This window comes from Streptomyces sp. NPDC054770 (assembly GCF_053611985.1).
The window spans coordinates 1-57,671 of record NZ_JBSHBL010000011.1 but is presented as its reverse complement, the minus strand read 5'-3'; the positions used below and the strand labels follow the sequence as shown (position 1 = coordinate 57,671).

The 57,671-nt window shown below is 70.3% G+C and carries 43 protein-coding genes (1 of these 43 running past the window's edge); 23 read left to right on the top strand and 20 right to left on the bottom strand.

Annotated features, from left to right (window positions below; all coding sequences use genetic code 11):
• A protein-coding gene (locus ACWGKQ_RS12820) for an ArsR/SmtB family transcription factor (protein ID WP_453291937.1) crosses the window boundary here: on the bottom strand, nucleotides 1–390 show its beginning. 621 nt of this gene lie to the left of the window's left edge; the window shows 390 of its 1,011 coding nt (coding positions 1–390); it begins with the start codon at nucleotides 388–390; its stop codon lies off the left edge, out of view.
• A gap of 281 nt (nucleotides 391–671) precedes the next feature.
• Here ACWGKQ_RS12820 and ACWGKQ_RS12815 point away from each other — a divergent pair, with 281 nt between their 5' ends.
• A complete protein-coding gene (locus tag ACWGKQ_RS12815; protein WP_453291936.1) occupies nucleotides 672–890 on the top strand; it encodes a hypothetical protein in 219 nt (72 codons plus the stop codon).
• Between the two features lie 168 nt (nucleotides 891–1,058).
• Here the strand turns inward: ACWGKQ_RS12815 and ACWGKQ_RS12810 are convergent, their stop codons facing one another.
• Together ACWGKQ_RS12810 and ACWGKQ_RS12805 are read right to left on the bottom strand one after the other, a co-directional pair.
• The gene (locus ACWGKQ_RS12810; protein WP_453291935.1) at nucleotides 1,059–2,588 is read right to left on the bottom strand and encodes a helix-turn-helix domain-containing protein; all 1,530 of its coding nucleotides are present in this window, start codon (nucleotides 2,586–2,588) and stop codon (nucleotides 1,059–1,061) included.
• A gap of 790 nt (nucleotides 2,589–3,378) precedes the next feature.
• Nucleotides 3,379–3,576, bottom strand: coding sequence for a DUF4236 domain-containing protein (locus tag ACWGKQ_RS12805; protein WP_453291934.1), 198 nt, complete (start codon nucleotides 3,574–3,576; stop codon nucleotides 3,379–3,381).
• A 291-nt stretch (nucleotides 3,577–3,867) separates the two neighbouring features.
• Between ACWGKQ_RS12805 and acnA the strand changes: the two genes are divergently transcribed.
• From acnA to ACWGKQ_RS12790, 3 genes are all read left to right on the top strand, one after another.
• Nucleotides 3,868–6,582 (top strand): aconitate hydratase AcnA, encoded by a 2,715-nt coding sequence (gene acnA / locus ACWGKQ_RS12800; protein ID WP_453291933.1) that lies wholly within the window; start codon nucleotides 3,868–3,870, stop codon nucleotides 6,580–6,582.
• A gap of 146 nt (nucleotides 6,583–6,728) precedes the next feature.
• Nucleotides 6,729–7,454, top strand: a complete 726-nt coding sequence (locus tag ACWGKQ_RS12795; protein WP_453291932.1) for a response regulator transcription factor — start codon at nucleotides 6,729–6,731, stop codon at nucleotides 7,452–7,454.
• Entirely contained in the window at nucleotides 7,451–8,962 is a 1,512-nt protein-coding gene (locus ACWGKQ_RS12790) for a HAMP domain-containing sensor histidine kinase (RefSeq protein ID WP_453291931.1), read from the top strand. Before ACWGKQ_RS12795 ends, ACWGKQ_RS12790 begins: the two co-directional genes overlap by 4 nt.
• A 129-nt stretch (nucleotides 8,963–9,091) precedes the next feature.
• Here the strand turns inward: ACWGKQ_RS12790 and ACWGKQ_RS12785 are convergent, their stop codons facing one another.
• The gene (locus tag ACWGKQ_RS12785) at nucleotides 9,092–11,359 is read right to left on the bottom strand and encodes an NEW3 domain-containing protein (protein ID WP_453291930.1); all 2,268 of its coding nucleotides are present in this window, start codon (nucleotides 11,357–11,359) and stop codon (nucleotides 9,092–9,094) included.
• A 480-nt stretch (nucleotides 11,360–11,839) separates the two neighbouring features.
• Between ACWGKQ_RS12785 and ACWGKQ_RS12780 the strand changes: the two genes are divergently transcribed.
• The gene (locus ACWGKQ_RS12780; RefSeq protein WP_453291929.1) at nucleotides 11,840–12,514 is read left to right on the top strand and encodes a hypothetical protein; all 675 of its coding nucleotides are present in this window, start codon (nucleotides 11,840–11,842) and stop codon (nucleotides 12,512–12,514) included.
• 61 nt (nucleotides 12,515–12,575) lie between these two features.
• On the opposite strand, the gene ACWGKQ_RS12775 is transcribed toward ACWGKQ_RS12780, so the two are convergent.
• The gene (locus ACWGKQ_RS12775; protein WP_453291928.1) at nucleotides 12,576–12,848 is read right to left on the bottom strand and encodes a hypothetical protein; all 273 of its coding nucleotides are present in this window, start codon (nucleotides 12,846–12,848) and stop codon (nucleotides 12,576–12,578) included.
• 184 nt (nucleotides 12,849–13,032) lie between these two features.
• Between ACWGKQ_RS12775 and ACWGKQ_RS12770 the strand changes: the two genes are divergently transcribed.
• Together ACWGKQ_RS12770 and ACWGKQ_RS12765 are read left to right on the top strand one after the other, a co-directional pair.
• Nucleotides 13,033–14,124, top strand: a complete 1,092-nt coding sequence (locus tag ACWGKQ_RS12770; protein ID WP_453291927.1) for a lytic polysaccharide monooxygenase — start codon at nucleotides 13,033–13,035, stop codon at nucleotides 14,122–14,124.
• Nucleotides 14,125–14,498: 374 nt separating this feature from the next.
• Nucleotides 14,499–17,411: a GH92 family glycosyl hydrolase gene (locus ACWGKQ_RS12765; protein WP_453291926.1), complete on the top strand. Its 2,913-nt coding sequence runs from the start codon at nucleotides 14,499–14,501 to the stop codon at nucleotides 17,409–17,411.
• Here ACWGKQ_RS12765 and ACWGKQ_RS12760 read toward each other — a convergent pair.
• Nucleotides 17,323–21,066, bottom strand: a complete 3,744-nt coding sequence (locus ACWGKQ_RS12760) for a GH92 family glycosyl hydrolase (RefSeq protein ID WP_453292040.1) — start codon at nucleotides 21,064–21,066, stop codon at nucleotides 17,323–17,325. The two genes, ACWGKQ_RS12765 and ACWGKQ_RS12760, sit on opposite strands and share 89 nt — an antisense overlap.
• Nucleotides 21,067–21,483: 417 nt before the next feature.
• Between ACWGKQ_RS12760 and ngcE the strand changes: the two genes are divergently transcribed.
• The 10 genes from ngcE to ACWGKQ_RS12710 all read left to right on the top strand — a co-directional run bounded on the left by ngcE (nucleotide 21,484) and on the right by ACWGKQ_RS12710 (nucleotide 35,441).
• A complete protein-coding gene (gene ngcE / locus ACWGKQ_RS12755; RefSeq protein ID WP_453291925.1) occupies nucleotides 21,484–22,941 on the top strand; it encodes an N-acetylglucosamine/diacetylchitobiose ABC transporter substrate-binding protein in 1,458 nt (485 codons plus the stop codon).
• Between the two features lie 29 nt (nucleotides 22,942–22,970).
• Nucleotides 22,971–23,897: a carbohydrate ABC transporter permease gene (locus ACWGKQ_RS12750; RefSeq protein WP_453291924.1), complete on the top strand. Its 927-nt coding sequence runs from the start codon at nucleotides 22,971–22,973 to the stop codon at nucleotides 23,895–23,897.
• Between the two features lie 4 nt (nucleotides 23,898–23,901).
• Complete coding sequence (locus ACWGKQ_RS12745; protein WP_453291923.1) at nucleotides 23,902–24,801, top strand: carbohydrate ABC transporter permease; 900 nt, start codon at nucleotides 23,902–23,904, stop codon at nucleotides 24,799–24,801.
• A 294-nt stretch (nucleotides 24,802–25,095) separates the two neighbouring features.
• Nucleotides 25,096–26,295 (top strand): ROK family transcriptional regulator, encoded by a 1,200-nt coding sequence (locus ACWGKQ_RS12740; protein ID WP_453291922.1) that lies wholly within the window; start codon nucleotides 25,096–25,098, stop codon nucleotides 26,293–26,295.
• A 133-nt stretch (nucleotides 26,296–26,428) separates the two neighbouring features.
• Nucleotides 26,429–27,520, top strand: a complete 1,092-nt coding sequence (locus tag ACWGKQ_RS12735; RefSeq protein ID WP_453291921.1) for a sugar ABC transporter substrate-binding protein — start codon at nucleotides 26,429–26,431, stop codon at nucleotides 27,518–27,520.
• Nucleotides 27,521–27,849: 329 nt separating this feature from the next.
• Nucleotides 27,850–28,641: an ATP-binding cassette domain-containing protein gene (locus ACWGKQ_RS12730; protein ID WP_089104778.1), complete on the top strand. Its 792-nt coding sequence runs from the start codon at nucleotides 27,850–27,852 to the stop codon at nucleotides 28,639–28,641.
• Nucleotides 28,638–29,993 (top strand): sugar ABC transporter permease, encoded by a 1,356-nt coding sequence (locus ACWGKQ_RS12725; RefSeq protein ID WP_453291920.1) that lies wholly within the window; start codon nucleotides 28,638–28,640, stop codon nucleotides 29,991–29,993. Before ACWGKQ_RS12730 ends, ACWGKQ_RS12725 begins: the two co-directional genes overlap by 4 nt.
• A 290-nt stretch (nucleotides 29,994–30,283) precedes the next feature.
• Nucleotides 30,284–32,200, top strand: coding sequence for a 1-deoxy-D-xylulose-5-phosphate synthase (gene dxs, locus ACWGKQ_RS12720; protein WP_453291919.1), 1,917 nt, complete (start codon nucleotides 30,284–30,286; stop codon nucleotides 32,198–32,200).
• A 220-nt stretch (nucleotides 32,201–32,420) separates the two neighbouring features.
• Nucleotides 32,421–33,917: an amino acid permease gene (locus ACWGKQ_RS12715; RefSeq protein WP_453291918.1), complete on the top strand. Its 1,497-nt coding sequence runs from the start codon at nucleotides 32,421–32,423 to the stop codon at nucleotides 33,915–33,917.
• A 72-nt stretch (nucleotides 33,918–33,989) separates the two neighbouring features.
• Nucleotides 33,990–35,441, top strand: coding sequence for an ArnT family glycosyltransferase (locus tag ACWGKQ_RS12710; protein WP_453291917.1), 1,452 nt, complete (start codon nucleotides 33,990–33,992; stop codon nucleotides 35,439–35,441).
• Nucleotides 35,442–35,519: 78 nt separating this feature from the next.
• Here ACWGKQ_RS12710 and ACWGKQ_RS12705 read toward each other — a convergent pair whose 3' ends face one another.
• On the bottom strand, nucleotides 35,520–35,891 hold the full coding sequence (locus ACWGKQ_RS12705; RefSeq protein ID WP_453291916.1) for an NTP pyrophosphohydrolase: 372 nt from the start codon (nucleotides 35,889–35,891) through the stop codon (nucleotides 35,520–35,522).
• A gap of 64 nt (nucleotides 35,892–35,955) precedes the next feature.
• Here ACWGKQ_RS12705 and ACWGKQ_RS12700 point away from each other — a divergent pair, with 64 nt between their 5' ends.
• A complete protein-coding gene (locus ACWGKQ_RS12700) occupies nucleotides 35,956–36,972 on the top strand; it encodes a hypothetical protein (protein WP_453291915.1) in 1,017 nt (338 codons plus the stop codon).
• A 66-nt stretch (nucleotides 36,973–37,038) separates the two neighbouring features.
• Here the strand turns inward: ACWGKQ_RS12700 and ACWGKQ_RS12695 are convergent, their stop codons facing one another.
• Both ACWGKQ_RS12695 and ACWGKQ_RS12690 read right to left on the bottom strand, forming a co-directional pair.
• Nucleotides 37,039–39,168, bottom strand: coding sequence for a 3-hydroxyacyl-CoA dehydrogenase NAD-binding domain-containing protein (locus ACWGKQ_RS12695; protein ID WP_453291914.1), 2,130 nt, complete (start codon nucleotides 39,166–39,168; stop codon nucleotides 37,039–37,041).
• On the bottom strand, nucleotides 39,165–40,382 hold the full coding sequence (locus tag ACWGKQ_RS12690) for a thiolase family protein (protein WP_453291913.1): 1,218 nt from the start codon (nucleotides 40,380–40,382) through the stop codon (nucleotides 39,165–39,167). The genes ACWGKQ_RS12695 and ACWGKQ_RS12690 overlap by 4 nt, the downstream gene beginning before the upstream one ends.
• A gap of 251 nt (nucleotides 40,383–40,633) precedes the next feature.
• Here ACWGKQ_RS12690 and ACWGKQ_RS12685 point away from each other — a divergent pair, with 251 nt between their 5' ends.
• The gene (locus tag ACWGKQ_RS12685; protein WP_453291912.1) at nucleotides 40,634–41,407 is read left to right on the top strand and encodes a hypothetical protein; all 774 of its coding nucleotides are present in this window, start codon (nucleotides 40,634–40,636) and stop codon (nucleotides 41,405–41,407) included.
• A 40-nt stretch (nucleotides 41,408–41,447) separates the two neighbouring features.
• On the opposite strand, the gene ACWGKQ_RS12680 is transcribed toward ACWGKQ_RS12685, so the two are convergent.
• Both ACWGKQ_RS12680 and ACWGKQ_RS12675 read right to left on the bottom strand, forming a co-directional pair.
• Nucleotides 41,448–42,458: a LacI family DNA-binding transcriptional regulator gene (locus ACWGKQ_RS12680; protein ID WP_453291911.1), complete on the bottom strand. Its 1,011-nt coding sequence runs from the start codon at nucleotides 42,456–42,458 to the stop codon at nucleotides 41,448–41,450.
• Nucleotides 42,455–44,824: a glycoside hydrolase family 2 protein gene (locus ACWGKQ_RS12675; protein ID WP_453291910.1), complete on the bottom strand. Its 2,370-nt coding sequence runs from the start codon at nucleotides 44,822–44,824 to the stop codon at nucleotides 42,455–42,457. Before ACWGKQ_RS12675 ends, ACWGKQ_RS12680 begins: the two co-directional genes overlap by 4 nt.
• A gap of 155 nt (nucleotides 44,825–44,979) precedes the next feature.
• On the opposite strand from ACWGKQ_RS12675, the gene ACWGKQ_RS12670 reads away from it, so the two are divergent.
• Genes ACWGKQ_RS12670 through ACWGKQ_RS12660 form a run of 3 tightly spaced genes read left to right on the top strand, consistent with a single transcriptional unit; the run spans nucleotide 44,980 to nucleotide 47,992 of the window.
• A complete protein-coding gene (locus tag ACWGKQ_RS12670; protein WP_453291909.1) occupies nucleotides 44,980–46,296 on the top strand; it encodes an extracellular solute-binding protein in 1,317 nt (438 codons plus the stop codon).
• Complete coding sequence (locus ACWGKQ_RS12665; protein ID WP_453291908.1) at nucleotides 46,293–47,159, top strand: carbohydrate ABC transporter permease; 867 nt, start codon at nucleotides 46,293–46,295, stop codon at nucleotides 47,157–47,159. Before ACWGKQ_RS12670 ends, ACWGKQ_RS12665 begins: the two co-directional genes overlap by 4 nt.
• Entirely contained in the window at nucleotides 47,156–47,992 is an 837-nt protein-coding gene (locus ACWGKQ_RS12660; RefSeq protein ID WP_453291907.1) for a carbohydrate ABC transporter permease, read from the top strand. The genes ACWGKQ_RS12665 and ACWGKQ_RS12660 overlap by 4 nt, the downstream gene beginning before the upstream one ends.
• Here ACWGKQ_RS12660 and ACWGKQ_RS12655 read toward each other — a convergent pair.
• The 8 genes from ACWGKQ_RS12655 to ACWGKQ_RS12620 all read right to left on the bottom strand — a co-directional run bounded on the left by ACWGKQ_RS12655 (nucleotide 47,970) and on the right by ACWGKQ_RS12620 (nucleotide 54,676).
• Nucleotides 47,970–49,241, bottom strand: a complete 1,272-nt coding sequence (locus ACWGKQ_RS12655; RefSeq protein ID WP_453291906.1) for a cytochrome P450 family protein — start codon at nucleotides 49,239–49,241, stop codon at nucleotides 47,970–47,972. The two genes, ACWGKQ_RS12660 and ACWGKQ_RS12655, sit on opposite strands and share 23 nt — an antisense overlap.
• A gap of 5 nt (nucleotides 49,242–49,246) precedes the next feature.
• Nucleotides 49,247–50,527, bottom strand: a complete 1,281-nt coding sequence (locus ACWGKQ_RS12650) for a cytochrome P450 (protein WP_453291905.1) — start codon at nucleotides 50,525–50,527, stop codon at nucleotides 49,247–49,249.
• The gene (locus ACWGKQ_RS12645) at nucleotides 50,524–51,117 is read right to left on the bottom strand and encodes a GTP-binding protein (RefSeq protein ID WP_453291904.1); all 594 of its coding nucleotides are present in this window, start codon (nucleotides 51,115–51,117) and stop codon (nucleotides 50,524–50,526) included. Before ACWGKQ_RS12645 ends, ACWGKQ_RS12650 begins: the two co-directional genes overlap by 4 nt.
• Nucleotides 51,098–51,466, bottom strand: coding sequence for a DUF742 domain-containing protein (locus ACWGKQ_RS12640; RefSeq protein WP_453291903.1), 369 nt, complete (start codon nucleotides 51,464–51,466; stop codon nucleotides 51,098–51,100). The genes ACWGKQ_RS12645 and ACWGKQ_RS12640 overlap by 20 nt, the downstream gene beginning before the upstream one ends.
• On the bottom strand, nucleotides 51,463–51,876 hold the full coding sequence (locus tag ACWGKQ_RS12635) for a roadblock/LC7 domain-containing protein (protein WP_453291902.1): 414 nt from the start codon (nucleotides 51,874–51,876) through the stop codon (nucleotides 51,463–51,465). The genes ACWGKQ_RS12640 and ACWGKQ_RS12635 overlap by 4 nt, the downstream gene beginning before the upstream one ends.
• Nucleotides 51,873–53,240 carry an ATP-binding protein gene (locus ACWGKQ_RS12630; protein ID WP_453291901.1) on the bottom strand — a complete coding sequence of 456 codons (1,368 nt, stop codon included), beginning with the start codon at nucleotides 53,238–53,240 and terminating at the stop codon, nucleotides 51,873–51,875. Before ACWGKQ_RS12630 ends, ACWGKQ_RS12635 begins: the two co-directional genes overlap by 4 nt.
• Nucleotides 53,241–53,369: 129 nt before the next feature.
• The gene (locus tag ACWGKQ_RS12625; RefSeq protein ID WP_453291900.1) at nucleotides 53,370–53,621 is read right to left on the bottom strand and encodes a hypothetical protein; all 252 of its coding nucleotides are present in this window, start codon (nucleotides 53,619–53,621) and stop codon (nucleotides 53,370–53,372) included.
• A gap of 47 nt (nucleotides 53,622–53,668) precedes the next feature.
• Nucleotides 53,669–54,676 carry a hypothetical protein gene (locus tag ACWGKQ_RS12620; protein WP_453291899.1) on the bottom strand — a complete coding sequence of 336 codons (1,008 nt, stop codon included), beginning with the start codon at nucleotides 54,674–54,676 and terminating at the stop codon, nucleotides 53,669–53,671.
• A 777-nt stretch (nucleotides 54,677–55,453) separates the two neighbouring features.
• On the opposite strand from ACWGKQ_RS12620, the gene ACWGKQ_RS12615 reads away from it, so the two are divergent.
• Nucleotides 55,454–56,233, top strand: a complete 780-nt coding sequence (locus ACWGKQ_RS12615) for a TetR family transcriptional regulator (RefSeq protein ID WP_453291898.1) — start codon at nucleotides 55,454–55,456, stop codon at nucleotides 56,231–56,233.
• 49 nt (nucleotides 56,234–56,282) lie between these two features.
• Here ACWGKQ_RS12615 and ACWGKQ_RS12610 read toward each other — a convergent pair whose 3' ends face one another.
• Nucleotides 56,283–57,563, bottom strand: a complete 1,281-nt coding sequence (locus tag ACWGKQ_RS12610) for an HRDC domain-containing protein (protein WP_453291897.1) — start codon at nucleotides 57,561–57,563, stop codon at nucleotides 56,283–56,285.
• Between the last annotated feature and the right edge of the window lie 108 nt (nucleotides 57,564–57,671).

The following is a 57,671-nucleotide window of genomic DNA, read 5'->3' as shown; positions in this document are numbered from 1 at the left end:
GGCCGCGAGGTCCCGCAGCCAGAGCGGCGTACGCCTGCCCTGGGCTCTGCTGTCCGCCAGCCGCCGCAGTTCGAACCGCAACCGTTCGCGCGGGGTACCCCGGACCGCGTCGAGCCCGATGTCGAGTCCGTCGGCCGCCGCGCCCGGGTTCAGAAAGTCCGGGAAGGCACCGGTACTGGGCACCAGCACCGCCAGCAGCCGTACTGCTCCCTCCAGTTGCCGTTGCCCGACCAGAGCGCGGGCCTGTCGCCGCCAGGGCCGGAAGACACGTGCGCCCCGCCCCGGACGGATCAGTTGCTGAAGGCCGAGCACGGTCTCCCACAAGGGATCGAGCTCCTTGGCCACCTGGACCTGAGCCAGGTCGTCAGCGGTGAAGTGAACGCGTAACACAACTCTGTCCCCCACAGATGCGATGTGCGCGGTCCTCGCGACATCAGACTGCCACCCGAGGCGCCCGGCGACGTCCGGGACACCGAGGGCGGGATGCATATCAGGACACGGCGGACAGGAGGCGTCGACTGAGGTGGGCGCCCGCCATGGGTGCCGTCGGTCTCCGACCTTCGTGAGCCGACCTTCTCGAACCTGGGAGCGGGGGTGGTCGGGACAGCGTTCCCGTCCCCTGGGCGACCAGGTGCGCGCAGATCGTCGCAGTGGGGCTCAGGGAACGGGGGTTGGCGCTGCTGGAAGGCCCCGCCCGCGACGCCGGCAGCATGGCCGAGGTGCGTACGGCCGCCCTCGCCCTCGCAGCCGTGGAAGCGCAGGGCACAGAGGACGGCGCGGGCCAAGTGGCTGCTCTCTGCCGTGACATCGCGGCCGGAGTCACCGCCCTGCAAGACCGTGCCGAGGGCCTCGCACCACCGGGCGAAGCCCTGATGCTGCTGCGACTCTGACAGATCCGCGCAGATCCGCGCAGCCGCCCGAACCGATGGCGAGCCTCTTCCGGCCCGACCGCAGTCCGCCGCCTTGTCCGGGCGACGCCCCCAGCGTCGTGCAAGCCGCCGCACCCTCCCCTGCCCCGCGTCACCGCAGGTCGGACGGAGTGCGGCGGCACCCGCGCATCAGATGTCGCGGAAGATCTCGATCTGCGCCCCGATGGTGTTGAGGCGTTCGGCGAGGTCCTCGTAACCGCGGTTGATGACGTACACGTTGCGCAGGACCGACGTGCCCTCGGCCGCCATCATCGCCAGCAGGACGACGACCGCGGGGCGCAGGGCCGGCGGGCACATCATCTCGGCGGCGCGCCAGCGGGTCGGGCCCTCGACCAGGACCCGGTGCGGGTCGAGGAGCTGGAGGCGGCCGCCGAGGCGGTTGAGGTCGGTGAGGTAGATCGCGCGGTTGTCGTAGACCCAGTCGTGGATGAGGGTCTTGCCCTGGGCGACCGCCGCGATGGCGGCGAAGAACGGGACGTTGTCGATGTTCAGGCCGGGGAAGGGCATGGGGTGGATCTTGTCGATCGGCGCCTCCAGCTTGGAGGGGCGGACCGTGAGGTCGATCAGGCGGGTGCGGCCGTTGTCCGCGGAGTACTCGGGGCTGCGGTCGTGGTCGAGGCCCATCTCCTCCAGGACCGCGAGCTCGATCTCCAGGAACTCGATGGGGACGCGGCGGACCGTCAGTTCCGACTCGGTGACGACGGCCGCGGCCAGCAGGCTCATCGCCTCGACCGGGTCCTCGGAGGGGGAGTAGTCCACGTCGACGTCGATGGTGGGGACGCCGTGCACGGTCAGAGTGGTGGTGCCGATGCCCTCGACCTTGACGCCGAGCGCCTCCAGGAAGAAGCAGAGGTCCTGGACCATGTAGTTGGAGGAGGCGTTGCGGATGACCGTCACGCCGTCGTGGCGGGCCGCGGCCAGCAGGGCGTTCTCGGTCACCGTGTCGCCGCGCTCGGTCAGGACGATCGGACGGTCCGGGCGGATCGAACGGTCGACCTGCGCGTGGTACTGCCCCTCGGTCGCCGCGATGTCCAGACCGAACCGGCGCAGCGCGATCATGTGCGGCTCGATGGTCCGCGTGCCCAGGTCGCAGCCGCCGGCGTACGGCAGCTTGAAGTGGTCCATGCGGTGCAGCAGCGGGCCGAAGAACATGATGATCGAGCGGGTGCGTACGGCGGCCTCGGCGTCGATCGACGCCATGTCGAGGTCGGCGGGCGGCACCAGCTCCAGGTCGACCCCGTCGTTGATCCAGCGGGTGCGCACGCCGATGGAGTTGAGCACCTCCAGCAGGCGGTACACCTCCTCGATGCGGGCCACCCGGCGCAGCACCGTGCGCCCCTTGTTGAGCAGTGAGGCGCACAGCAGGGCCACACACGCGTTCTTGCTGGTCTTCACGTCGATCGCGCCGGACAGCCGGCGGCCGCCGACCACCCGCAGATGCATCGGGCCCGCGTAGCCCAGTGAGACGATCTCGCTGTCCAGGGCCTCACCGATTCGAGCGATCATCTCAAGGCTGATGTTTTGGTTGCCGCGCTCGATGCGGTTGACAGCGCTCTGACTGGTGCCGAGCGCCTCCGCGAGCTGTGTCTGTGTCCAGCCACGGTGCTGCCGGGCGTCACGGATGAGCTTGCCGATGCGTACGAGGTAGTCGTCTGCCATGGGGCCGAGGTTATCTCAGATATGAGATGGCGCCCGTTGGGGGGTCCGTTCGGGTGATGACCTGTCAACGAGCCTCGCTGTTCGGCCCGTCGACCATCGTTCCGATGCGCGCGAGGGTGGGGTGCGGCCGGGGATTGCCGGCGACGCCTCTCGAACAGAAATCGGCGGCAACCCCGGCCGCAGCGAACCGGAAATCCGATTCCGTTGCAGATGAGGGACGCCAGGGGAATTTCCCGGACCTCCGACTTGAACGCCGTTGGAATTCCTGACCAAGCGTTGAGAGCCGTCTCGAGGTGCCTTCTCAAGGGCCGGCTGGGCGACTTCTCCCGGCCCGCGAGGAAGTGCGCATGACCGGCCACGGAGCGGATCTCGCCATCCGCCTTCCGGAACGACTCCAGCTCTCCGGTCATACCCGTCCCGAAATTCTCCAGGGGCACCGCGAATGGATTCCGTACTCGTCGCCGGACGCCGTGAATTGACGGGCGCCCGCGCGGGCCGGTTCAGGGCCGCCGCCGAAATGGCGGAGGGGATGCGGAAATCCTGTCCGCTGTCGGTGGGTGCGGTCACCGAGGTCGCCATCGGCATCGGCGTGCTGTCCGCCGACCGGGTGGGCCGGAGCCTGAACCGCATGCTCGACGAGGGCAGTGAGGGTGCCGCGGGCGAGAGGCCCGACTTGACACGCTCTGGCATGGTTTCCGACACGCCGGCGATCCGCCTTGTGGGTTCCCTGCGCCCGCGTCCGGAGCCGGACGGCGGCGCTCGGGCCGGGCGTTCCTGGACCCCGCGACCGTCACCGGCGCCGGGCCCTGGTGGTGCGGCGCCACCCGAAGGGGCCCGGCAGATCCATCGAGGTAGTACGGCGTCCGGTGCTGCTTCGCGTGTGGTGCGGCCCGTGCCGGCCGCCGGTGGTGATGGACCAGGAGTGCCGGTTGATGTTCAGGCGTACGCCCGGCAGGATCCGGAAACTCTTGCGGAACGTGAGGGCCATGGGGGCTCCTTCCACATCGCTGTGAGGCTTGCCGCTCCACCGTCGGCTACCCCGGCACGGCGCTCTCAGGCCACCCGGAGACCCCCTTCCCGGCGCGACGCAGCGGGTCCGGGCATGACCAACCCGCGCCCGTGTACTAGAGTTATCTCGACATCGAGATATCTGCCTAGGCGCACCGTAGCCGCCACCCCGGTAAGGCATGCCTAACTTAGCCTGACCTTACTGGATCGGCCAAGTCGGCGTGGCGGCACGATTGACGGTGGTACGCGCACATCAATGAAGGAGACTGTCGTGTCGGCGAACAGCTTCGACGCCCGCAGCACGTTGCAGGTGGGCGACGAGTCGTACGAGATCTTCCGGCTGGACAAGGTGGAAGGCTCGGCTCGCCTTCCGTACAGCCTGAAGGTGCTGCTGGAGAACCTGCTTCGCACGGAGGACGGCGCGAACATCACCGCCGACCACATCCGCGCCCTCGGCGGGTGGGACTCGCAGGCCCAGCCCAGCCAGGAGATCCAGTTCACGCCGGCCCGCGTGATCATGCAGGACTTCACCGGCGTGCCCTGTGTCGTGGACCTCGCCACCATGCGCGAGGCCGTCAAGGAGCTCGGCGGCGACCCGGCGAAGATCAACCCGCTGGCCCCGGCCGAGCTGGTCATCGACCACTCCGTCATCGCCGACAAGTTCGGCACCAACGACGCCTTCAAGCAGAACGTCGAGCTGGAGTACGGCCGCAACAAGGAGCGCTACCAGTTCCTGCGCTGGGGCCAGACCGCGTTCGACGAGTTCAAGGTCGTCCCCCCGGGCACCGGCATCGTCCACCAGGTGAACATCGAGCACCTGGCCCGCACGGTCATGGTGCGGGGCGGCCAGGCCTACCCCGACACCCTGGTCGGCACCGACTCGCACACCACCATGGTCAACGGTCTCGGCGTCCTCGGCTGGGGCGTCGGCGGCATCGAGGCCGAGGCCGCCATGCTCGGCCAGCCGGTCTCGATGCTCATCCCGCGCGTCGTCGGCTTCAAGCTGACCGGTGAGCTCACCCCCGGCACCACCGCCACCGACCTCGTGCTGACCATCACCGAGATGCTGCGCAAGCACGGTGTCGTCGGCAAGTTCGTCGAGTTCTACGGCGAGGGTGTGGCCGCCACCTCCCTGGCCAACCGCGCCACCATCGGCAACATGTCGCCGGAGTTCGGCTCCACCGCCGCGATCTTCCCGATCGACGGCGAGACCCTGAACTACCTCAAGCTCACCGGCCGCTCCGAGCAGCAGGTCGCGCTCGTCGAGGCGTACGCCAAGGAGCAGGGCCTCTGGCTCGACCCGGCCGCCGAGCCCGACTTCTCCGAGAAGCTGGAGCTCGACCTCTCCACGGTCGTCCCCTCCATCGCCGGCCCGAAGCGCCCGCAGGACCGTATCGTCCTCGCGAACGCCGCCGAGCAGTTCAAGAGCGACGTGCGCAACTACGTCGCCGACGACGACGAGGCGGGCAAGGAGTCCTTCCCGGCCTCCGACTCCCCGGCGACCGCCAACGGCGTCCCGACCAACCCGGTCACGGTCACGGCCCCCGACGGCTCGACCTACGAGATCGACCACGGTGCGGTGACGGTCGCGGCCATCACCTCCTGCACCAACACCTCGAACCCGTACGTCATGGTCGCCGCCGCGCTCGTCGCGAAGAAGGCCGTGGAGAAGGGCCTGACCCGCAAGCCGTGGGTCAAGACCACGCTCGCCCCGGGCTCCAAGGTCGTCACCGACTACTTCGACAAGGCGGGGCTGACCCCCTACCTCGACAAGGTCGGCTTCAACCTGGTCGGCTACGGCTGCACCACGTGCATCGGCAACTCCGGCCCGCTGCCGGACGAGGTCTCCAAGGCCGTCAACGACCACGACCTCGCGGTCACCTCGGTCCTCTCCGGCAACCGGAACTTCGAGGGCCGTATCAACCCCGACGTCAAGATGAACTACCTGGCCTCCCCGCCGCTGGTCGTCGCCTACGCCATCGCGGGCTCCATGAAGGTGGACATCACCCGCGACGCGCTCGGCACCGACCAGGACGGCAAGCCGGTCTTCCTGTCCGACATCTGGCCGACCGAGGCCGAGGTCAACCACGTCGTCGCGAACGCCATCGGCGAGGACATGTTCAACAAGTCCTACCAGGACGTCTTCGCGGGCGACGCCCAGTGGCAGGCGCTGCCGATCCCCGAGGGCGACACCTTCGAGTGGGACCCGCAGTCGACGTACGTCCGCAAGCCCCCCTACTTCGAGGGCATGACGATGGAGACCACCCCGGTCTCGGACATCGCCGGCGCCCGCGTCCTCGCCAAGCTGGGCGACTCGGTCACCACCGACCACATCTCCCCGGCCGGTGCGATCAAGGCCGACACCCCCGGAGGCAAGTACCTCACGGAGCACGGCGTCGAGCGCCGTGACTTCAACAGCTACGGCTCGCGCCGCGGCAACCACGAGGTCATGATCCGCGGTACGTTCGCCAACATCCGCCTGCGCAACCAGATCGCGCCGGGCACCGAGGGCGGCTACACCCGCGACTTCACGCAGGACGGCGCCCCCGTCTCCTTCATCTACGACGCCTCGCGCAACTACATCGAGCAGGGCATCCCGCTGGTCATCCTGGCCGGCAAGGAGTACGGCTCCGGCTCGTCCCGCGACTGGGCCGCCAAGGGCACCGCGCTGCTCGGCGTCAAGGCCGTCGTCGCCGAGTCGTACGAGCGCATCCACCGCTCGAACCTGATCGGCATGGGCGTGCTGCCGCTCCAGTTCCCGGAGGGCGCCACCGCCGAGTCCCTCGGCCTGACCGGCGAGGAGACCTTCTCCTTCACCGGTGTCGAGGAGCTCAACAACGGCACCACCCCGCGCACGGTCAAGGTCACCACCGACACCGGCGTCGAGTTCGACGCGGTCGTCCGGATCGACACCCCCGGCGAGGCCGACTACTACCGCAACGGCGGCATCATGCAGTACGTGCTGCGCAACCTGATCCGCAAGTAAGCGGCACGGGCCGGTAAGGGCCGCGTCCCCGGTCACCGGGGACGCGGCCCTTCGCGTTCCCGGCCGGCCCCGTTGTCCGCACGTGACATCGCCCAGGCTCAGTCGGAACACAGGGTTCCCTCAGCGAACCGGCACAGACTTGCGACATGTCTGCCACCGCAGGGTCCCGAACCGGCCGCGTCCGCGTCCTGATCGTCGACGACGAGCCCGGCCTCACCGAGCTGCTCTCCGCCGCCGTCGCGGACGCGGGCTGGCGGCCCTACCCCGCGCTCGACGGGCAGACGGCCCTGCGGCTGGCCCGCGGCTGCGCCCCGCACGCGGTGGTGCTCGACGGCATGCTGCCCGACCTCGACGGCCTCCAGGTACTGCGCAGACTCCGCTACGAGATGCCGAGGCTGCCCGTCCTGATGCTCACCGCCCGCGACGCCATCGAACACCGTATCGACGGCCTGGAGGCCGGGGCCGACGACTACGTCACCAAGCCCTTCTCCCTGGAGGAGGTCGTGCTGCGGCTGCGCGGACTCCTGCGCCGGGCCGGCACCGAACGGCCGCCCCCCGACGACTCGGTACGCGTCCTCGGCGACCTCGTACTGACCGGCGAGTCCCGCGAGGTGCAGCGGGCCGGCGCCCCGATCAGACTCACCGCCAAGGAGTTCGACCTGCTCAGCCTGCTCCTGGACCATCCCCGCCAGGTGCTCAGCAAGGCCCAGATCCTCGACCACGTCTGGAGTACCTCCTTCGACGGCGGCGGCAACCTCGTCGAGGTCTACATCTCCAGCCTCCGCCGCAAGATCGACCGGGGCCGGGCGCCGATGATCCACACCGTCCGCGGGATGGGCTACGTCGTACGACCCGTGGAGGACGGCAGATGACCCCCAGGCTGCGGAGCCGGTCGCTGCGCACGCGGCTGCTCGTCTTCATCACCGCCGTCCTCGTCTGCGTGTGCGCCGCGATGGCCCTGACCACCGTCTTCGCCCAACGCGCCTATCTGCTGGGCAACCTGGACGACCGGGTGAGCGACGCCGCCGAGCGCGGTGTGGGCGGTGCCGCCCTGCACCCGGGGCTCACCCATGACCTGACCTTCCTCAACGAGACCGGCCAGCCGGCCGGCCTGCTCGCCGCCCGCCTCGACGCCAAGGGGAACATCATCAGCGCGGCCGTCGTCGGCCACGACGCGCCCCCGCGCTCCCTCACCACCGCCCAGACCGCCGCCCTCAAGGGCATCGGACCGGACGGCTCGACCCACACCCGCGCGGTCCCCGGCCTGGGTACCTACCGCGTCACCGCCATCGACGCCAGCGGCATCCGGGTCCTCGCCGGGCTCCCCATGGACGACGTGCTGGACACCATCAGCGGCCTGGTCGAGATCGAGGCCGGCGCGGCGGCGGTCGGCCTCACCGCCGCGGGCTGCGTCTGCGCGGTGGTGATACGGCGCCAGCTGCGCCCCCTCGGCCGGGTCGCTGCCACCGCCGTCGAGGTCTCCCACGCGCCCCTCGGCCGCGGCCAGGTGACCGGCCTGACCCGGGTGCCCGAACGGGACACCGACCCCGGCAGCGAGGCCGGCCAGGTCGGCGCCGCCCTCAACCGCATGATCGACCATGTCGAGGCGTCCCTGGCGGAACGCCAGCGCAGCGAGGAACAGGTGCGCCGGAGCGAGGAGCGCATGCGGCGCTTCCTGGCCGACGCCAGCCACGAACTGCGCACCCCGCTCGCCTCGATCGCCGGGTACGCCGAGCTGATGAACCGCGGCACGGACCGTATCGAGCCCGGCCTGGCCTGGCGCCGGGTCAACGCCGAGTCGGCCCGGATGCGCAGCCTGGTGGAGGACCTGCTGCTGCTTGCCCGCCTCGACGAGGGCCGCCCGTTGCAGTCCGCCGAGGTGGACATGGCCGCACTGGTCGCGGAGGCGGTGTGGGACGCGCGGGCGGCCGGTGCCGGGCACGTCTGGCAGCTCGAACTCGACCTCGACGGACCGGCGCTGGTGCTCGGCGACGAGGCCCGCCTGCACCAGGTGGTGGCCAACCTGCTGGCCAACGCGCGGGTGCACACCCCCGCCGGCACCACCGTGACCGCCACGGCCGAGGCCACCGCCGGCACCTGTGTGATCCGGGTCCGTGACAACGGCCCCGGCATCCCGCCCGGCCTGCTCCCGACCGTCTTCGAACGCTTCACCCGGGCCGACACCTCCCGCACCCGCGCCGGCGTCCTGGAGGGCGGCTCGGGCCTGGGCCTCGCGATCGCCTCGGCCATCACGGCGGCCCACGGCGGCCGTATCGACGTGACCAGCGTGCCCGGCCGCACGGAGTTCACGCTGGAGCTGCCGGTGGCCGAACTCCCGCCCACCGAAACGGCGATGCGCGCCCGCACGGCATCGGTCTGAAAGAGCACCGAGCGCCGTCCGGACGGCATCGCCGAAGGTCCCGCCGGGATCGCCGGGATCGCCGGGATCACCGGGGAAGAGGTCACCGGGGACCGGGGAGGGGGTCGCCGGTGACCGGGGAAGGGACCGCTAGGGAGTGGTCGTGAACGAGTCGAAGTCGGCCTCGCCGGTGGTGCCCGAGGCGTGCGAGGTCTGGGTCAGACCGACGTCCTGGGTGGCCGCGGCGGTCGGGACGTCGACGGTGCCGACGAGGTTCCAGGTGGTGCCGTCGGTGGAGTAGTAGCCGCTGTACGTGGTGCCGTCGCGGACCAGCTTCAGCCACGAGGGGTAGGTGGCGGAGCCGGTGGAGTCCTGGGAGTCCAGCGTCCCGTTGCCGTCGCTGTCCCAGTCGAGGAGGTAGCCGTTGGCGGGGGTCGCGACCAGGGCCAGGTAGCCGGGGGAGGTGTTGGGCTGGGTGATGTCGTTGCGGACCATGATCCCGGCCTTCGCCCAGACGTCCGTGTCCGACTGGGAGTCGAGCTTCACGGTGGTCACGGAACCGTCGTGCTCGGCCCCGGGCAGATAGATCGTGCCGTACTCGTTGGTGCCGTTGTAGAGGTCGGCGCCCTGGGCCTGGATCCCGAGCCGGCTGCCGGACTCGCTGAAGCTCGCCGTGGTGGAGGCGAACGTCCGGTACGGGGCCGTCACCTGGTGGTTGACGGTGATGGTGTCACCGGCGGTGAGCTTGGTCCTCCCGCCCGACCGGAAGCGGTAGCCCGCCGTCCCCTGGAAGTCGCTGGAGGCGAAGAGCTTCGCCGAGGGCGGGATGGCGACGGAGTAGACGGCCTTCAGCGCGTGGCCGCCCCGGATCGTCCGGGCCGACGTCGGTGAATGCGTGGTGATCTTCGTGCCGGCCGGCCCGGTGAGGGTCAGCGCGGCGTCGGTGACCGGCCGCGACCCGTTGTCGGACAGGACCGCGGTCACGGTACGCGTGGTGCTGTCGCTCGACGCGGGCGCCCAGTTCAGCGCCAGCGAGACGTCCGGAGCCGCGCCGGCCACCGCGTGGCGGCTGGGGTGCACCCGGTACAGGGCCACGCCGTGCGGCGGGACGTTCGCGGCGATCCGGCCCGCGGACTCGGTCAGCTTCTGGGTCCACAGGTCCCGCAGGGCGTAGTCGCGCGACTTGGACAGGCCCAGCGCCGCCGCGGTCGTGGCGACCTCCCGGGGCGCCGAACCCGTGTTGAACAGGCCGACGACCACGTCCCCGTCGCGCTCGGTCTTGGCGAACACCTGGGAGTTCGGGTCCGAGGAGATCCGCTTGGCGTCGACGCCGTCCTGGTCGACGGCGAGGACGTCGGTGTTCTTCAGCAGGGCGAGGTCGGCCGGGTCGAGATGGGTGAGGTCGGTGCCGAGGATGAGCGGGGAGGCGGCCAGCGACCACAGGCTCATCTGGGTCCGGCGCTCGTCGGGCGTCAGACCGTTGTTCGCGCCGTTGCCGATCTCCAGGGAGTCGTAGTCGTTGTAGCCGCCGGGACCGCCGTACGGCGCCCACGCGGCGACCTGGTCGAACCGCGAGGCGACCGAGGCCCAGGTGGTCAGCGGGTAGCTGCTGCCGTCCGGGCCGCAGTAGCACTCGATGTCGCCGCCGGTGCGCCAGCCGTTGGAGAGCTTGGACCAGGCGGCCGCGTTGTTGATGTCGAGGTTGTTGGACAGCTCCAGGTGGATGGGCCGCCCGGTGTGCCGCAGCGCGTCCGACCAGGCCTGGACGTCCTGCTGGTCGGGGGTGCCGACGCCGTCGATCTTCAGATAGTCGATGCCCCAGCCGGCGAACTGACCGGCCCAGGAGTCGATGAACGCCTGCGCGCCGGGCTTGGTGTAGTCGATGCCCACCATGCCGCCGCAGTTGTAGTTGTTCTCCGTCGTCGTGGTGGCGATGTCCCGGGCGTGGTACGAGGTTCCCTCGATCGCGGTGTTCTTGGCGACCGCCTGCTGGGAGATGCCCGGAGTGACGTAGAGCCCGAACTTCAGGCCGAGGGAGTGGACATAGTCGGCCACGACCTGGATGCCGTTCTCGCTGCCGCGGGGCGGGAACTTGGCGGGGTCGGTGACCCAACGGCCGTACTGGTCGACATCCGGCCCCTGGCTGCCCGGGCACTGGTACCAGAAGTCGTCGACATTGGCGTAGACGAAACCGTTCTTCGCCAGGCCGCTGGTCTTGAGCGCCTTCGCCTGCGCCTCGATGGTCTGCGCGGTCGGGTTGCGCCGGACGAAGCTCCAACTGCTCCACCCGAGTACGGGCTTGAGTCCGACACCGTTGTCATCGGCTCGCGCGGGCTGCCCGCCGGTCGCGCTGATTCCCATCGTGAGCAGCAGTGCTCCGGTGAACGCGGCCACTACGCCACGTATCTGTCTTCTCATGAGTTCTTCTCCATCGCAGCGCCCTGACAGCGCGACGGTCGGTTTCGGAGGGTCGAGATTCGGCCGGGGCTGGTGACTCGGTCCGTAAGGACTCAGAAAACGTCAAGAACGAACCTCATGGACGGGCTCAAGTGAACATGACCGAACTCCAGTCACCACATAGCGCGCTTGGCCAAAAATGAGTCAAGACTGTGGGCCCGCTGTGGTGCGCCGCCGCGCAATTCCCGAATGGGGCCGGCGCGATGGAGTTCCCATCATGGTGGCGAGGCGGGATCGGCGCGGTATCCCGCAGTGCGATGCCGGCACCGATAGCGGTCACGATGAGACCTCGACTGTCGGCCAGGGGCCGGCCACCTTCGGTTTCCACAGACCGTCCGCACGTCGGCAAAGGAACGAATGACGACAGGCGCCGCGTACGTCCATTGAACCCGGACATCTCCGAGATGTTCCGCCTGGTCCGCGGCACCGGGCATCCTCGACGTGCTCGACATCCTGCACCGTGACCGCTTCGCCCTGCGCATCCACGACGGCGCGTTCTCCGCCATGGACCTCACCGCCCGCCACCCGCGCACCGGCGAGCTGCTGTCCACCGTGAAGTTCATGGTGCAGACCCTCGCCGCCGCCGGCGAACTCCAGCGCGACCTCCAACGGGATCTGACCTACGACGGACTGCGCGCCGCCGAGGCCAAGGGCAACAAGGTCGGGCGCCGCCCCGCCGTCCCGGCCGCGAAGACCGAGAGCGTCCGTACCGCATGCCTGGAAGGCCGGTCCCTCGCGGCCCTCGCCCGCGAGCACAGTGTCAGCCGCGGCGCCATCCGTACCGCCGTCGTGGACCTCCTGCCCGAGTGCACGGCCGTTGCCCCGGGCGCCCAGGCCCCGGACCTGCCGGTCGTCCTCGACATGCCGGGCAAGGTCGCCGGCTTCCTCCGCGCCGCCGAGCTGGAGCCCGTCGAGCGCGTCACGCTCGACCAGGGCGTGACCGTACGGCACGGCCAGGGCTGCACCCTTCGCGTCACTGCCGTGCCCGCGGTCCACCGCCAACTCCTCGACGGCGGCCGGCCCCTCGACGGCACCACGGCGGTCCCGGCCCAGCGCAAGGCCCGCCGCGAGTACGAGAACCGCGTCAACGCGCTCCCGGTTGCCGGTCTGCGTTGAACGGACCGAGCACCACACCCACCAAGATCAAGTACTGGCGGCTTTCGGGCTTACCTCGGCGCTACCCCGTGAAGGTGCCGCCGGGCCGGGCATGCCGTTCCGCGAACGCGGCGAAGGTGTTGCCGTCGGCCTCCGGCGGTGCGAACAACAGACCGTAGAGGTCGCTGAGTCGCCGATCGACCCGGGCGAGCCGCTCCTGTCGCTGGGCCGGCCGCGGGCCGTTGAGGTGGGTGGCGACGTACCCGAAGAACGCCAGGGCCACCGTGACGGCCGCTGCGATCACGGCGGGGTCGTGCGAGGTGCGGCTTTCGAACGGGTCGGCCGCGGGCTCCACTTCGCCGGCCGTCCGCCGTTTACAGCCGCCCCTGTTCGCGCTAGCTTCACAGGGGAGTGGGGTGGGAGCGCTCCCATGTGCTTCGGCGGACCGGAACCCGTCGGCGTGCCGGGCCCGCTTCCACCCCGCGTTCGTCTCCGTGACCCGCGCACGACCGTTCACCCCACACAGAGGTAGATCTGTCATGTCTACGACAAGCGCGCAACGCCCGTCCCGCCTGCCCCGATTACCCCTCCCCACTCGGGGCCGGGCCCTCTTCCTCGCCCTCCTCGCCCTTCTCACCACCGTCCCGGCCCTCGCCCTGATCCTGGCCGCCGGCGCCCCGGCCCAGGCGCACGGCACCCCCATGAAACCCGGCAGCCGCACCTTCCTGTGCTGGCAGGACGCGCTCACCGACACCGGGGAGATCAAGCCCGTCAATCCGGCCTGCAAGGCGGCCCAGCAGGTCAGCGGGACCACGCCGTTCTACAACTGGTTCTCGGTGCTGCGCTCGGACGGCGCCGGCCGCACCCGCGGCTTCGTGCCGGACGGCTCGCTGTGCAGCGGCGGCAACCCCAACTTCACCGGCTTCGACCTGCCCCGCGACGACTGGCCGGTCACGCATCTGACCTCCGGCGCCACCGTCGACTTCTCCTACAACGCCTGGGCGGCGCACCCGGGTTGGTTCTACGTCTACATCACCAAGGACGGCTACGACCCGACCCGGCCGCTCACCTGGGACGACATCGAGGACCAGCCGTTCCTGACCGTCGACCACCCGCCGCTCAACGGCACCCCGGGCACGGTCGAGGCCAACTACTCCTGGACCGGACAGCTTCCGGCGAACAAGACCGGGCGGCACATCATCTACATGGTGTGGCAGCGCTCGGACAGCACGGAGACCTTCTACTCCTGCTCGGACGTCGTCTTCGACGGCGGCAACGGCGAGGTCACCGGCATCCACGACCCGGGCGACCCCACCCAGCCCCCGCCCGGCACCTGCACCGCCACCCGGACCACGACCAACAGCTGGCCCGGCGGCTACCAGTCCGAGGTCACCGTCACCAACAGCGGCGATGTGCCGATGCTCGGCTGGATGGTCGACTGGACGCTCCCCGGCGGCCAGTCGGTGGCCAGCCTGTGGAACGGCAACGCCACCTACAGCGGACAGGACGTGATGGTCCACAACGCCGACTGGAACGGCTCGCTCAGTCCCGGGCAGAGGACGACGTTCGGCTACGTAGTCCAGGGCGACGGCGGGGACAGTGCAACCGGCCTGCCGTGTCAGGTCGGCTGACGTACGCGATCCGCTCTGGGCGGACCCGGTGCCGGTGCGCACCGGGTCCGCGAGCCGGGCAGGCGAGGGGGGTGGGTGGGCCTGTCCGGATGGGAGTTGCTCGAAATGCCTCTGGTGCGCTTTCCCCTGCGCCGTGCTCTGCGGCCTGTGCCGACCTCGTGACGGTCGACAACGTTGTCTCATGGTCTGTACATGACTTTACCGTCTCAACCGACAACGATGTCAAGGCATTTCGGATCGCCCGACCGGGTGAACCCGGGCGGTGCCCTTCGCGGCAATCGCGGTCTTCCGTGGTACCGGTGGCGCACGTTACTGTCCCTGCGGCTTGTGCGACCTGTGGTGCGCGACCCGTCCGGAGGAGGAAGGGCCGCGTCATGCGTCTCCGACCCATGTCCCTGCTGCTGGCCGCGGTACTCACGGCCGGCGGTGCCACCCCCGCCCTCGCGGCACCGGCGAGCGCGCCCCCCGAACTGGTCAAGGACCCCACGGCGTACGTCGATCCGCTGATCGGCAGCAGGAACGGCGGCAACACCTTCCCGGGCGCCGTCGTGCCGTTCGGCATGCTCTCCTGGAGCCCGGAGAACACCAGGGGCGACGCGACGAGAACGGCCGCACCGGGCGGCTACCAGTACGACGCCACCCGCATCCGCGGCTTCAGCCTGACCCACATGTCCGGCACCGGCTGCGCGGGCGGCAGCGGCGACATCCCGTTCTTCCCGTACACCGGCGAGGTCACCTCCTCACCGGCGGCCGATACCGAGGACGCGGTCTACGCCTCGGACTTCAGCCACGCCGCCGAGACCGCCGAGCCCGGCCACTACCGGGTGGGCCTCGCCTCGGGTGTCACCGCCGACCTCACCGCGACCGCCCGCACCGGCTCGGCCCGCTTCGCCTACCCGGCCGACAAGCCCGCCTCGCTGCTGATCCGCACCGCCAACTCCGAGGTCGGCTCGGCCGGTTCGACGGTGACCATCGATCCGGACACCCGCACCGTCTCCGGCTCGGTCACCTCCGGCGACTTCTGCGGCTACCTCGACCCGGAGGGCCGACGCGCCTACTACACCCTCTACTTCACCGCCCACTTCGACCGCGCCTTCACCGCCACCGGCACCTGGCAGGACGAGCGGCTGAAACCAGGTGCGACGACGGCCTCCGGCGGCACCGGCGGCTTCTCCGCGAACGGCGGACGGCCCGTCGCCGGCAAGGGGGCAGGCGGCTATGTGCGGTTCGCGCCCGGCGCCGGGCCGGTGCACGCCAAGGTCGGCATCTCGTACGTCAGCCGGGCCGCCGCCGAGGCGAACCTGAGGGCGGAGAACCCGCCGCGCCGCTCCTTCGACGCCGTGCGCGCCGCGGCCCACCGTGCCTGGCGCGACCGCCTCGCCGCCATCCGTGTCGGTGGTGGCACGGACTCCGACCGCACCACCTTCTACACCGCTCTCTACCACTCCCTCCTCCACCCGAACGTCATCAGCGACGCCGACGGCCGCTACCGGGGCGGCGACGACAAGGTCCACCGGGTCGCCCGCGGCCACCGCGCCCAGTACGGCACCTTCTCCGGCTGGGACGTCTACCGCGACCAGGTCCAGCTGCTCACCCTCCTCGACCCACGGACCGGCTCGGACATCGCCCAGTCGCTCTACGAACTCGCCCGGCACAACGGCGGGGTCTGGGACCGCTGGCTGCACGGCGCGAGCGGCACCCACGTCATGAACGGCGACCCGTCACCGACCGCCCTCGCCGGCATCCGGGCCTTCGGCGGCACCGACTTCGACCTGAAGGGCGCGCTGGACTCCCTGGTGAGGGCGGCGACGGTCCCGACGGCCCAGGACCTCTCCGCGGCCGGCGAACCGGTGCTCTCGGTCGGCCAACGCCCGTCCCTGGACAAGTATCTGGCCAACCACTACATGCCGTCCGTGTCCAACGCCTGGGGCGGTGCCGCCGAGACCCTGGAGATGTCCACCGCCGACTTCTCGCTCTCCCAACTCGCCGCGGCGGCGGGGGAGAAGAGCACCGCCGCGACCTTCGCCGACCGCGCCCAGTGGTGGCAGAACAACTTCGACATCGCCGCCGACCCGACCGGCGGCTACATCGCCGACCGCAGGGCCGACGGCAGCTGGGTCACCGGCTTCACCCCGGACACCGGCAACGGGTTCGTGGAGGGCACGGCCGCCCAGTACACCTGGATGGTCCAGCACGACCCGGCCGGGCTCTTCGCCGCGATGGGCGGCACCGGCAAGGCTCTCGCCCGCCTCGACGCCTTCTTCCACAACGCCGACGGCGGCTGGGCCTTCACCGGCAGCGGCGGCGACAAGTCCGAGCTGGACAACGAGCCCTCGCTCAACGTGCCCTACCTGTACGACTACGCCGGTGCCCCCTACAAGACACAGGAGACCGTCCGCGCGGCGATGACCCGGCTCTGGTCGACGCGGCCCGGCGGCATCCCCGGCAACGACGACCTCGGCGCGATGTCCTCCTGGTACGTCTTCTCGGCGCTCGGCATGTACCCGCAGGTCCCCTCCCGAGCCGAACTCGTCCTCGCCGCACCCCTGTTCGAGCGCGTGGAGATCGACCGCCCGAACGGCAACGACATCTCGATCCACGCGACCGGAGCGACCGCCGACGCCCCGTACGTGCAGTCCCTGAAGGTCGACGGCCGCGCCGGCGACCGTGCCTGGCTCCCGGCGAGCTTCGTGCGCGACGGCGGCCGCCTCGACTACATCCTCGCCGCGACCCCCAACCGCACTTGGGGCACGGCCGCCCCGCCCCCGTCCTTCCGGGAGGGCGAGCAGCCCTACCAGATCGGTGTCGGCCCGACGGCCGCGACGATCGCCCCCGGCGACAGCATGAAGCTCACCGTCCGCGCTCTGTCGCTGTCCGGCGGCAGCGGCCCCGAGGTGCGCTTCCGCGTCGAGACACCGGACGGCGTGACGGCGACCCCGGCAGCGGGCACGATGACCGACGGCTCCCAGCAGATCACCCTCACCACCGCCCCCGACACCCCGCCGGGCTACTACGACGCGAAGGTCACCGTCACCTCGGCCGACACCTCCCACACCCAGCCGCTCGCCCTCACCGTCGCCGCCCCGGGCACGGTCGACGGCCTGGCCTCCACCTGGCCGGATGCCCCAGCCGACACGTTGTCCCTCATCGGCAGCGGGGCGGACCCGAACGGGCCCGCCCCCTTTCCGTGCCGCCGTCTCAGGCCAGCAACTCCACCTCCGACAGCGTCGATTCACTGTCCAGGACGAGTCGGTAGTGCGCGTACGTCCCGGGCTTCTGGATCGTGAACGCACGTGTCTGCAGGTCCCAGTCGAAGGACTCGCCCGAACGCCGGTCCACGGTTCGCCAGTTCGTGCCGTCCGGCGAGGCCTGGAGGGTCCAGCCCGTCGGGGCCTTCGTGTGGTCCGACGGTGAGGTGAGCGTGTACTGGATGCCCTTGGCCGAGGCGGTCACCGGCAGGTCCACCGACGTCACCGTCTCCTGGGTCGCCGAGGTGTTGTCGAACAGGGCGCCGTTGGCCTTCAGGACGTCCGCGCGCGGGGTCGGGACCTTGTCGTCCTTGGTGATCGAGACCGGGGCGGCGTCCTTGCCGGTGCCCCAGGCCGACGGCTTCGGGCCCATCGTGAAGTCAATGACACCGCCCTTGGAGATGAGGGAGTGGGGGAGTGAAGTCGAGGTCCAGGTGCGGCCGTTGACGCGGACGCCCTGGACGTAGACGTTCTGCGCGCTGTTCTTCGAGGCCCGGATCAGCAGGTCGTGGCCGTTCTCCAGGTGGACCGTCGCCTTCTTGAACAGCGGGGAGCCGATCGTGTAGTCGCCGCTGCCCATCACCAGCGGGTAGAAGCCGAGGGCCGAGAAGAGGTACCAGGCCGACTGCTCGCCGTTGTCCTCGTCGCCGTGGTAGCCCTGGCCGATCTCGCTGCCGAGGTAGAGCCGGGAGAGCGCCTCGCGGACATAGGCCTGCGCCTTCCAGGGCTCGCCGGCCGCGTCGTACATGTAGATGACGTGGTGGGCGACCTGGTTGGAGTGGCCGTACATGCCCATCCGGACGTCCCGGGCCTCGGTCATCTCGTGGATGACCCCGCCGTAGGAGCCGACGAAGTCGGGGGAGGCCGTCTCGGGCGTCGCGAAGAACTCGTCCAGCTTGTCGGCGAGGCCGGACCGGCCGCCGTACAGGTTGGCGAGGCCCCGGCTGTCCTGCGGGGCGGTGAAGGCGTAACCCCAGCCGTTGGTCTCGGTGTAGTCGTAGCCCCACACGCGCGGGTCGTACGCCGCCGAGTCCACCCGCCAGTCGCCCTGGGCGTCCTTGCCCTGGAAGAAGCCGGCCTTGGAGTCGAAGAGGTTCACATAGTCCTGGGCGCGGTTGAGGAAGTAGTCCGACTCCTCCTTGTAGCGCTTCTCGCCCGTCTTCTTGTACAGCGCCTTGCCCATCTCGGCGATGCCGTAGTCGTTGACGTATCCCTCCATCGCCCACGACAGGCCCTCGCGGGTGTCGTCGCTGGTGTAGCCGAGGAAGGGGGAGGTCGACATGCCCTTGCGGCCGACGCCCGAGGAGGGCGGGACCACCGTCGCGTTCTTCAGGGCCGCGTCGTACGCCGACTTCGCGTCGAACTTCACGCCCTTGACGTAGGCGTCCGCGAACGCCACGTCCGAGGAGGTGCCGGTCATCAGGTCGGCGTACCCGGGGGAGGACCAGCGCGAGGTCCAGCCGCCGTCCTTGTACTGCTGCACGAACCCGTCCACCATCTCACCCGCCTGACTCGGCGTCAGGAGTGAGTACGCGGGCCAGGTCGTGCGATAGGTGTCCCAGAAGCCGTTGTTGACGTACACCTTGCCGTCCACGATCTTCGCGCCGGTGTGCGTCGGGGTGTCCTGGCTGGTCATCGGCGAGAAGGGGGAGGCGTACTGGTACGTCGAACCGACCTTCTCGAAGCCGGAGTTGGGGTACAGGTACAGCCGGTACATGCTGGAGTAGAGAGTGGTCAGCTGGTCGGCCGTGGCGCCCTCCACCTCCACCTTGCCGAGCAGCTTGTCCCAGACCTTCCGGGCCTGCGCCTTCACCGTGTCGAAGGAGGCGCCGTCCGGGATCTCCTGGCGCAGGTTGTCCTTGGCCTGGTCGACGCTGATGAGGGAGGTGGCCAGGCGGAGCGTCACGGTGTGGTCGGAGCCCGCGTCGAAGCGCAGGTAGCCCTTGACCCCGCTGGAGTCGCCGTCCGTCACCGGCTTGTCGAAGACGCCGTAGACGAAGAGCCGGGTCGCGCCCGTCGACAGGCCCGACTTGACGTCGGAGTAGCCCGTGACGATCCCGTGCTCCTTGTCCAGGGTCAGGCCCGCCTGCTCGGTCACGTTGTCGAAGATCACGCTCGCGTCGTCGCCCGGGTAGGTGAAGCGCAGCGCGGCCGCGTGGTCGGTCGGCGTTATCTCGGCCTTCAGGCCGTTCTCGAACGTGACCCCGTAGTAGTACGGCCGCGCGGTCTCGTTCTCGTGCCGGAAGGCCAGTTCGCGGGCCTCCCGTCCGGTGTCCGGGGTGCCGGCCGCGGCGGACGGCATCATCTGGAAGGTCTGCCGGTCGCCCATCCAGGGGCTCGGTTCATGGCTCGCGCTGAACGCCTGGATGGTCGGCAGGTTGTCGTCGTTGTTCGCCCGTGCGTACTCGTACAGCCAGCTCTCCGAGGACGCGTTGGTCACCGGCGTCCAGAAGTTGAAGCCGTGCGGCAGGGCCGTCGCGGGGAAGTTGTTGCCGCGCGAGAAGCTGCCGCTGGAGTTGGTGCCGCGGGTGGTCAGCGCATAGTCGGACAGATGGGCGTTGGGCTTCTCGGGGGCCACCGGCTTCAGCGACACGTCGTCGATCCAGCCGCGGAACTTCGCCGGCCCGGCGGGGGAGTCGTAGCCCACCAGGATCCGGTCGACCGTCTTGCCGGCCGCGACCGAGCCGATCACCGACGAGACGTTGTTCCACTGGTTGACGTACAGCGCCTTCGACGCGCCCTGCGCGCGCGGCGACAGCCCGAACCCGTGCTGGTCGACGGCCCCGAGGTCGCTCAGATAGGTGCCGTCCGTGAAGGCCAGGTCCACGGCGACGTTGGTGGCGTCGTAGTCGAGGTCGCCGTCGGCCATCGACGGGAAGATCCGGTAGCCCAGCTGCGTGTCACGGCCGACCTTGACGTTCACGTCGAAGACCTTGTTGTACGAGTACGCCCGGCCGTTCGCCGTGTGCCGTCCGGCGTAGCGCAGGGCGTGTGTTCCGGTGAACCCGGCCCGGGCCTTCGCGGTCGGCGAGCCGGTCGGGCCCTTGTCGACCAGCGAGAGCATGTCCTGGGGTACCGGGCCGCCGCTGCCGCCCGTGGAGAACTGCAGGTCGGCGATCTGGAGGATGTCCGGGGCGCCGTTGTTCTTCGTGACGTCGAGCCGGAAGTGCTGGTACTCGGCGGGCGTGGCGAGGTCGTACGACTTGGTCTGGAACCGCTCCGTGAAGGCCTCGCCGGCCCGGGTGTCGACGGTCTTCCAGTCCTTGCCGTCCGTCGAGCCCTGGAGGGTCCAGTCCTTGGGGTCGCGCTCGTCGTAGTCGTTCGCCGAGGTGAGGGCGTAGGTCACCAGCTTGATGGGCTTGTCGAAGTCGAACTCGACCCAGCCGGTGGGCTCGAAGGTGAGCCACTTGGTGCCCGGCTCGCCGTCGACGAGGTTCTCCTTGACCTCGCCCGCGCCGGTGTTCTCGCCGCTGGCCCGCACGTCGGTCACGTGGTCGGTGACGTTGCCGGGGATGCCGGTGCTGTAGCCGCCGTCCACGCCCGAGGAGCGCGGAGCGCCGCTCGGGTCGGTGTCGACGGTGTCGGTCCAGTCCGGTGACGGATCGCCAGACTCGAACGAGGATGCGAACTGCGTCGCGGCGGCCGGTGCCTTCGCCGGCAGGGCGACCGCGGCTCCCTGGGAGCCCAGGGTCATGACTACGGCGGCCGCGATCACGACCGCCGTACCAGCTCGGTGTCCTGTTCTTCGCTGCGTTCTCCGCTGCATCACAACGGGTACCCTCCCTGCCACATGAGACAACGTTGTCAGCTGCTGGCGCAGGAACCAGTAGGTGGTCAAGTGACCCGTGATGTCAAGGGTGTTGGCTGCGGCATTCAGGGGGCTATGTCAGCTCTTTTTCCGCCAAGGCGTACACAGGTCGCTCATATTTCCGAGAGGTCTCAACTAGGAAAAGACCGGCGGTCAACCCTGCTTTCGATCTTGCCCCGCTGGCGGGAAGTGGACTATACCTGTCGGCATTTCCCGCATGACTTCCTGCACGACCCAGCACTACCCCACCGCGGTGCCGGGGAGGATCCGGTTCACCGCCTGAGTCCTGGAGAAGGCGTGGACTTGAGCAAGGGATCCACTTCCGCAACGAACCCCGGTGCCGAGGGTGTCGGCCGGCGCGATCTGATCAAGCGTTCGGCCGCCCTCGGTCTGATTTCGGTCCCCACCGTCGGATTCCTCTCCGCCTGCGCCAGCAGCGGCGGAGGCGGCCAGTCCAAGGACAAGGCCGGCAAGAAGACGGCCAAGAACCCACTGGGCGTCAACGAGACCGCGAAGATGGAATTCGTCCTCTTCGACGGCGGTTTCGGCAAGGAGTACGCCCAGGACGCGGTGAAGATCTACCAGAAGGACTTCCCGAAGGCCACGGTCAAGTTCTCCGCCACCCAGAAGATCCAGTCCACCCTCCAGCCCCGCTTCAACCAGGGCACCCCGCCGGACCTCATCGACAACTCCGGCGCCGAGCAGATGGACATGGGTGTGCTCGTCGGCAAGAAGCAGCTGACCGACCTCACCCCGCTGCTCGACGCCCCGTCGTACGACGACCCGAACAAGAAGGTCCGCGACACGCTGCGCCCCGGCATCGTCGAGATGGGCCAGTTCGACGGCGACCCGGTCTGGATCATGTACTACGCCTACACGGTCTACGGCGTCTGGTACTCGCAGAAGGCCCTGGACTCGCTGGACGCGGAGTACCCGCAGACCTGGGACCAGATGATCGCCGTCTGCGAGAAGGCCAAGAAGAAGGGCATGGCCGGCTGGACCTACGCCGGCAAGTACCCGTACTACATCCCCTTCTCGCTCTACCCGATGATCGGCAAGGTCGGCGGCGTCGAGGTCCTGAACGCGATCGACAACCTGGAGCCGAACGCCTGGAAGCACCCGGCCGTCAAGGCGTGTTTCGAGGCCTACTACGAGCTCTACAAGAAGGGCTACATCCTCAAGGGCACCCCCGGCCTCGACCACATCCAGTCGCAGACCGCCTGGGCCCAGGGCAAGGCGCTGTTCATCCCGAACGGCTCCTGGGTGGAGAACGAGTCGGCGAACGTCATCCCCTCCGACTTCAACCTCGCCGTCTCAGCGCCGACCGGCATCGACAAGAACGACAAGATGCCGTTCGGCACCATCTGGGCCTCCGGCGGCGAGCCGTTCATCGTCCCGGCCAAGGCGGCGAACGCCCAGGGCGGCATGGAGCAGCTGCGCATCATGCTCAGCGAGGCCTCCTCGAAGAACTTCACGACGAAGGTGAAGTCGCTGACCGCCTACAACGGCGGCACCGACGGCATCACCCTCACCCCGGGCCTCACCTCCGGGGTGGCCGCGCTGAAGCTGGCCGGGTCGAATGTGGTCAACCCGCGGATGCAGGACTGGTACGTGCAGCTTCAGAAGGAGAAGATCGGAGTCGCCGGCCTCGGCGAGATGATGGCCGGCCGGCTCACCCCGGCGGAGACCATCAAGAAGATCCAGGGCTTCGCCGACGAGGCCGCCAAGGACACCACGATCAAGCACTACAAGCACCAGTAACCAGCAACCCTCTCGGCACCGGAGTGGCGATGCAGCACGGCAAGTACCGGTTCATCGTGGGGTTTCTGGCGTTGCCCCTCGGACTGTACGCGCTCTTCGTGGTGTGGCCGTTCATCCAGTCCATCTACTACTCGTTCACGGACTGGACCGGCCTGAGCCCCGAATTCAAGATGGTCGGCCTGGACAACTACCGGCGGATGCTGCACGACGACATCTTCTGGAAGTCCTTGCAGCACAGCTTGATCTTCGCGGTCGTGCTGCCGCTGGTGACGATCAGTCTGGCGCTGTTCTTCGCCTTCATGATCAATGTGGGCGGCCGGAGAAGGAAGGGCGGCCCGGTCATCTCCGGCGTCCGGGGCTCTTCCTTCTACAAGATCGTCTACTTCTTCCCGCAGGTGCTGTCGATCGCGATCGTCTCGCTGCTGTTCGCCTTCGCCTACAACCCCGACAGCGGCGCGATCAACTCACTGCTCCGCGGAATCGGCCTGGACAATGTGCAGCCGCTCTGGCTCGGCGACCCGAGCCTCGCCCTGTGGTGCGTGATGGCGGTGCTGGTCTGGTCCTCGGTCGGCTTCTTCGTGGTCCTCTTCTCGGCGGGCATGGCGTCCATCCCCGCGGATCTCTACGAAGCCGCCCTCCTCGACGGCGCCGGCCGCGCCACCACCTTCTTCCGCCTCACCCTGCCGCTGCTCTGGGACACCGTGCAGTCCGGCTGGGTGTACATGGGCATCCTCGCGCTGGGCGCCGAGTCGTTCGCAGTCGTACAGATCATGACGACCGGACCGGGCGGCCCCGACTACTCGACGACCGTGATGGTCCTGTACGTGTACCAGAAGGCGTTCCGGGACGGTCAGGCCGCCTACGCCACCACCATCGGCGTCGCCCTGCTGGTCGTCACGCTCGCCTTCGCGGCGATCGTGATGCGGCTGGGCCGTCGCGAGCGGCTGGAGTACTGAAGCGATGACGACGACCGAGACCGACGTCACTGTCACCGAGACCGAGCCCCCCGCGCCGGAGCCGCCCCGCCGGCAGCGCGAGGGCGGGGTCCTCAACGTCTTCTCCCACGGCGTCCTGATCATCTGGGCGTTCATGGTGGTCACGCCGCTGCTCTGGGCGGTGATGACGTCCTTCAAGGACGACCGGTCCATCTTCAGCTCGCCCTGGGCGCTGCCCGACAAGCTGCACTTCGACAACTGGGCGCGGGCCTGGACCCAGGCCAACATGAGCGACTACTTCCTGAACACCGTCCTGGTGGTGGGCGGCTCGCTCATCGGCACCCTGGTCCTCGGCTCGATGGCGGCCTATGTCCTGGCCCGCTTCGACTTCCCGGGCAACCGCTTCATCTACTACCTGTTCATCGGCGGCATGAGCTTCCCGATCATGCTCGCGCTGGTCCCGCTGTTCTACGTCGTGAACAACATGGGCCTGCTGAACACGCTGCACGGCCTGATCCTGGTCTACATCGCGTACTCGCTGCCGTTCACGGTCTTCTTCCTCACGGCGTTCTTCCGTACCCTGCCCACCTCGGTGGCCGAGGCGGCCTTCGTCGACGGCGCCTCGCACACCCGCACGTTCTTCCAGATCATGCTGCCGATGGCGAAGCCCGGCCTGATCAGCGTGGGCATCTTCAACTTCCTCGGCCAGTGGAACCAGTACATGCTCCCGACGGTCCTCAACACGGACCCCGACAAGCACGTCCTCACCCAGGGCCTGGTCCAGCTAGCGGTCAGCCAGGGCTACAAGGGCGACTGGTCCGGCCTCTTCGCGGGCCTGGTGATGGCGATGCTCCCGGTCCTGGCGGCGTACATCATCTTCCAGCGCCAGGTGGTGGCGGGCCTGACGGCGGGAGCTTTGAAGTAACGGAACGTTTGCGCCCCGAAAGGGGCGCGGGGAACTGCGCGACCAGCCACGACGGCGCCGCACCCACACTCCACGCGCGCCCTCCAACCTGCTGACCAGTGGCCTAGACATGTCGAAAGCATGTCCCTCAGGCAACCCCCGAACCGCCAACGATTTCTGTCAAGGACTTGACGGCGGTAACCCGTTCAGCAGAGCTTGGAGTTCATAACTTGTAAGTGGCCCGGTCTCAGTGAGGTGACCTGGGTCACGTTGGCGGCGCCGTGGCCGCCTCCGATGGCGGGAGTGGATGGGTCGATGGAGACTCCGGGGTCGCAGTCGTCGCTGCACCGAGCCAACCTGGAACGTGTCGTACGGGCCGTACGTCTGGCCGGATCGCTCACGCAGGCGGAGATCGCGCGCACGACCGGCCTGTCGGCCGCAACGGTCTCCAACATCGTGCGCGAGCTCAAGGACGGCGGAACCGTCGAGGTCACGCCCACGTCGGCGGGCGGCCGCAGGGCCCGCAGCGTGAGCCTGAGCGGTGACGCCGGCATCGTCATCGGGATCGACTTCGGCCACACCCACCTGCGCGTCGCGATCGGGAACCTCGCCCACCAGGTGCTGGCCGAGGAGTCCGAGCCCCTCGACGTGGACGCGTCGTCCAGCCAGGGCTTCGACAGGGCGGAAGAGCTGGTCAACCGCCTGATCGCGGCGACCGGCGTGGACCGTTCGAAGATCGCCGGCGTGGGCGTCGGCGTCCCCGGCCCGATCGACGTGGAGTCCGGCACACTCGGCTCCAGCGCCATCCTGCCCGGCTGGATCGGCGCGAGACCCGCGGAGGAGCTGCGGCTGCGCCTCGGCGTCCCCGTGCACGTCGACAACGACGCCAACCTCGGCGCCCTCGGCGAACTGGTCTGGGGCAGCGGCAAGGGCGTACGTGATCTTGCTTACATCAAGGTCGCCAGCGGTGTCGGCGCCGGTCTGGTGATCAACGGGAAGATCTACCGGGGCCCCGGCGGCACAGCAGGTGAAATCGGACATATCACACTCGACGAGTCCGGCCCGGTCTGCCGCTGCGGAAACCGCGGCTGCCTGGAGACCTTCGCGTCGGCCCGCTACGTGCTGCCGCTGCTCCAGCCCGGCCACGGCCCCGACCTGACCATGGAGGGCGTCGTACGGCTGGCCCGGGACGGCGACCCGGGCTGCCGCCGGGTGATCGGCGACGTCGGCCGTCACATCGGCAGCGGTGTGGCCAATCTCTGTAACCTGTTGAACCCGAGCCGGGTGGTCCTCGGCGGTGATCTCGCCGAGGCCGGAGAGCTGGTCCTCGGGCCCATCAGGGAGTCCGTGAGCCGCTATGCGATCCCCAGCGCGGCGCGCCAGCTCTCGGTGCTTCCGGGGGCCCTCGGCGGTCGCGCGGAGGTGCTCGGCGCGCTCGCTCTCGCACTCAGCGAGATGGGCGATTCAACCCTTTTGGACGGATCGTTGCCCGCCGTCGCACCTGCCTTCACTTAGAGAACGAATGGCGCCGTTGCCATCTCGTTAAGTATTTACTTCTTGACGTCGAACTTTCGGCCGAGTTGACTTCGAGCCACCTCGGCCGCAGCGTTGCGGCCCTGTCAGGGAGGCACCCCCAATGAACGCAACGATGCGTAGAGTCGTGATCGGCACCGCCGCGGTTTCCATGGCGCTGTCGCTCGCCGCCTGTGGCAAGGCCGGCGATGACAAGAAGAGCGACTCGTCGAGCAGCAGCTCCTCCGGTGGCAAGAGCATCGGCCTGCTGCTCCCCGACAGCGTGACCGCGCGCTACGAGAAGTTCGACCACCCGTACTTCGAGGCGCAGGTCAAGAAGCTGTGTGCCGACTGCACGGTCGACTACGAGAACGCTGCCGGTGACGCTGCCAAGCAGGCCCAGCAGGTCAGCACCATGGTGACCAAGGGCGTCAAGGTCATCGTGATCTCGGCCCAGGACTCTGCGGCCATCAAGTCCTCCATCCAGGCCGCCGTGAACAAGGGCGTCAAGGTCGTTGCGTACGACCGCCTCGCCCAGGGCCCGGTCTCGGCCTACGTCTCCTTCGACAACGTCAAGGTCGGCGAGCTCCAGGGCCAGGCCCTGCTGGACGCCCTCGGCTCCAAGGCGACCACCAAGTCGAAGATCGTCATGATCAACGGTGACGACGCCGACCCGAACGCCGCCCAGTTCAAGAAGGGCGCGCACGAAGCCCTCGACGGCAAGGTCGACATCGCCTACGAGCAGTCCGGTCTGTGGAAGGACACGGTCGCCGCGCAGAAGGTGAAGGCGGCCATCACGCAGCTCGGTGCCAGCAAGATCGCGGGCGTCTACTCCGCCAACGACGGCATGGCCGGTGGTATCGCCACCACCCTCAAGGGCGCCGGCATCAGCGGCATCCCGCTGACCGGTCAGGACGCGGAGCTCGCGGGTATCCAGCGCATCGTCGCCGGCACCCAGTCCTCCACCGTCTACAAGGCGTTCAAGCCGGAGGCCGACGCCGCCGCCACGATCGCGGTGGACCTGCTGCAGGGCAAGAGCATCACCTCGCTCGCCACCTCCACGCAGACCAGCGGCTCCGGCGACAAGGTGCCCTCGCAGCTGCTGACCCCGGTGTCGGTCACCAAGGCCAACATCAAGGACACGGTGATCAAGGACGGTCTGTACACCGTCTCCGACATCTGCACCAGCGAGTTCGCCAAGGCCTGCAAGGCCGCCGGCCTCCAGTAGCCCGGCCCCGGAGCCGTCCGGCTCCGGCCCGCCAGCGCCCGGGTGATCGCAGTACGACACCCGGGCCCCGGCCGCCCGACGCACCCCGGCCCTTCCGCAAGGCGCCCGGGGCCGTCCGACGGTCTCGCGAAACCCCTCCGACGCCCGCTCCGGCCTTCATACCCCGCTGCCGGAGCGGGCGTCGGACGGACCCGTTGCCAAGCGCAGCGGATTCGCGCATGTTCATCTTGTAAACCGCGTGCGTACACCGACGGCAATCCGAGGTACCGCACGACCCTCCGCGCCTGATCACCAAGCGCGGCATCCCCGCCGGTCAGGCGGCGAAGGAGATGGTTCACGTGTCCGCTACGCCCGTGCTGGCGTTGCGCGGAGTCTCCAAGCGATTCGGTGCGGTCCAGGCCCTCACCGACGTCGAACTGGAGGTCCACGCCGGAGAAGTGGTCGCCCTTGTGGGCGACAACGGCGCAGGAAAGTCGACCCTGGTCAAGACGATCGCGGGTGTGCATCCCATCGATGAGGGCGTCATCGAGTGGGAGGGCAACCCGGTCAACATCAACAAGCCGCACGACGCCCAGGGTCTGGGCGTCGCGACGGTCTACCAGGACCTCGCGCTCTGCGACAACCTCGACGTGGTGGGCAACCTCTTCCTCGGCCGTGAGCTGCTGCACCGCGGCGTCATCGACGAGGTGACGATGGAGAAGCGGTCCCGCGAGCTGCTGAGCACGCTCTCCATCCGCATCCCGAGCGTGCGCATCCCGATCGCCAGCCTCTCCGGCGGCCAGCGTCAGGTCGTGGCCATCGCCCGCGCCCTGATCGGCGACCCCAAGGTCGTCATCCTCGACGAGCCCACCGCCGCCCTCGGTGTCGAGCAGACCGCACAGGTCCTCGACCTGGTCGAGCGGCTGCGCGAGCGCAACCTCGCCGTCATTCTCATCAGCCACAACATGGCCGACGTGAAGGCGGTCGCGGACACCGTCGCCGTGCTGCGTCTGGGCAAGAACAATGGTTTCTTCCCCGTGAAGAGCACCAGCCAGGAAGAGATCATCGCGGCGATCACGGGTGCCACGGACAACGCCGTGACCCGTCGTTCGGAGCGTCGCACCCCGGAGGCGGCAAAGTGAGCGAGACGTCCAAGACCGTACAGGGCGACGAGTCGCCCAAGACCGAGCAGGCCGACGTGACCGAGCCGGCCGCGGCCCCCGTCACGGTGGCCCCCGCCGACGACCCCACGGGCGCGCCGGTCACGGTCGTCGACCCGCGCCTGCTGGTCCGTGAAGAGGGCTTCAAGGGCTACCTCACGGAGTTCAAGCGCCGGGTGAAGGGCGGCGAGCTGGGCTCGCTGCCGGTGGTCGTCGGCCTGATCATCATCTGGACCATCTTCCAGGTGAAGAACAGCCTGTTCCTCAGCGCGGCCAACCTCTCCAACATCAGCTACTTCCTCGCGGCCACCGGCATGCTCGCCATCGGCCTGGTGTTCGTGCTGCTGCTCGGCGAGATCGACCTGTCCGTCGGCTCGGTGAGCGGTCTGGCCTCCACGGTGTTCGCCGTGTTCGTGGTCAACCACGGCATGAACCAGTGGCTGGCGCTGATCCTCACGATCATCACGGGCATCGGCATCGGCGCGCTGCACGGCTGGTTCTTCGCCAAGATCGGCGTACCCGCGTTCGTGGTCACCCTGGCCGGCTTCCTCGGCTGGAACGGTCTGATGCTGTGGCTGCTGGGCTCCAGCGGCACGATCAACATCCCGGCCGACAGCGGTCCGGTGAAGCTCCTCGGCCAGAGCTCCTTCTTCATGGACCAGGCCATCATCGGTGCCTACCTGCTGGCCGGCCTCGGTGTCGTCCTGTCGGCCCTGGGCCAGTTCAACGAGCAGCGCCGGCGCCGCGCGGCGGGTGTGCCGTTCCGGCCCACCAGCGAGATCGTGGTCCGCGTCGCACTGCTCGCGATCGCGTCCTTCGCCGCGGCGGCCGTGCTGAACAACGCGTCCGGCGTCTCCAACGCGCTGGTGATCTTCCTCGCGTCGCTGGTGGTCGTCGACTTCGTGCTGCGTCGTACGACGTACGGCCGCAAGGTCTTCGCGGTCGGCGGCGGCATCGAGGCGGCCCGCCGTGCGGGTATCAGCGTGCCGATGATCCGGATCACCGTGTTCGCGATCTCCGGTGGCTTCGCGGCCATCGGCGGTATGTTCTTCGCCGGCCAGACCGCGAGCGCGACGCTCAACGCCGGTGGCGGCAACACCCTGATGCTCGCCATCGCGGCGGCCGTCATCGGTGGTACGTCGCTGTTCGGCGGCCGCGGCAACGTCTGGTCCGCCCTGCTGGGCATGCTGGTCATCCAGTCCATCCAGACCGGCCTCGACCTGCTGAACATGAACACGTCGATCCAGTACATGATCACCGGTGGGGTTCTGCTGGGTGCGGTTGTCATCGACTCCGTGTCCCGTAAGAGCCAGAAGGCGGCGGGGCGCGGATAGCGCCGATCGCCGACGGGGTGCGGTGACATTGCGAGTGCCGGTCCGTTGTGGCCGGTCGCGCCCACGCGGCGGTAGCCGCAAATGGATACAGCCCCGCGCCCTTTCAGGGGCGTGACTGTGCCCGGTGTCTGAAAAGGCGCCGGGCACAGCTGTGTCTCAGGAACCCTTTCGATGGGTACGGCCGTTCGCGTGACGTATGACGTACAGCCCGCGCGTCGGCCGTGCGGGCGGAACATTAGACTCGACAGGCCCGGCAACAGCTCGATCAGCTCTACTGCAAGGAGGCACGGGTGCCGCTGCTGACCCGTATCAGGGGACCGCGCGATCTGGACCGGCTCAGCCCCGAGGAGCTGGTCCAGCTGGCAGAGGAGATCCGGAGCTTCCTGGTGGAAGCGGTCTCCAAGACCGGCGGACACCTCGGTCCCAACCTGGGCGTGGTCGAGCTCACCATCGCCCTGCACCGCGTCTTCGACTCCCCGAAGGACAAGGTGCTGTGGGACACCGGCCACCAGTCCTACGTGCACAAGCTGCTCACCGGCCGGCAGGACTTCTCGAAGCTGAAGCAGAAGGGCGGCCTGTCCGGCTACCCCTCGCAGGCCGAGTCCGAGCACGACGTCATCGAGAACAGCCACGCCTCCACGGTGCTCGGCTGGGCCGACGGCATCGCCAAGGGCAACCAGCTGCTCGAACGCGACAGCCACGTCGTCGCCGTGATCGGTGACGGCGCCCTCACCGGCGGCATGGCCTGGGAGGCGCTGAACAACATCGCCGACGCCAAGGACCGCCCGCTGGTCATCGTCGTCAACGACAACGAGCGGTCGTACGCCCCCACCATCGGCGGCCTCGCCAACCACCTGGCGACCCTGCGCACGACGGACGGGTACGAGCGCTTCCTGGCCCGGGGCAAGGACCTGCTGGAGCGCACCCCGGTCGTCGGCAGGCCGCTCTACGACACCCTGCACGGCGCCAAGAAGGGGCTGAAGGACTTCATCGCCCCGCAGGGCATGTTCGAGGACCTCGGCCTGAAGTACGTCGGCCCGATCGACGGCCACGACATGGAGGCCCTGGAGTCGGCCCTCGCCCGGGCCAAACGGTTCGGCGGCCCGGTGATCGTGCACTGCCTCACCGAGAAGGGCCGCGGCTACCAGCCCGCCCTCCAGGACGAGGCCGACCGCTTCCACGGCATCGGCCCCATCCACCCCGACACCGGCCTGCCGGTCAAGGCCTCCGGCGCCGACTGGACCTCCGTCTTCGGCGACGAGATGGTCGAGCTCGGCAAGGAGCGCGAGGACATCGTCGCCATCACGGCGGCCATGCTCCAGCCGGTCGGCCTGAAGAAGTTCGCGGACACCTTCCCGGACCGCATCTACGACGTCGGCATCGCCGAGCAGCACGGCGCCGTCTCCGCGGCGGGCCTCGCCACGGCCGGCCTGCACCCGGTCTTCGCCGTGTACGCCACCTTCCTCAACCGCGCCTTCGACCAGGTGCTGATGGACGTGGCCCTGCACAAGTGCGGAGTGACGTTCGTCCTGGACCGGGCCGGCGTCACCGGCACCGACGGCGCCTCCCACAACGGCATGTGGGACATGTCGATCCTCCAGGTCGTCCCCGGCCTCAGGCTCGCCGCCCCGCGCGACGCCGACCAGGTCCGCGCCCAGCTCCGCGAGGCCGTCGAGGTCGACGACGCCCCGACGGTCGTCCGCTTCTCCAAGGGCGCGGTCGGCCCCGCCGTGGCCGCCGTCGGCAAGGTCGGCGGCATGGACGTGCTGCGCGAGCCCGGCACCGACACCCCGGACGTGCTCCTGGTCTCCGTGGGCGCCCTCGCCCCCATGTGCCTGGAGATCGCCGGCCTCCTCGACAAGCAGGGCATCTCGACGACCGTGGTCGACCCCCGCTGGGTCAAGCCGGTGGACGAGGCCATGGCCCCGCTGGCCGAGCGCCACCGGGTCGTCGTCACGGTGGAGGACAACATCCGCGTCGGCGGCGTGGGCTCCGCGGTCGCGCAGGCGCTGAGGGACGCGGGCGTCGACGTACCGCTCCGCGACTTCGGCATCCCGCCCCGCTTCCTCGACCACGCGTCCAGGGCCGAGGTCATGGCAGAGATCGGCCTGACGGCCCCGGACATCGCCCGCCAGGTGACGGGTTTGGTGGCCAAGCTGGACGGCCAGCCGACGGATGTCACCTCGGTGGAACCGGCGAGGGATTAAAGCTCCCTAGCTGGCACGCCCCGTAAGGGGCGCGGGGAACTGCGCGACCAGCCCCCACCGGCCCGCAGACCACCCCAAACTCAAACCACCCCAATGGGTCGGTCTCCCCACTCCTCCAAGTGGCGAGACCGACCCATCTGCGTGAACCTGCCTTTGCCGGGGCATACGCACCCCGGCCCTCTCGATCATGTCGAGGACGACAAACGTGGGAGGTAGGCACGTGAGCAGTACCCTCTTCAGGACCAAGAACGTCGAACAGTCCATCAAGGACACCGAGGAACCGGAGCACGCGCTCAGGAAGTCGCTGTCGGCCCTGGACCTCACGGTCTTCGGCGTGGGTGTCATCATCGGCACCGGCATCTTCGTCCTGACCGGCACGGCCGCCAAGAACAACGCAGGACCCGCCGTAGCCCTGTCCTTCGTCGCGGCCGGCGTCGTCTGCGGCCTCGCTGCACTGTGCTACGCGGAGTTCGCCTCCACCGTCCCGGTCGCCGGTTCGGCGTACACCTTCTCGTACGCCTCCCTGGGCGAGTTCCCCGCCTGGATCATCGGCTGGGACCTGGTGCTGGAGCTGGCGCTCGGTACGGCGGTGGTCGCCGTCGGCTGGTCGGGGTACATCCACTCGCTGCTCGACAACGCCGGCTGGCACCTGCCCGAGTACCTCAGCGGCCGCGACGGCGCCCACGGCTTCGGCTTCGACATCCTCGCCGCCGCCCTGGTCCTCGTGCTCACCGCGATCCTCGTCGTCGGCATGAAGCTCTCCGCACGGGTCACCTCGGTCGTCGTCGCCATCAAGGTCGCCGTCGTCCTGGTCGTCATCATCGCCGGCGCCTTCTTCATCCACAGCGGGAACTACAGCCCCTTCATCCCGCCGAAGGAGGCCGTGCCGGCCGGCGGCAACCTCAAGGCCCCGCTGATCCAGCTGATGTTCGGCTGGGCCCCCTCCAACTTCGGTGTGATGGGCATCTTCACCGCCGCCTCGGTCGTCTTCTTCGCCTTCATCGGCTTCGACGTCGTCGCCACCGCCGCCGAGGAGACCCGCAACCCGCAGCGGGACGTGCCGCGCGGCATCATCGGCTCCCTGATCATCTGCACCGTCCTGTACGTGGCGGTGGCCATCGTCGTGACCGGCATGCAGAAGTACCGCGAGCTGTCCGTGGACGCCCCGCTGGCCGACGCCTTCAAGGCTACCGGGCACCCCTGGTTCGCCGGGCTGATCAGCTTCGGCGCCGCCGTCGGCCTGACCACCGTGTGCATGATCCTGCTGCTCGGCCAGTCCCGGGTGTTCTTCGCGATGAGCCGGGACGGCCTGCTGCCCCGCTTCTTCTCGCACACCCACCCGAGGTTCCGCACCCCGTACCGGCCGACCATCCTGCTCGGCGTCGTCATCGCGATCGTCGCCGGCTTCACCAGTCTCAGCGAACTCGCCGAACTCGTGAACATCGGCACGCTCTTCGCCTTCATCGTCGTCGCGATCAGCGTCATCATCCTGCGCAACACCCGGCCGGACCTGGAGCGGTCCTTCCGCACCCCCTGGGTGCCGGCGCTGCCCATCGTGTCCGTGCTGGCCTCGCTGTGGCTGATGCTCAACCTGCCCGCCGAGACCTGGCTGCGGTTCGCCATCTGGATGGTCATCGGCTTCGTCGTCTACTTCCTCTACGGCCGCTCGCACAGCCGCCTCGCCCAGGCCGAACGGACCCCCGCCGACGCTCCGTGACCGGCAGGCTCGCCGCTCCGGCCCCGTATGTCCCGTCCGGGTGGGACTGCGGGGCCGGATAGCGTGCTCCCCATGCTGCTCGCGCCCCACGCCCCGCCACGGTCCGTAGTCCTGCGGAAGGGGTACTGGGCCCGGCTGCTGCCGCTGCTCGCCGCCCTCGCCTGCGTCACCCGGGTGCCGTCGTTCGTCCGGCCGCTGTGGAACCCGGACGAGGGCTATCTCGCCGTACAGGCCCGCATACTGGCGCAGGGCGGACAGCTGTACGAGACCGTCGTGGACCGCAAGCCGCCGCTGCTCCCGTGGCTGTACGAGGGGACCTTCGCGGTCTTCGGGTCCGGATCGCTCACCCCGGTCCGGGTCCTCGCGGTGCTGGCCCAGCTGACCACCGCCGTCCTGCTCGCGTCGATCGCCCGGCGGCGCTGGGGCGACCGCGCGGGCCGTACCGCCGGGGCGCTGTACCTGCTGGTCTCGGTCGGGCTCAATCCCGAGGACGCGCAGGCGGCCACCTTCGAGGTGTTCATGCTGCCCTGCACGGCCGCCGCGATGTGGTGCGCCGACCGCCGCCGCTGGGCGGCGGCCGGGGCCGCCGTCGCCTGCGCCTTCCTCACCAAGCAGACCGGCGGCGCGGTCCTGCTGCCGGTGCTCTACCAGCTCCACCGGTACGGCGGCCCGCGCGCGGGCCTGCTCAGGCTGGCGGCCGGCGCCGCCCTGCCCGTGCTGGGCGCGGCCCTGGCCACCGACCCGGCCGGCTTCGCCTTCTGGACGGTCACCGGTTCCGGCGCCTACGCCTCCTTCACCGGCTCCGAACTCCATGTCCTGGCGCGGGCGTTGACCAACACCGCGATCCTCGGCGCGGCCTCGGCCGGCCTGCTCCCGCCTATCGCGCGGGCCCTGCGCATCGCCCGCACCGGCGCCGCCGACCTGTGGCTGTGGCTGGCTGCGTCGGCGGTCGCCGTCACCCTCGGCTTCCACTTCTTCGGCCACTACTTCCTGCAACTCACCCCGCCGCTCGCGCTGTTGGCCACGGCCGCGCTCCAGATCCTGCCGCCGGAACGGACCTCGGCCGCCGTGCTCGCCTCGGCCTGCGCCTGCGCCCTGTTCCTGACCTGGGGCGTCCTGGCACCCCGGCCCGAACTCGCGCACGCCCAGCGGCTGGCGCTCACCCTCGACCGCCGTACCGCGCCCGGCGACCGGGTCCTGGTCTGGGGCATACACCCGGAGACGTACTGGCTCGCCGACCGCACCCCCGCCACCCGCTACCTCACGGCCGGCCTCCTCACCAACTTCAGCGGCGGCCGGGACGGCCCGCAGGTCGGCGAGAAGTACGCCGTCGTGGGCACCTGGCCGGTCTTCCGCGCGGAAATGACCGACCGGGCACCGGCCCTGGTGATCGACGACTCCCGCGGCAAGCCCTACGGCCCCGACCGCGTCCCCAGCCTGCGCAGGCTGCTCGCGGCCGGGTACGAGCAGGCGGGCGAGGTGGACGGCGCGGTGCTGTATGTCAGGGCGCCGAGCGCCCCGTAGGGGCGCGGGGAACTGCGCGACCAGCCACGACGGCGCCGAGCCGAAAGTCGGCATGTCACGGTGCTTCCAGCGGAGCGCCTAGTGCAGCAGAGCGCTCGGCCCGATCACCTCGGCGCCCAACTCCGTCACCCGGCGCCGCAGTTCACGGTCGGCGGTGACGACGAGCCGGGGCCGGCGGGGATCCTCGGCGGCCAGCTCCACGATCCGGTCGTCACCGCTGCCGGGTGCCGACTCCACCCGTACCCCGGGCACCGAGGCCACCCCGCGGGCCGCGCCCTCGACGACGAGCACCAGCTCCACCGGCGTCGGCCGGCCGGGCAGTCCCCGCTCGGCCAGCCGGTCGCGCAGCCGCTCGGCGGCTCCCTTGCGGTCCCGCCACCAGCCGTCCGGCCGTGACCCGACGACGTTCGCGCCGTCGACGATCACCAGCAGGGGAGCTCCGTCTTCCATGCCTCAAGCCTCGCACGCCCGGGGCCCCGGCACTGCGCCGAACGGCCCCGCCTAGAGTGAAGCGGTGAACGGCGACTGGCTCCTCCGCGGCCGTGACGGCCGGCTCAGTGTCTATCTGCCGTCGGGCGACGCGGTGCTGTGCCGGGCCGAGCGCGGCCCCGGCAGTCCCTGGGGTGCCCCGCGGAAGATGGGCGGCGACCAGCGGCTGCACCCCGGCTTCGCGGTGGGGCAGGGGGCCGACGGATACGCCCACCTGGTGGCCTGGCGGCCCACCGCGAAGGGGGAGTCGGGTCTCGTCCACGCCACGCACTACCGGCCGCATCTGTCCGCCATGGACTGGCAGTCGATCGGCCACCCGGGCAAGAAGGGGGATGTCACCGGCGCCCCGGCGGTCGCGGTGGACGGGCAGGGCCGCGCCCATGTCTTCGTCCGCAACCGCGGACGCGGGGTGAGCATGGTCGCCCAGAAGGCGAAGGGCGGCTGGGAGCCGTGGCGGGACCTGAAGGGGCGGCTGGTCGAGGACGGGCTCGCGGTGGTGACCGGTGAGTCGGGGCGGGTCGAGGCGTACGCGGCCGTGCCCGGCGGGATCGTGCACTGGCGCCAGGAGGCGGCCGGGAAGCCGCCCGTGCTCCTTGAGGCGCTGGAGACCCCGGTCCGGCCGGGCACCCTCGCCGCCCTCGCCACCTCCCCCGAGAGCACGACCCTCTTCTACACCGACGAGTCCGGCGACCTCTGCGCCTGGCGTCCGGGCGGCAAGCCGTACACCCTGCTGCCCTCCGCCGGGCCCGGCCCGGTCGCCGCGGTCCGCTGCGAACTCGACGGGCACGACTGCACGCTGCTCGCCCAGCGCTCGGCGAGCGGCCGGGTGGCCTTCGCCGCCTATCCGACCGAGGACGAGCAGGCGGGTGCCTGGTGGACCGAGTCCGGCCCGCAGCTTCCCGCGGACGGGACGGTCGCCCTGGCCACGGACGCGGACGGCCGGGTGACCGCGGCGAGCCTGTCCCCGTCCACCGGCCGGCTCCTGCTCACCCGCCGCAAGGACGAGCCGGGGCTGGCGCTCGAGGCCTGGCGCGAGGTCTGATCTCCGTACGCATGCGAAAGGGGCCCTCCGCGTGCTGCGGAGGGCCCCTTCACTCTGCTGCGGCCGTTACGCGGGGACCGAGGCCACGCCCGGGGCCAGGAACTTCTTGCCGTTCACGCGCTCGGAGACACCCTCGCGGTCCAGGTACGGCGTGATGCCGCCCAGGTGGAAGGGCCAGCCGGCGCCCGTGATCAGACAGAGGTCGATGTCCTGCGCCTCGGCGACGACGCCCTCGTCGAGCATGAGCCCGATCTCCTGGGCGACGGCGTCCAGGACGCGGTCGCGGACCTGCTCCTCGCTGAGGACCACGTCACCCTGCTTGAGCAGCGCGGCGACCTCGGGGTCCAGCTCCGGCTTCCCGCTGTCGTACACGTAGAAGCCGCGCTTGCCCGCCTTGACGACGGCCGCGAGGTTCGGGGAGACCGTGAAGCGGTCCGGGAAGGCCCGGTTGAGGGTCTCCGAGACGTGCAGGCCGATCGCGGGACCGACCAGCTCCAGGAGCACCAGCGGGGACATCGGCAGGCCCAGCGGCTCGACCGCCTTCTCCGCGACCTCGACCGGGGTGCCCTCGTCGATGACGTTCTGGATCTCGCCCATGAAGCGGGTGAGGATGCGGTTCACGACGAACGCCGGGGCGTCCTTGACCAGGACCGCGGTCTTCTTCAGCTTCTTGGCGACGGCGAACGCGGTGGCCAGCGAGGCGTCGTCGGTCTGCTCGCCGCGCACGATCTCCAGGAGCGGCAGGATCGCGACCGGGTTGAAGAAGTGGAAGCCCACGACCCGCTCGGGGTGCTTGAGCTTCGACGCCATCTCGGTCACCGACAGCGAGGAGGTGTTGGTGGCGAAGATCGCGTGCGCCGGGGCGACCGCCTCGACCTCCGCGAACACCTGCTGCTTGACGCCGATCTCCTCGAACACGGCCTCGATGACGAAGTCCGCGTCGGAGAAGCCCTCGGCCTTGTCCAGGACACCGGTCACCAGCGCCTTGAGGCGGTTGGCCTTGTCCTGGTTGATGCGGCCCTTGCCGAGCAGCTTCTCGATCTCGGCGTGGACGTAGCCCACACCCTTGTCGACGCGCTCCTGGTCGATGTCGGTCAGTACGACCGGCACCTCCAGGCGGCGCAGGAAGAGCAGCGCGAGCTGCGAGGCCATGAGACCCGCGCCCACCACGCCGACCTTGGTGACCGGACGCGCCAGGTTCTTGTCGGGCGCACCCGCCGGGCGCTTGCCGCGCTTCTGCACCAGGTTGAACGCGTAGATGCCGGCGCGCAGTTCACCGCCCATGATCAGGTCGGCGAGCGCCAGGTCCTCGGCGTCGTACCCCTGCTGGAGGTCGCCGTTCTTGGCGGCGGCGATGATGTCCAGGGCGCGGTAGGCGGCCGGGGCGGCGCCGTGCACCTTGGAGTCCGCGATGAAACGGCCGCGCGCGACGGCCTGGTCCCAGGCCTCGCCGCGGTCGATCACCGGGCGCTCGACCCCGATGTCGCCCTTCAGCACCTGGGCGGTCCAGATCAGCGACTGCTCCAGGAAGTCGGCACCCTCGAACAGGGCGTCGGCGATGCCCAGGTCGAAGACCTGCTGGCCCTTGAGCTGCTTGTTCTGGTTGAGGCTGTTCTCGATGATGACCGAGACGGCCTTGTCGGCGCCGATCAGGTTCGGCAGCAGCGCGCAGCCGCCCCAGCCCGGGACCAGACCGAGGAAGACCTCGGGCAGGGAGAACGCCGGGATGGCCTTGGACACGGTCCGGTACGTGCAGTGCAGACCGACCTCGACGCCACCGCCCATGGCGGCACCGTTGTAGTACGCGAAGGTCGGTACCGCGAGGCCCGCGAGGCGCTTGAAGACCTCGTGGCCGCCCTTGCCGATGGCCAGCGCGTGCTCGTGCTCCTTGAGGAGCTCGACGCCCTTGAGGTCGGCGCCGACCGCGAAGATGAACGGCTTGCCGGTGATACCGACACCGACGATCGTGCCCTCGGCCGCCTCCTTCTCCACCTGGTCGATCGCGGTGTTGAGGTTCGCCAGCGAGGCCGGGCCGAAGGTGGTCGGCTTGGTATGGTCCAGGCCGTTGTCCAGCGTGATCAGCGCGAAGCGGCCGGCCCCGGACGGCAGGTCGAAGTGGCGCACGTGCGCCGACGTCACGACCTCGTCGGGGAACAGGTCCGAGGCCTGCTTCAGAAGCTCGGCGGTGGTGCTCACTTGTCCCCCTCGAAGTGCGGGTTCTCCCAGATGACCGTCGCGCCCATGCCGAAGCCGACGCACATGGTGTTCAGGCCGTAGCGGACGTTCGGGTGCTCCTCGAACTGGCGGGCCAGCTGCGTCATCAGACGCACACCCGAGGAGGCCAGCGGGTGACCGAAGGCGATCGCGCCGCCGTACTGGTTGACGCGCTCGTCGTCGTCCGCGATGCCGTAGTGGTCGAGGAAGGCCAGCACCTGCACGGCGAAGGCCTCGTTGATCTCGAACAGACCGATGTCGGAGATCGACAGACCCGCCTGGGCGAGGGCCTTCTCCGTGGCCGGGATCGGGCCGTAGCCCATCACCTCGGGCTCGACACCCGCGAAGGCGTAGGACACGAGGCGCATCTTGACCGGCAGGTTGTTCTCGCGGGCGAAGTCCTCGGAGGCGATGATCGAGGCGGTCGCACCGTCGTTCAGACCGGCCGCGTTGCCGGCGGTGACCCGCCCGTGCACCCGGAACGGCGTCTTGAGACCCGACAGGTTCTCCAGGGTGGTCCCCGGGCGCATCGGCTCGTCGGCGGTGACCAGACCCCAACCGGTCTCGCCGCCCTCCGGGTTGGTCCGGCGCACCGAGATCGGCACCAGGTCGGCCTGGATCTTGCCGTTGGCGTACGCCTTGGCGGCCTTCTCCTGCGAGCGCACCGCGTACTCGTCCGCGCGCAGCTTGGTGATCTGCGGGTAGCGGTCGTGCAGGTTCTCCGCGGTCATGCCCATGAACAGCGCCGACTCGTCGACCAGCTTCTCGGAGACGAACCGCGGGTTCGGGTCCACGCCCTCGCCCATCGGGTGGCGGCCCATGTGCTCGACACCGCCGGCGATGGCGACGTCGTACGCGCCGAAGGCGACGGAACCGGCGACCGTGGTGACGGCGGTCAGGGCGCCGGCGCACATGCGGTCGATGGAGTAGCCGGGCACGGAGGTCGGCAGGCCCGCGAGGATGCCCGCGGTACGGCCGATGGTCAGACCCTGGTCACCGATCTGCGTGGTCGCGGCGACGGCGACCTCGTCGATCTTCTTGGTGTCAAGACCGGGGTTGCGGCGCAGCAGCTCCCGGATCGCCTTCACGACGAGGTCGTCGGCACGGGTCTCGTGGTAGATGCCCTTCGGGCCCGCCTTGCCGAACGGGGTACGGACGCCGTCGACGAAGACGACATCCCTGACGGTACGAGGCACGATTGGCTCTCCTCCAGGGTGCGGGATGGCACTGCTGCATGCGCTGAGCGCGCGCTCAGGCCCATGCTACTTGCGGGTAACGTGACTGCACAGTCCCGGGGACCGGAGCGGCGAACGTCACACCCCTCGCACAGTGAGGAGGGGCAGCCGGTCTGCCCTTTTTCCTGTGGTGAGCATGATCGGCCCGTCGTTAGCGTGACGGCAGTGAAGTCATGCTCGCCCCAGGGCTTGCGCCTGGAACGGAGTCATCCATGCAGCACGTTGTCGACCATATAGAACAGCGCCGCAAGGAATACGAGGACCACGACTTCTTCAAGAACCTCCTGGACGACACGTCCCTCCCCGGGGAGAAGCGTCTGGCATGGGGCCCGAGCGTCGTTCCGTTCATCATGGGCTACTCCGACCTCAACAAGTACGTCTTCCGCAAGAGCGAGGACGCCGCCCGCGCGGACCCGCTCCAGGCCCTCCTGAACGCCCACACGGTCGAGGAGGACTTCCACTGGCAGTGGATGCTCACCGACCTGGAGAAGCTGGGCGCCGACAGCCGGATGCCGCTGTCGGACGCCACCCGGGTCCTGTGGGGCACGGAGTTCACGCACTCACGGCGCCTCGTCCTGGAACTGGCCGCGCTCGCCGCCGGCGCGCCCACCTACGCCGTCTTCGCCATGGTCGAGGCGATCGAGTCCGTGTCCGTCACGATCTTCACCCACTGCCGGGGCATCACCCTGCGGGACGGCGGTGAATGCGAGTTCTTCGGCACCAAGCACTACCTGGCCGAGTCCTCGCACACCATCAAGTCGCCCGAGGTGGCGGAGGAGAGCCTGCCCGTGCTGGACGAGGCCCGGCGGCAGGAGGGGATCCGCATGGTGGACCGGGTGTTCGCACTGTTCGACGACTGGTCCACCGCGCTTCTCGAGTTCGCCCTCGACGACGACGGCGACCACGAGGGCACCTACCGGAGAATGATCCAGGAGAGCAGGGACCAGCTGCCGGAGGCCGAAGCGGCGGCCGCGGCCGCGTTCTGACCGCCCTCGGGTCCACCGCGCAGGGGCCCCCACGCGGGCGTCACCGGGGCCGCGCGGTGGACCCTCTGGGCGTCAGCACCGGAGTGGCCACCGGATGCGACCCCACCTCCTCGAACAACGTCCGGGCGACCTCCGCCCCGAACCCGTGCACGTCGTGGCTCATCGCCGACAGCGTCGGATGCGTCAGCCGGCACAGCTGCGAGTCGTCCCACGCCAGCAACGACACGTCCTCCGGCACCCGCAACCCCATCTCCGCGGCCACCGACAGCCCCGCCACCGCCATGATGTCGTTGTCGTACATGATCGCCGTCGGCCGGTTGCCCGCCGCGGCGGACAGCAGCGACCGGGTGGCCCGCGCCCCCGCCTCCCCCGAGTAGTCGGTCGTCACCTGCGACGCCCCGGCCAGCTCCAGTGCCTCCGCGGCCGCAGCGAACGCGGCGCCCCGTATCGCCGTGTGCCCGAGCGCGGCGGCCCCGCCGACCCGCGCCACCCGCCGGTGCCCCAGCGCCGCCAGGTACCGCACGGCCTCCGTGACGGCATCGCCGTCCTCCGTCCACACCGACGTGAGCCCGCCCGTCAGCGAGGGATGCCCCACGGCCACCACCGGCAGCCCCAGCCGCCCGGCCACCCCCACCCGGGGATCGTCCGCCCGGAAGTCGACGAGGATCGCCCCGCCGATGTGCCGCCCCTTCCACCAGGACTCCAGCAGCCCGGCCTCGTCCTCCGCGCTCCGCACCAGCCGCAGCAGCAGCGAGCAGGAGTGCTCGGTCAGCACGCTCTCCACCCCCGAGATGAACTCCATGTAGAAGGGTTCGAGCCCGAGCATCCGGGCGGGGCGGCAGATCGCGAGGCCGACCACGTCCACCCGCGCCCCCGCCAGCGAGCGCGCCGTGGTGTTCGGCGCCCACCCCAGCTCGCGGGCCGCCGCGAAGATCCGGTCCCGGGTCGTCTCCGCGAGCCCCGGCTTGTGGTTGAAGGCGAGCGACACGGCCCCCTTGGACACGCCCGCGCGCGCGGCGACGTCCTTGATGGTGACGCGGGGTGCTGTCATCGGGAGGGCTCCACGCAGTACAGGGCGGCCCGGGCGGCGGCCACGTCCGGAGTCTTCCAGCCGGTCACCCCGATCGTGACCCGTTCCCCGGGAAGCAGCGTGACCAGCCCCCGGTCTGCCTGTGCGGCCGGGTCCAGCCGGTCGGCCTGGAGGAGCAGGTCCCGTACCAGGGTGCGGGCCGCGACCGTGACCGCCCCCGGCGCCACGGTCACCTCGAACTCCGGTTCCAGATAAGGGATTTCGCGGTCCGGGGCCGGGAAGTACAGGGCCCGCAGGCCCCCGCCGTCGGCGACCAGGAACTCCTTCGGGCCGTCCGGCCGCAGTTCGGCCGGTACGTCGACCACCGCGACCGCCCGCGCTTCCGCCTCCAGTGCCACCCCCGCACTCCCGAGCACCACCCCGTCGACGGTCATCCGGCGCAGCGTCGCCTCCCCGTGCCACGCCTCCGCCCCCTGGTTGACGGCGGCCAACACCAGCCCGCGCTCCCGCACTTGGAGGGTCAGCAACCGGTCCGCGTACAGCCGGCGCAGCTCGTGCCAGAGCGGTTTCTCCCGGCCGTCCCCGTCGATCGCCGCCCAGGAGGTCACCGGCCAGCAGTCGTTGAGCTGCCAGACGACCGTGCCCGCACACACCGGCCAGTGCGCGCGCCAGTGCTCGATCCCGGCGGCCACCGCCCGCGCCTGGTTGACCTGCGTGAGGTAGTGCCAGCGGTCGAAGTCCCCCTCGGGGAAGGCGAAGTGGCGCTCCAGGCCGCGCCGCAGCTTGCCGTTCCCGTCGTCCGCCTTCTGGTGGTGCAGCATCCCGGCGGAGTCCGCGGCGAGCGCCTCACCCGGCAGCGCCCGGCGCAGCGTGGCGTACGCGGGCGGCGCCTGCCAGCCGAACTCGGCGACGAAACGCGGCACTTCGGAGCGGTACTCGGCGTAGTCCGCCCGGTTCCACACCTCCCAGGAGTGGTGGGTGCCGTGCGCCGGATCGTTCGGGTGCCGCTCCCAGGAACCGGACCACGGACTGCCCGCCGTGTACGGCCGCCCCGGATCCAGCTCCGCCACCACCCGCGGCAGCAGCCCCAGGTAGTACCCCTCGCCCCAGGACTCCCCGGCCAGCCGCTCCTCCCACCCCCAGTCCCGGAAACCCCACAGGTTCTCGTTGTTGCCGTTCCACAGCACCAGCGAGGGATGCGGCATCAGCCGTACGACGTTCTCCCGGGCCTCCGCCTCCACCTCGCCGCGCAGCGGCTGCTCCTCCGGATAGGCCGCGCACGCGAACGGGAAGTCCTGCCAGACCAGCAGCCCCAGTTCGTCGCAGGCGTCGTAGAAGTCCGCGCTCTCGTAGATGCCCCCGCCCCAGACCCGTACCAGGTCCACCCCGGCGTCGGCGGCCCGCCCGAGCCGCCGACGGTACCGGTCCCCGGTCACCCGGGACGGGAACACGTCGTCCGGGATCCAGTTGACGCCCCGCGCGAACAGCCGCTCCCCGTTCACCACGAAGGTGAACCCGGTTCCGTACCCGTCGGGCCGCCGGTCCAGCTCCACGGTCCGGAAGCCGACCCGCCGGTGCCACGAGTCGAGCACCTCGTCCCCGTGCAGCAGGGTCAACTCGACGTCGTACAGCGGCTGTCCGCCGTAGCCGCGCGGCCACCACAGCCGTACGTCCGGCACCTCCACCCGTACGACCCCGCTCGTCCCCTCGACCGAGGCCCGCGCCGACCGCCCGCCCACCCGCACCTCGACGTCCAGGGCGGCCTCGACCCGGGTGCGCTCCACGTCGACGTGCAACTCGACGGCTCCCAGGCCCTGTCGCACCGTCACCACCGGGCGGACGCGGCTGAGCCGGGCCGTCGACCAGTGTTCGAGGCGTACCGGCCGCCAGATCCCGGCCGTCACCAGCGTCGGCCCCCAGTCCCAGCCGAAGGAACAGGCCATCTTCCGGATGTACTGGTACGGCTCGGCGTAGGCCGCGGGCCGCTCGCCCAGCCGGTCGCGCACCGCGGCCGCCTCGGTGTACGCGGAGGCGAACCGCACCGCGAGCGGCCCGCGCAGCCCGGTCACGTCGAAGCGGTACGAGCGGTGCATGTTCCTGGTCCGGCCCAGGAGCCGACCGCCCACGCTGATCTCGGCGGCGGTGTCGAGCCCGTCGAAGACGAGGTCGGTCTGCTCGTGCCCGGAGGCCGCGCCCAGCTCGGTCGTGTACGTCCACTCCCGTCGGCCGACCCAGGCCACTTCGGTCTCGTTCCGCCCGAGGAAAGGGTCCGGGATCACCCCGGCGGCGAGCAGGTCGGTGTGCACGCATCCCGGTACGGCGGCGGGCAGCCGGCCGCCCTCGTACTCCAGGACCCATCCCTCGCCGAACGGCGTGACCTCCAGCATGCGCACTCCCTAAACCGGTCTACTCCAGTGACTGGGCGTACTGGCCGCATCCTTGGCGGGATTGGGACTTTACCGGTTGAGGAAAGCGCTGTCAGAGTGCCGAATCAGCCAACCGTCGCACGTGCTCGTCCGTCCCCAGAACGGAGCTGATGCACATGAACCGCCGTACGCTCGCCGCCCTGGCCACCGGAACCGCGCTGCTCCTCGCCGGCTGTACCGGTACCGGCGGCTCGACGAAAGCCGCGGACGCCAAGGCGCCGGACGATCCCTCGAAGGCGACCGGGACCATCACGGTCCTCACCCAGCGGACCGACCTGGTGCAGGACGGCACGATGAAGAGGTACGCGGCCGCCTTCAACAGGGTCTATCCGAAGGTGAAGGTCGAGTTCCAGGCACTCACCGACTACGAGACCGAAGTCAAGATCCGGATGAACACGGAGAACTACGGCGACGTCCTGATGATCCCGGGGGTCATCAAGAAGAGCGACTACCCGAAGTTCTTCGCCTCGCTCGGCAGCGAGGCCGAGCTCGCCAGGAAGTACCGTTTCACCGGCTTCACCGCGGTCGACGGCAAGGTCTACGGGCAGAGCCCGATCGGCGTCATGCCGGGCTTCGTCTACAACAAGCGGGTCTGGAAGCAGGCCGGGGTGACCGGGTGGCCCACCACGCCCGCCGAGTTCATCGCCGACCTCAAGGCGATCAAGGCGAAGACCGCCGCGACCCCGTACTACACCAACTACGCCGCCCAGTGGCCCCTGACGTCGTGGACGTCCGTCAACGGCTCGGTGCACTGCGACCCGCAGGCCACCACGAAGCTGGCCGAGGGGGATCCGTGGGCGGCGGGGGCCGATCTGCGGGTGGGGGACACAGTGCTATATGACATAGTCCACGACGGTCTGGCCGAGAACGACCCGACCACCACCAACTGGGAAGCCTCCAAAGCCCAGCTCGCCAAAGGGCAGATCGCCACCCAGTGGCTCGGCACCTGGGCGATCGTCCAGTTCCAGGACGCCGCGAAGAAGGCCGGCGTGGACCCCGACGACATCGGCTTCATGCCCTTCCCGGCCCAGACCGACGGGAAGTTCTGCGCGGTGGTCGGCCCCGACTACAACCAGGCCGTCAACATCCACTCCGCGCACAAGGCGGCGGCCCGCGCCTGGATCGACTGGTTCACCGACAAGTCCGGCTACGACAAGGACAACCTGGCCATCTCCCCGCTGAAGGGCGCGGCCCTGCCCGCCGTCCTGAGGCCCTACGAGGACGCGGGGGTGAAGCTGATCGAGCTGGACGACACGGCAGGCGCCCGGGTCAAGCTCATCGACTCCGCCTCCGAGGTCGGCATCAACGCCCCCGACTACCGCCAGAAGCTCGTCGACCTCGCCCGCGGCGCCCGCGGCGGCACCCTGGACGGCTTCCTGGACGACCTCGGCAGCAAGTGGACCGCGGCGGAGAAGACGGCTGGGACGTCATGACCCATGCGCGGCGCCTCACCCCCTGGCTCTTCCTGCTCGCCCCGCTCGCCCTCCTGGTCACCTTCACCTACGCGCCGATCGTGAACATGCTGGCGTACAGCTTCACCGACTGGGACGGCGTCAGCCCCGAACTCCACTACACCGGCGCCCACAACTACGCGGAGATCTTCACCCGCCCCGACCTCTTCGAGGTCTTCCTGGTCAGCGCGTACTACCTGGCGGCCTCGGCGGTCCAGATCGTCCTCGCCCTCTACTTCGCGACGGTGCTGAGCTTCGACGTCCGGTTCCGGAACTTCTTCAAGGGCGTGCTGTTCTTCCCGTCGCTGATCAACGGGGTGGCGATCGGCTTCGTCTTCCTCTACTTCTTCCAGGACGGCGGCACGCTCGACTCCGTCCTCGCCCTGGTCGGCGTGCACACCGACCACGCCTGGCTGGGCACCCCGGTGTCGGCGAACGTCTCCCTGGCCGGCGTCTCCGTCTGGCGCTACCTGGGCCTGAACTTCGTGCTCTTCCTCGGCGCGATCCAGTCCATCCCCGGGGAGCTGTACGAGGCGGCCGAACTGGACGGCGCGAACCGGTGGCAGCAGTTCCGGCACATCATCGCGCCGGGCATCCGGCCGGTCGTCACCCTCACCGTGATCCTCTCGGTCTCCGGCTCGCTGTCGGTCTTCGAGGTGCCGTACATCATGACCGGCGGCGCGACCGGCACAGAGACCTTCGTGACCCAGACCGTGAAGCTGGCCTTCCAGTACAACAAGGCGGGGCTCGCCTCCGCGGCCGCGGTCGTCCTGCTGCTGATCGTGCTGGCGGTGACCTGGCTGCAACGGCGCCTGGTGCCCGACGAGAGGGTGGACCTCGTATGACACGGACACGCCGACGGGTGGCACGTGCGCTGGTCTACCTCTCCCTCATGGCGGCCGCGCTCGTGGTGCTGCTCCCGCTCACCGTGGTCCTGCTGACCTCCCTGAAGTCCTCGGGCGAAATGGCCGACGGCAGCGGGGCGCTGACGCCGCCCCACGACCTGCTGAACCTCCACAACTACGTGACCGCGTTCCGGGACGGCGGCATGCTCAGGGCGTTCGGCAACACGCTCTTCATCGTGGTCTTCTCGATCGGCGGGACCGTGCTGATCGGCTCGATGACGGCCTACGCGATCGACCGGTTCACCTTCCGCTTCAGGAGGCTCGTGGTCGCGCTCTTCCTGCTGGCGGCGCTGGTCCCCGGGGTGACCACCCAGGTGGCCACCTTCCAGATCGTCAACAGCTTCGGCCTCTTCGACACCAGGTGGGCGCCGATCGCCCTCTACCTGGGCACCGACATCGTCTCGATCTACATCTTCCTGCAGTTCGTCCGCTCGATCCCGGTCTCCCTGGACGAATCGGCCCGCCTGGACGGCGCGAACGCGTTCACGATCTACCTGAGGATCATCCTCCCGCTGCTGAAACCGGCGATCGCCACGGTGGTGATCGTGAAGGGGATAGCCGTCTACAACGACTTCTACATCCCGTTCCTCTACATGCCGTCCCAGGACCTCGGCGTGATCTCGACGTCCCTGTTCCGCTTCCGCGGCCCCTACGGAGCGCACTGGGAGATCATCTCGGCGGGCGCGATCCTGGTCATCCTGCCGACGCTGATCGTCTTCCTGTGCCTGCAGCGCTTCATCTACAACGGCTTCATGCGCGGGGCGACGCGGTGACGCCGGGGCGCGGGCCGAGGCGGACGGGCAGGTGGGTGTGGCCGTTGGAGATCAGGCTGGGCAGCGGCCGCAGTTCGCCGGGTTCGACGGCCAGGCGCAGGCCGGGGAACCGGGCGAACAGGGACTCCAGGGCGATGCGTGCCTCGGTCCGGGCGAGTTCGGCGCCCAGGCACAGATGGGCGCCGTAGCCGAACGCCAGATGGTCGCGGGCGGTGGAGCGGGTGATGTCGAAGTGGTCCGCGTCGGCGCCGTGGACGTGCGGATCGCGGTTGGCGGCGGCGTAGTTGACCGCGATCGCGTCACCCTGGGCGAAGGTCATCCCGGTGGGCGCGTCGGTGACGTCGCGTACGGCGAACCGCAGGATGAGCGTGGCGACCGGCGCCTGGTGCCGCAGCGACTCCTCCACGACCTGCGCCCAGGGGATCTCGCCGGCGGTCGCGAGATCCAGCTGGTCGCGGTGGCTGAGGAGGTTGACGACGGCCTGGTCGAGGAGGTTGACGGTCGTCTCGTGGCTGGCGCTGATGATCAGGACGATGCTGTCCGCGAGCTCCTGGTCGCCGAGCTCGCCGGCGTCGCGGGCGGCGACCAGCCGGGAGGTGATGTCGTCCTCGGGGGTCCGGGTCTTGTACTCGACCAGCCGGGCGACGAGTTCGTAGACGCGGCCGGGGGCGGCGGCCGCCTCCTCGGGGGACAGGTCGGTGGCGAACAGGGCGCCGACCGCGTCCCGGAAGGGTTCGTGCAGGTCCGCGGGGACGTTGAGCACCGTGTTGCCGACCAGCAGCGGCAACGGCCAGGCGAACCGGGCCCGCAGGTCCACGACCTCGTCCGGACCGGCCGTCGCGAGGTCGTCGAGGAGGGTGCGGACGACGGTCTCGATCCGCGGGGTCAGGGCGCGGACCTGACGCGGGCCGAACGCCGCGGCCAGCGGGCGGCGCAGCCGCATGTGCTCGGCGCCGTAGGCGGTCAGGGCGTTGCGGACGTCCACCCAGATCCGCAGCGGCCAGTCGGCGGGTACCCGTCCTTCGAGGTAGGCAGGCCAGTGCTGGTGGGCGTCCTTGGAGATGTCCGGGTGGACGAGGAGACGGCGGATCAGGCCCGGGTCGGTGACCGACCAGGCCGGTATGCCACCGGGGAGCAGGACCCGGGCGGCCGGGCCGACGGCGCGCAGGGCGGCGCCCTCGCCCTGGATGTCCGAGCCGGTGGGGTCGAGGACGTGGTGCGGGCAGCCAGTGGTGGTGGGGAGGGGCATGCCGGTCACCTTCCGTTCGGGGTGTGCTGGGGGGTGTCGCGGTGGAACCGGACGGGGAGCGAGGCGGGCCCGGACAGGAACGTCGCGGGCAGGGTCGGGAGCTCCGCCGCGGGCACGGCGAGGGTGAGCCCGGACAGCCGGTCGAGGGCGCGTTCCAGGGCGGTCTCGGCGATCACCCGCGCGATACCCGGGGCCGGGCAGGCGTGCGGGCCGGCGGAGAAGGCGAGGTGGCCCCGGCTGCCGGCGCGCGCGTCGGGCGACAGGCCGAGGTTGAGGGCCGGGTCGTTGTTGGCGGCGGCGAAGGAGACGAGGATCGGGTAGCCGGGCTGGAGGAACACGTCCGGCCCGAACTGCTGGACCCCCTGCGCGTACAGGGGGCTGTAGTTGGAGATCGGCGGGTCGTACCAGAGGACCTCGTCGAGGGCGCCGGCCACCGGACGGACGCCGGAGTGGACGCTGCCGGCGAACCGGGAGTCGGTCAGGATCCGCCGCAGGGCGCTGCCGATGTGGTTGCTCGTGGGCGGGGCGGCGGCGCCGAACAGGAGCACCAGCTGCTGGACCATCTCGTCGTCACCGAGGCCGGCCTCGATGAGGTGGCTGATGACGTCCGGTCCCGGTTCGGCCCGCCTGAGCCGGGTCAACTCCAGGCAGGCCGCCTCCAGTTCGGCGTTGGCCCGGGCCGCGTCGGGGCCCGCGTTGATCACTTGGGTGACGGTCCGGACGATCTGTTCGCCGAGTGCGCTCGGGGACCTGAACAGGTCGATCACGGCCAGCGTCGGCAGCTGGGCGGCGTACTGGGCGACGAGGTCGGCCTCGCCCTGCCGTACGAACGCGTCGATGAGCCGGTCGCCGATCGCGGCGACGGACCGGGCCAGCGCGAAGGTGTCGACCCGGGCCAGGGCGCCGGTGACGGCCCCGCGCAGCCGGGCGTGCGGGGCGCCGTCCGCCCACAGCGCGTTGGGGCGCGGGCCCATCATCATCAGGGCCGGGCTGCTGGGCGGGACCTGTCCGGCGCGCAGGGCCGCCCAGTTGGCGGGGTCCTTGCGGAAGCGTGCCGGGTTGTTGCGCAGCAGGTGCAGGGCGGCCTGGTAGGTGACGGCGAGGTATCCGTAGACGCCCGTGTCGATCTCGACGGGGGCGATCGGCGCCTGCGCCCGTAAGCGCCGGTAGGTCGCCTGCGGGTCCGCGGCGAAGGCGGCACCGAAGATCGGCAGCGGCCCGTCGGGGGGCGGGAGGGGTGCGTGCGCCGGGCACTGCCCGGCGGCCAAGGGGTGACGGGTGGTCATCGGGCGGGCTCCGGAGTCAGGGTGAGCAGGTGGCGGACGAGGGCGATCAGCGCGTCCCGGGCGCCGGCCCGGTCCCGGGCGTCGCATCTGACGAGCGGGGTGTCCGCGGCGAGCGTCATCACCTCGCGCAGCCGCTCGTCGGTCGGCACGGGGGCGCCGTCGAAGGTGTTGACCGCCACCGCGTACGGCAGGCCCAGCTCCTCGACGATCTCGAGGATCGGGTACGTGTCGCCGAGGCGGCGCGTGTCGCACAGCACGAGCGCGCCGAGCGCACCCTGGGAGAGGTCCACGAGGATGTCCCAGAAGCGGGGCTGCCCGGGGGCGCCGAAGAGATAGAGGACGAGTTCGTCGCTCAGGTGCAGCCGGCCGAAGTCCATGGCCACGGTGGTCCGCACCTTCTCCGGGAGCACCGGGTGGTCGATGTCCTCGCCCGCGCTCGTCATCACCTCCTCCGTCAGGACGGGCGTGATCTGGGACAGACAGCGCACCAGCGTGGTCTTGCCGGCGCCCAGGTGACCGGCGATAAGGATCTTCGCGGTCTGTTCGTCCCCGCGCAGCACGGGTGCGTGATCAGAGCTGTTGAAGCCCATGGAGAACTGCCTCCAGCAGTGATCGGTGTTCGGCGGGAGCGGGGGCGTCGGTGATGCGCTGCCGGGTGCCGATATGGCCGGTTTCCATCAGGTCCGAGAGCAGGATGCGGACCACGCTCACCGGCAGCCGCAGCAGCGCGCCCAGTTCCGCGACCGACCGGGCGCTGTGCGCGAGGGCGTCCAGGATCGCGTTCTGCTCGTGGTTGAGGTGCGCGCGGCCGAGGTGGGCGTCCGCGGACGAGAGGGTGATCAGGGTGATGACGTCGAAGTGGTTGCGCGTGGCGTGGGAGCGGCCGTCGGTCACCACGTAGGTGCGGACCAGCGGGTCCTCGCCGTGCGGCGGCGTCATCCCTGTCCGGCGGAGTGCCGTGGTGCGACCGCCAGTTCGGGCCCGAGGCGCTTGACGGTGTCGGCCATCCGGTAGGAGAAGCCGAGGACGTCGACCTCGGCGGTGGCCGCGGCCACCAGGTGCGAGCCGTGCCCGGCGGCGATGACGAACAGGAACCCGTCCTCGTACTGGACCATGGTCTGCTGCCAGGCGGTGCCCTGGTCACGGACGAACACGGCGCCGTTGCGGCTCAGCGCCTGGAGACCGGCCGAGGTGGCGGAGATCCGGTCGGCCAGGTCCTTGTGGACGCCGTCGGAGGCCACGACCGCGAGCCCGTCGGCGGAGAGTACGACGGCATGCCGGGCGTGCGGGGCGGCCACGAGCTCGTCGAGGATCCAGCCGAGATCGGGACGGTAGTGGTTCGGCTTCATCGCTGCGTCTCCTCGCGGGCCGGGGTCTCGGGGGCGGGGGTTTCGGGGGCCGGGGTCTTGGGGGCTGGGGTCTTGGGGGCTGGGGTCTTGGGGGCGGCGGAAGGGGGGAAGACGGCCTGGGTGCCGTGGACGAAGGCGGCCAGCGCCCGGCCGGAGTCCGCGGGCGGCGGCACGCTCTCGGGGAGCCGTGGCACCACCGGCCCGCGGGCACGGCGGGGGCCGCGTATCGGCAGTCCGTCGTCGCCCATCCGATAGGGACCCGGGTCCGGCCGGGGCGCGGTGCCCACGGCGGTACCGGCCGCCGCCGGGTGCCGGGTGTCCGGTTGCCGAGTGGGCCGGTGCGCGGGCTGCTGCGCCGGAGGTTCGGCGAGCAGGGCGCGCGGCAGGAACAGCACGGCACGCGCCCCGCCGTGCCGGGAGTGGTCCTGGTCCAGCTGCACGGTGAAGCCGTACCGCGCGGCGAGCGCGCCGATCCCCAGATACCCGAAGGAGGGAGGGTTGGTGAGCTCGGTGAGGCGGACCGGATACCGCCCGGACAGTCGGCGGCCGGCCTGCTCCCTGACCTCGGCCGCCATCCCAGGACCGGCGTCGTGGATCTCGACGCCGACGCCGTTGTGGCCGCCGACGAAGGTGATCTCGACCGGTGTGGTCGGTGCGCTGTGCCGGGCGGCGTTGTCCAGCAGTTCGGCCACGGCGAGTACGACGGGTTCCACGTACCGGCCGGCCACGTACCAGGGGCAGGTCCGGGGCAGCCGGACCCGCTGGAAGTCCTTGATCCGGCCCGCCCCGCCGCGTACCACGGTCAGCAGCGGAGCGTCGTCGCGCTGCCGCCCCGGCCACATGCCGGTGAGCACGCCGAGGATCTGCAGCCGCCGCGCCAGCTGGCTCGCGGCATGGTCGATGTGCTGCGCCCGTTCCAGCGTGTCCTCGTCCTGGGTGGCGGCCAGCAGTCTCGTGATCGCGGCCTGCTGCTCGTAGACGAGGGCCTGTACGGAGCGGGTGGCCGCCTGCACGGCGGCGCGGGAGGCCGTTTCGGCCCGCTCGTTCGCCTCCCGGAGCATGGCGTCGACCTGTTCCAGGACGGAGGCGAAGGCGGCGCCGGTCTCGGTGGCCGCCAGTTCGCGATGCAGCGGTCGCCCGGCGGAGGAGAGGAGGTCCCCGGTGCCGTTGCGCAGCGCGTACACCAGGCCCGGTATCCGGGAGCCGGCCAGGTGCCGGGCCTCCTCGTCGCGGACGGCCGTCTGCCGGCGGGCTTCGGTCACGGCGCTTCTGGCCTGGTGCCGGTAGCGCACGGCGGCCACACCGGTCACGGCGAACCCCGCCGTCGTGGTCAGCAGCAGGGCGTCCGGTATGAGGGCAGTCATCGGGTCCTCAGGGGCGTAAGGGGGAGCGGAACGGGAGGCGCGGCCGGGCCGCCGGGCAGGCCGGGCCGGCGGCCCGCGGGCGACGGGCGGGCGGCGCGTGGTCCGGGGTGAGGTTCTCCGGGCCGCGGGTCATCGCGGATCCGCCTGCCGGCGAGCGGCGTCGACCGGCCGCACACTCCTGGCGGTCGGCAGCGCGCGCCCCCGGCCCGGTCGGGGGTCCGTGGACGGGTGCGCTCGGGAGACGTCCTGGGCCGGCCGTTCCCCGGCGGCGCGCCGGAACGGACCGGTCCGCGTCACGCCCAGCTCCAGGATGCGGGCGTTCCCCGTCAGCAGGCGCCGGGCGCGGGCGGGGCGGGACCGGGGGGCGGGTGGTGTGAGCACGGGGGCTCCTCTCGGGTGGCGGTGTGTGCGTGCGGATGACCGGCGGGTCACGAACGGCACTGGAAGAAGGGAGTGTCGGGCGTGGTCCAGGGGACCGGGATGCCCGCGGGCCGGAGGCGGCCGGCCGCGGTCCGCGGCGCTTCGTCGGCCGGCGTCATGACGGGCGCCGCGAGCGTGCAGATCAGCCGAGGTCCGTCGCCGGCCGTGTCGTCGTCGCACGCGAGCCGGGTGGTGGCCCGGCCGCACACCACGCCGAGCGCGTCGAGCACCCGGGTCGTGTAGCGCGCGAGGGCCGGTGCCGGCGGGTCGCTCGGCACGCGCATGCCGACCTGGGAATCCGGCCGCAGGCCGGTGACGACGTGCTCGGGCCGTCCGTCCGGGCCCGGGCGGGTGACGGTGTCGACCGTGTACCGGCGGCGGCCGGGCAGCTCGGTCAGTACCAGGTGCGGGCTGCCGGAGTGCTGGGCGGCCGCGTGCCACAGAACCGGCCAGGCCGTGCCGATCTGGCGTTCGTCCGTGCATTCCACCGCGTCGACCGGGGTTCCGGCGGCCGCCGGGGCGAGCAGGTAGCCGGTCGCGGGGTACGACCGTGCCCAGGCCACGGCGTCGGCCAGACGCGCGGTGCGGATGCCCCGCAGCGCCGGTATCCCCACCCGGGCCAGCCGGGCCGCCTGGGCACCGCGGTCGTACCTCAGCGGTGAGGATGCCGGGTCGGCTCCGGGCAGGCCGAGCTGCCAGGCGATCCGCTCGGCCAGCTCGATGCCCTCGGCGCCGCCCGCGACGACGGCCGAAACCCCCAGTGCCCGCAGCGACTTGACGGTCTGCCGCAGCCCCTGGTGCACGACCGTGCCGCCGTATCCGGCGGGCAGCGTCGCGTTCCGGTACGCGGGCGGGCGCAGTCGGCGCTCCGGGAGAACGGCCACGGTCCGCCAGCCGTGCCGCGCGAAGGCCCGTGCACAGGGGGCGCCGCCGTCGTACGGGGCGATGACCGCCGCGGTGTCGGCGCTGGGATCGGTCGGCGGCACGGTCGCGGCGGCGGAGGGAACGGTGGTCATGGCGGCGGGCTCCCGAGCGGCTGAAAGTGTCTGAAAGGGCACTGTTGCGCCGTGTCCGGCCGGCGGCTTCCGGCGGGCGGACGGGTCGCCGGCGCCTTCGCCGAGCACCCGCGTACGGCCGCGTGCGTGCACAAGGACTCCCCTTGGTGAGGTGGGGGCCGGCGGGTTCGGGCAGCCCACCAGGGCAGGGGGAAGAGCCCCGTGGATCCTGGCCGAGACTGTCCTTGAGTGGGCGTGTGCCGTCACGCCCGCTCCATGAGCCCCCGTGTATTGGGTGTGTCACCCGGTCTTGTTGGGACCAAATGGTCTCTTCTGCTCTGCTCCCCCTTTTCGTTCCGGCGAGACAGCACACGGGCCCCTCAAATGCGAGGTTGGCTCCCTGGCTTGGGAGACAATCGCCCTGTCCCGGACACTGGCCGGGCGTTCCCGGCAGCCAAGGTGTCCCGCCGTAAAGCGAGATATGCCCGTGTTGTCAGGACGGTGTCCGGGCCAGAAGGGACCGTTCAGTCTGTTCTGCTGGCGCCCAGTCTGGAACTCTGGCCCGGTCACGTCAAGCGAGGATCGGTCGCAGGCGGTGCCCGTGTTGGCGCCGCATGCCGTGACGGGCGATACCTTGAGCCCCTCGTCCGGTCCGATCTTCGCGGTAGGATCGGGGGCCGATATTCCTTTGTTTGCGAATTTTGAGAATGAAGAGGCGTTTCGGAATGCGTACGCGGCAGCTCCGTACAAAGCTCGTTCGGTCGTGCGCCCATGAATGAGCCTCGAAGGCGAGATCGAATGAGCACCCCGCACAGACCGCGGCGTCAGCAACAACGCGCCATTGATACGAGGCAGCGAATCCTTGACACCGCGGGCGAGCTTATCGTGATGGACAGCTACGAAGGGACGTCGGTCGGTGACCTGATCACCGCCGCACGCACCAGCAAGGGGGCCTTCTACCGGCATTTCCCGGGCGGCAAGGTCGACGTGGCGGCGGCCATCATGGAGAACACGCTGACCATGGACGGTCTGCGGGAGCAGTCGATCATGCTCCAGGAAGTGGTTGACATCGGGATGATCCTGGCCTACCGGATCTCCCATGAGAACGCGCTTCGGGCTGCTTTGAAGCTGTCGTTGCACAGTAATGCGCCGGAGACCTACGGAACCCCTTGGCCGGACTGGATCGCTTTCAATACCGGTCAGCTCGCAGAAGCACGGCGACGTGGCGAGCTGAAACCTTTCGTCGATGTGGAGCAGCAGGCCTACCAAATTGCCGGGAACTGGGCCGGAGTGGTGCTCATCTCGAATATCATCGACCGGGACATGGGAAATGTCGAAGAGCGGATTTCGCGCATGTACCGGAATCTGGTGACGGCAGTCGCGGTCCCGGACCTCCTCCCCGAGATCGACTTCTCCGTGCACCGGGGGAGGCATCTCTACACCGCGTTCCTCGAAGACCCGGCCGGCCGGGGCGAGCCGGCCGATCCGCAACGGTCACAGGGCGGCCCGGTCGAGCCGGACAGCCCGGTCGAGACGGTCGAAGAAGACGTCGAGCCCCTCGAAGAAGACCCGGAGTGAGCGAGCGGGCCGGAGCGAAGCGGAACACCGCCGGCGCCGCACCGTCCGCCTAGGCGGACAGCGCCGCCACCAGCACCGGCGTCACCTGCTCCACCTGCCAGGGCCGCGCCCCGTACCCCGCCAGCGCGGCCCCCACGGTCTCCGCGTCGACCACGGCCGGCGGCTCCCAGCAGACTCTGCGCACGGTGTCCGGCGCGATCAGGTTCTCCTGCGGCATGGTCAGCTGCTCGGCCAGCGCCGACACCGCGGCCCGGGCCGCCGAGAGGCGAGCCGCCGCGGCGGGATCCTTGTCGGCCCACGCCCGGGGCGGCGGCGGCCCCGTCACCGGCTGACCCGGCTGCGGGAGCGCGGCGTCCGGCAGCGCCTTGGCGCGGTCCACCGCCGCCTGCCACTGCTCCAGCTGCCGCCGCCCCATCCGGTGGCCGTAGCCGTTCAGCCCCGCGAGGGCGTGCACATTGGGCGGCAGCGCCAGCGCCGCCTCCACGATCGCCGCGTCGCTGAGCACCTTGCCGGGCGACACGTCCCGCTTCTGCGCGATCCGGTCCCGGGTCTCCCACAGCTCCCGCACCACCCCCAGCTGCCGGCGACGGCGCACCTTGTGCATCCCCGACGTCCGGCGCCAGGGGTCCTTGCGCGGCTCGGCCGGCGGCGCGGCCGCGATCGCGTCGAACTCCTGCCGCGCCCACTCCAGCTTCCCCTGCCGGTCCAGCTCCTTCTCCAGGGCGTCCCGCAGGTCGACGAGCAGCTCGACGTCGAGCGCCGCGTACCGCAGCCAGGGTTCGGGCAGCGGGCGGGTCGACCAGTCGACGGCGGAGTGGCCCTTCTCGAGCACGAAGCCGAGGACGCCCTCGACCATCGCGCCCAGCCCGACCCGGGGGAAGCCGGCGAGCCGCCCGGCCAGCTCGGTGTCGAAGAGGCTGCTGGGTGTCATGCCTATCTCGCGCAGGCAGGGCAGGTCCTGGGTGGCCGCGTGCAGTACCCACTCGACGCCGGCCAGTGCCTCGCCGAGGCCGGACAGGTCGGGGCAGGCGACGGGGTCGATCAGCGCGGTGCCGGCGCCCTCGCGGCGCAGCTGGACGAGATAGGCACGCTGGCCGTACCGGTAGCCGGAGGCGCGCTCGGCGTCGACGGCGACGGGGCCGGAGCCGGCGGCGAAGGCGGCGATCACGCGGGCCAGCGCGGCCTCGTCCACGACCACCGGCGGAATGCCCTCACGGGGCTCCAGCAAAGGGATCGGCGCCTCCGTCACAGAAGATCCGGCGTCGTCCGGGGGAGTGCCCCCGGTGGTGCGCAGTGAACTGTCTGCTGCGGTGTCTTGGGCGTCGGTCACATGTCAAGGGTATCCGTGTGTGGACGGCGCCCGTCGACGGAACGTTAACGAGACGGGCGGCCGGGGGGTCAGAAACACAGACGGCGGGTAAAATTAAAGTAGCCGAAA

Bases quoted from the DNA above. Each gene is read 5' to 3' on its own strand.
- ACWGKQ_RS12810 (WP_453291935.1), bottom strand. From the start codon at position 2,588: ATGGCAGACGACTACCTCGTACGCATCGGCAAGCTCATCCGTGACGCC.
- ACWGKQ_RS12805 (WP_453291934.1), bottom strand. From the start codon at position 3,576: ATGGCCCTCACGTTCCGCAAGAGTTTCCGGATCCTGCCGGGCGTACGC.
- ACWGKQ_RS12795 (WP_453291932.1), top strand. From the start codon at position 6,729: ATGTCTGCCACCGCAGGGTCCCGAACCGGCCGCGTCCGCGTCCTGATC.
- ACWGKQ_RS12790 (WP_453291931.1), top strand. From the start codon at position 7,451: ATGACCCCCAGGCTGCGGAGCCGGTCGCTGCGCACGCGGCTGCTCGTC.
- ACWGKQ_RS12785 (WP_453291930.1), bottom strand. From the start codon at position 11,359: ATGAGAAGACAGATACGTGGCGTAGTGGCCGCGTTCACCGGAGCACTG.
- ACWGKQ_RS12770 (WP_453291927.1), top strand. From the start codon at position 13,033: ATGTCTACGACAAGCGCGCAACGCCCGTCCCGCCTGCCCCGATTACCC.
- ACWGKQ_RS12765 (WP_453291926.1), top strand. From the start codon at position 14,499: ATGCGTCTCCGACCCATGTCCCTGCTGCTGGCCGCGGTACTCACGGCC.
- ACWGKQ_RS12760 (WP_453292040.1), bottom strand. From the start codon at position 21,066: ATGACCCTGGGCTCCCAGGGAGCCGCGGTCGCCCTGCCGGCGAAGGCA.
- ACWGKQ_RS12750 (WP_453291924.1), top strand. From the start codon at position 22,971: ATGCAGCACGGCAAGTACCGGTTCATCGTGGGGTTTCTGGCGTTGCCC.
- ACWGKQ_RS12745 (WP_453291923.1), top strand. From the start codon at position 23,902: ATGACGACGACCGAGACCGACGTCACTGTCACCGAGACCGAGCCCCCC.
- ACWGKQ_RS12740 (WP_453291922.1), top strand. From the start codon at position 25,096: ATGGAGACTCCGGGGTCGCAGTCGTCGCTGCACCGAGCCAACCTGGAA.
- ACWGKQ_RS12735 (WP_453291921.1), top strand. From the start codon at position 26,429: ATGCGTAGAGTCGTGATCGGCACCGCCGCGGTTTCCATGGCGCTGTCG.
- ACWGKQ_RS12730 (WP_089104778.1), top strand. From the start codon at position 27,850: ATGGTTCACGTGTCCGCTACGCCCGTGCTGGCGTTGCGCGGAGTCTCC.
- ACWGKQ_RS12710 (WP_453291917.1), top strand. From the start codon at position 33,990: ATGCTGCTCGCGCCCCACGCCCCGCCACGGTCCGTAGTCCTGCGGAAG.
- ACWGKQ_RS12705 (WP_453291916.1), bottom strand. From the start codon at position 35,891: ATGGAAGACGGAGCTCCCCTGCTGGTGATCGTCGACGGCGCGAACGTC.
- ACWGKQ_RS12685 (WP_453291912.1), top strand. From the start codon at position 40,634: ATGCAGCACGTTGTCGACCATATAGAACAGCGCCGCAAGGAATACGAG.
- ACWGKQ_RS12680 (WP_453291911.1), bottom strand. From the start codon at position 42,458: ATGACAGCACCCCGCGTCACCATCAAGGACGTCGCCGCGCGCGCGGGC.
- ACWGKQ_RS12675 (WP_453291910.1), bottom strand. From the start codon at position 44,824: ATGCTGGAGGTCACGCCGTTCGGCGAGGGATGGGTCCTGGAGTACGAG.
- ACWGKQ_RS12670 (WP_453291909.1), top strand. From the start codon at position 44,980: ATGAACCGCCGTACGCTCGCCGCCCTGGCCACCGGAACCGCGCTGCTC.
- ACWGKQ_RS12665 (WP_453291908.1), top strand. From the start codon at position 46,293: ATGACCCATGCGCGGCGCCTCACCCCCTGGCTCTTCCTGCTCGCCCCG.
- ACWGKQ_RS12660 (WP_453291907.1), top strand. From the start codon at position 47,156: ATGACACGGACACGCCGACGGGTGGCACGTGCGCTGGTCTACCTCTCC.
- ACWGKQ_RS12655 (WP_453291906.1), bottom strand. From the start codon at position 49,241: ATGCCCCTCCCCACCACCACTGGCTGCCCGCACCACGTCCTCGACCCC.
- ACWGKQ_RS12650 (WP_453291905.1), bottom strand. From the start codon at position 50,527: ATGACCACCCGTCACCCCTTGGCCGCCGGGCAGTGCCCGGCGCACGCA.
- ACWGKQ_RS12645 (WP_453291904.1), bottom strand. From the start codon at position 51,117: ATGGGCTTCAACAGCTCTGATCACGCACCCGTGCTGCGCGGGGACGAA.
- ACWGKQ_RS12640 (WP_453291903.1), bottom strand. From the start codon at position 51,466: ATGACGCCGCCGCACGGCGAGGACCCGCTGGTCCGCACCTACGTGGTG.
- ACWGKQ_RS12635 (WP_453291902.1), bottom strand. From the start codon at position 51,876: ATGAAGCCGAACCACTACCGTCCCGATCTCGGCTGGATCCTCGACGAG.
- ACWGKQ_RS12630 (WP_453291901.1), bottom strand. From the start codon at position 53,240: ATGACTGCCCTCATACCGGACGCCCTGCTGCTGACCACGACGGCGGGG.
- ACWGKQ_RS12620 (WP_453291899.1), bottom strand. From the start codon at position 54,676: ATGACCACCGTTCCCTCCGCCGCCGCGACCGTGCCGCCGACCGATCCC.
- ACWGKQ_RS12615 (WP_453291898.1), top strand. From the start codon at position 55,454: ATGAGCACCCCGCACAGACCGCGGCGTCAGCAACAACGCGCCATTGAT.